Consider the following 57,671-nt stretch of genomic DNA (forward strand, 5'->3'; position numbering starts at 1 on the left):
GTGACTTAGGTGCCGTTTTCGTTTACATTCTTCACATGACCAATTGCGTACTCTGTAAAGATGACCTCAAGCCTGAAGAAGGCCAATTCATATGGCGCGGGGATGACTGTCGAGTCATCCTTGTGAACGATCCTGACCTGCCTGGATTCTGCCGGGTGATCTGGAATCGCCACGTGGCAGAGATGACTGATCTCACTCATGGTGAACGTGATCATCTAATGACTTTGGTATTTGCTGTAGAAGATGCCATCCACCATGTAATGCATCCTGACAAAGTCAACATTGCTGCCTTAGGTAATATGGTGCCCCACATTCATTGGCACGTGATCCCACGCTACAAGGACGATGCCTACTTTCCTGGTTCTGTGTGGTCCTCGAGAACTCAGGAGCCTTCTAAGACTGCATTAGAAGGCAGGAGGGCTCTGGCTGCAAAACTCCCTAATGCAATTCGCTCAGCAATCTCTCAAATGCATTAAATTAGTGGTAAATCAGCAAAAAGCTGAATAGCAGTACCCATAATAAAAAATAGACGGAGACTTGTAGTGATACAAAAAATGATTCCCAGCGTGGCTGATGCTGTGCGAGATATTGCCAGTGGTTCAACCATTTTGGTTTCGGGTTTTGGTGGTGCTGGCTCGCCGATGTACTTATTGGATGCACTGGCGGAGCAAGGCGCTAAGGATCTGACCATTATCAGCAACAATGCGGGTAACTCAGGCATAGGTATCTCAAAATTGATCGCCAGAGGACAAGTCAAGAAGATGGTCTGCTCCTTTCCACGTCAACCAGAATCTGGCGCATTTGATGACCTGTATCGCGCAGGAAAAATTGAATTAGAGCTAGTGCCGCAAGGAACACTTGCTGAGCGTATTCGGGCAGGTGGTGCCGGTATCGGTGGTTTTTATACCCCTACTGGATTTGGTACGGAGCTTGCCTTGGGAAAAGACACTCGAGTGATTGATGGCGTTAATCATATTTTTGAATTCGCTATCAAAGCTGACTACGCCCTCATTAAGGCAGATAAAGGCGATCGTTGGGGCAATCTGACTTATCACCGCACAGGTCGTAACTTTGGCCCTATTATGGCTACCGCTGCGCGTTGCACCATTGCACAAGTTAATCAAGTAGTTGAGTTGGGTGATTTGGATCCAGAGACCATTGTTACTCCGGGAATTTTTGTAAAACGGGTTGTACTTGCTGGAGAAAAATCATGATTGATCTTTCTAAGGTGCAAAAGCGATCTACAGCAGATATTGCTAAGCGCATTGTTCAAGATATTCCAGATGGTGCTCATGTGAATTTAGGGATTGGGCAGCCCATGACTATTTCTAACTATCTCCCATCGGATAAAGAAATTTTGCTGCATTCAGAAAACGGCCTTCTTGGAATGGGTCCTTTAGCTCAAGGTGATGAAATTGATGAGGAGCTGGTAAATGCAGGCAAGCAGCCTGTCACTATGCTCCCCGGGGCATCACTATGTCATCATGCCGACTCGTTTGTGATGATCCGAGGCGGACATATTGATATCTGCGTTTTAGGTGCTTTTCAGGTTTCTGTAAAAGGCGATATCGCCAATTGGCGCACTGGTGATCCCAAAGCGATTCCGGCTGTTGGTGGTGCAATGGATCTCGCCCTTGGCGCAAAAAAATTATTCGTGATGATGGAGCATTTAACAAAGTCAGGTGAATCTAAGTTGGTGCCTGAATGCAATTATCCATTAACAGCCTTAGCTGCGGTCGATTCTATCTATACAGATCTGGCAACAATTGAAGTTACTCCAGAAGGGTTGCTTGCTGTCGATTGGGTGAATGAATTAAGTTTTGAAGAGTTGCAAGAAATCAGCGGGGTCCCGCTGATTAATGGAAAGCAATGAGCAGAATTTTTGTTTCTCTGATTTTGCAGTCTCTACCATTGAGTAGTCTATTTATTCTCTAGGAAAGTCTATGTCATTTTCTAAAAATGCTTGTATCGCTGGAATCTATGAGCATCCCCTTCGGGTTGCTCCCAATCATACGGTTGCTCAATTGCATGCTGAAGTTGCGCATGGCGCGCTGCAAGATGCTGGTTTGACATTAAATGATGTCGATGGTTATTTTTGTGCGGGCGATGCCCCGGGAATGGGGCCTGTCTCAATGGCTGATTACTTAGGATTAAAGAACTTAAGTTACTTAGACTCAACCGATACTGGCGGATCGTCCTATTTAACCCATGTAAATCATGCGGCTCGAGCTATCAGTACTGGGCAATGTCGTGTAGCCTTAATTACTTTGGCCGGCCGCCCAAAGTCAGAGGGCTCTAGTGGCACCCAAGTGCGCAGTCAATATGCTAGCGCTCCAGATTTTGCTTTTGAAAAACCGTACTCCCCCGCACCATTAAATACGTATGCCATGTGTGCCATGCGCCATATGCATGAATTCGGAACTACTAGTGAGCAACTGGCCTGGATTAAAGTGGCTGCCTCGCATCATGCACAGCACAATCCTAATGCGTTATTAAAGGATGTTTTAACTGTCGAAGATGTTTTGAATTCTCCAATGATTGCAGATCCATTGCACCGTGCAGATTGTTGTGTGGTTACTGATAGTGGCGGTGCGCTGGTAGTGGTACATCCAGACATTGCCAAGACATTGAAGAGGCCTGTGATTACGATGATGGGTGCTGGCGAGACTACTAAAGGACAAATGGGCGGTAAGGTTGATTTAACCTATTCCGGTTTAGCCTGGGCTGCCCCACGAGCGTTTGAGGAGGCGAAGTTAACGCCTGAGCAGATTCGATATGCATCAATTTACGATAGCTTCACTATTACCGTTCTGATTCAACTTGAGGATCTGGGATTTTGTAAAAAAGGCGAGGGCGGTCGGTTTGTTGAGGATGGGCAGTTGATTTCCGGGAGGGGGAAGCTTGCCTTTAATACTGATGGCGGCGGCCTTTGCAATAACCACCCTGCAAATCGTGGCGGCATGACAAAAGTCATCGAGGCAGTGAGACAGCTCCGGGGTGAGGCGCATCCTGCAGTGCAGGTGCCCAATCTTGAGTTTGCTTTGGCGTCTGGTATTGGTGGCGCCCTAGGGACACGCCATGGTGCGGCAACTCTAATTATGGGGAGGTTGTAATGTCAGAAGTAAATTCAGCAGTACATCATTTGCCTAGCCCAATCATTAATCCAGAAAATCAGGCTTTTTGGCAAGCCGCCCAAAAGGGTAGACTAGTGTTAAAAGTATGCAACTCCTGCAAGGAAGTGCACTACTACCCCCGAACGATTTGCCCTCACTGTGGTGGTAATGACACTGCATGGGTTGATTCTGAGGGTGTTGGTGAAATCTATTCATACACAGTCATGAGGCGTGGAGTAGAGATTCCTTTTGCAATGGCCTATGTTCTTCTTAAAGAAGGCATCTCTTTGCTTACGCACTTATGTAATTGTGATTTTGATGCTATTCGAATTGGGCAAAAGGTGCGAGTGGTATTCCAAGAAACTCAGGACGGTCAGAAGACTCATCTATTTGAGCCTTTGGCCTAACTTAGTTAGCTGGGGGGAGTTGACTACATTCCTCAAAAAATAGAGGGACCTCTATGAGTCCCTCTATTGGTTTTTATCACCACTAAGAGCAGTTCAAATCTAAAAACAGCTCAAATTATTCAGCTTCAATTTTTGCCTGTTGAGCAACTAACTCCCACTTCTTCTTTTCTGCAGCGATAAAAATTTTGGTATTGGCTGGTGTATCACCCACAGCCCAGCCACCTAAATCTTTCCAACGCTGCTTGATTTCTGGAGTTTCTAGCGCTTTCTTAACAGCTAGGTAGAGCTTATCAATAATAGGTTTAGGAGTGCCGGCAGGTGCGAATAGGCCGAACCAGGCGGTCACCTCAAAGTTGGGATAGCCTGATTGAATCATTGTGGGTACGTCAGGCAACTCCGCAACACGATTTTTGCTGGTAACCGCTAAAGCGCGTAATTTTCCAGCTTTAATGTATTGCATGGAGCTGGGTAGATTGTCTACCATCATGCTGGTCTGGCCAGCAAGTAGATCTGCCAAGGCGGGGCCAGCTCCCTTATAGGGCACATGAATAATGTCAATGCCAGCCTGTGTTCTGAACAATTCTCCGGACATATGGATTGACTGACCGCGGCCTGATGATGCAAACGAATACTTGCCGGGATTGGCTTTAGCTAATGCCACAAGCTCGGCTACTGTTTTAGCGGGGACCTCTGGATTTACTACCAATACATTTGGATTGGCAATCACAATCGTTATTGGTTCCATGTCTTCCATTTTGTATGGAAGATTTTTATAGAGGCTGTAGTTGATCGCATTTGGGCCAATATTGCCCATCGCTATCGTATAACCATCCGCTGGCGCGGCAAGTAGTGCTTGAATGCCAATAATGCCTGCTCCACCCGCTTTATTTTCCACAATCACGGTCTGACCAAGCTCTTTACCTAGAATATCAGACAGCGCGCGCGAGGCAATATCGGTGGTTCCGCCTGGAGCCGCAGTCACAATAATTTTGATCGGCTTATTGGGAAAGGGTTGGGCGAAAGCTGATTGACTCGCCAATATGGTTGCTACGAATAGGGTAGCGCTAAATAAACAGGCACGTCTAACAAAATTAAATCTAAACATAAGTGTCTCCAACGCGGGTCGGTGTAATAGTAATAAGGAATTTTTAATGCCCGCTGGCTTGATATTAAACACATATTGCTATTCATTCAATCCCCCAATAATGTCTTTTCTAGGGCTGTCTCAGTCCTCACCGAAATACATCATTACCTAAAGATAGTTTTATTCGGTTGTTAGACTAGTTTTTTTAGGGCCTCTAGATATTTGTCTGGATTGAGTGGCTGACCTTCACGCTGCGCTTCCCATATTACTTGCCCTAGGCACTCCATCATGACGTGCTGTGCCTCATGCATAGAGCCAAGCTTTTGCGACAGTTTTTCTGCAATCTCTTTGATGCCAGGGGGCTGATTAATTGATACCTGCTCGCTAATGGACAGATGCATCGATAAGTGCAGGAAGGGATTAGTTTCACCGCGTTCAGGCGTGTAATCTTGTTCTAGGGCACCTTCAGGATCAGCAAGAAGGTCGTGATATTCAGGGTGCTCAACCATCCAATCGCTGGCAAGCGTCTCCATCGGATCAAGAATGTGGTTCTCGGTTTTCTTTTTCCAGGTGTCACAGAAAAAACGACGCACTTCTTCACGAGTTGGATTAAATATCGCCACGAACTTTTCCTTTGCCAGTTTTCTGCTTAAAGCCGCATAGTGGCTCTACTATGCATTGTGCGCAATCTGGGTTGCGTGCTTTACAAGTATATCGACCATGCAGAATGAGCCAATGGTGCGCATCTAATAAGTATTCTTTAGGTACGCGCTTGAGTAATTGTTCTTCTACTTTCACTACATCTTTGCCAGGTGCTAGACCTGTGCGATTCGATACTCTGAAGATGTGGGTATCAACGGCGATAGTTGGTTGCCCAAAGGCAGTATTGAGAATGACATTCGCAGTCTTTCTGCCGACGCCAGGCAGCGCCTCCAACTCTTCGCGAGTCTGAGGAACTTCGCCCCCATGTTTTTCTAAGAGTAGTCGGCAAGTTTCTTGGATATGTTTGCCTTTGGAATTAAACAAACCAATATGCTGAATATAAGGTCTGACACCTTCTTCACCGAGATCTAAAAGGGCTTGCGGGGTGTTGGCTACCTTGTAAAGCTTGCGCGTACCTTTGTTGACTGAGATATCGGTTGCTTGCGCTGATAGTAAGACCGCAATTAGCAATTCAAATGGAGAGCTATATTCCAGTTCAGTTTCTGGTTTGGGATTATTTGTCTTGAGCTGCTCAAAAAAAGCACGACGCTTTTCTAGATTCATCATTTCTTTTGCTGGGCTCGTGCAATTGCCGCTGCAATGATGGCACGTTTGCGCTCTTGCTCTTTGAGTTCATCCGCTGATGACGGACTTTCAGCATTAACTGCTGCTAATTTAGTTGCGGCCTTTTTCGCCAAACGATCATCATTATCTTTTTGTTCTCTATCCAGTCGATTCTCGCGATCGTGATAGCGCTTGCGGGAAACATCTGCCAACTCTTGGGACCAAGCATCCCAACCAGTTTGATTGTCCGTCACATCAATCATGCTGATGCAATCAACAGGACATGGTGGAATGCAGAGATCGCAACCAGTACACCACTCAGTCAGCACTACATGCATTTGCTTGGATGCGCCAACAATCGCATCAACAGGACACGCCTGAATACAGAGGGTACAGCCGATGCATTTCTGTGGATCGATGAACGCTACTGGACGGGGACGCTCTATGCCGCACTCTGGGTCAATAGTGGGGTGAAGATCAAACGCATCCTGCGGGTAGATGGGTATTAACACTTTGCTCAGGCGTTTGATGCCCTCTACGCCGCCGGGAGGGCAGCGATTCGGCAAGGCCTCACCAAAAGCCATCGCTTCTGCATATCCCCGGCAATCGGGGTAGCCGCATTTAGTGCATTGGGTTTGTGGAAGAATGTCTTCCAGTTGGTCAATGAGCTGTTTCGAGTGAATCATTAAAGTGCGAATCTTCTTAAAATTAAAGGCTCCGAAGAGCCCTTAATTTATGCTGACTTGGTAGTCCGAGTAGCTGTTTTCTTAGTATTCTGATGCTCACGAATGAACGCCTTAATCTTTGGATACACTTTCTCGCGCCAACGACGGCCAGCGAAAATTCCGTAGTGACCTGCACCCATCACTTCGTAGTGATCTTTATCTTGCTTTGGAATGCCCGCACATAAAGCATGTGCAGAGCGTGTTTGGCCGCTTCCAGAGATGTCGTCTAACTCGCCTTCAACGGTGAGGAGGGCAGTCTTTTTAATGTCTTGCGGTTTAACAAGTTCACCCGCGACTTTCCATGTACCATTTGGAAGTGAGTAGTCTTGGAAAACAGTCTTGATGGTGTCTAGATAGAACTTAGAGTCCAAATCCAATACCGCGTTGTATTCATCGTAGAAGCGAATGTGTGATTCAGCGTCCTGCTCATCGCCGCGCACTAAGTTTTGGAAGTAATCCCAATGAGACTGCAAATGGTTTTGCGGGTTCATGGCGATAAAGCCAGTGTGCTGCAAGAAGCCTGGGTAAACGCGACGACCGGCTCCTGGGTAGTTAGGCGGCACGTTGTAAATCACGTGACTTTCAAACCACTCGTAAGACTTCTGGTCTGCTAAGTTGTTTACTGCAGTTGGTGATTTGCGTGCATCAATAGGGCCGCCCATCATAATCATGGATGCTGGAGTTGCTTCGCCAGCAGAAGCCATCAATGAGATTGCGCCCAATGTGGGAACGGTAGGTTGGCAAACAGAAATCACATGCAAATCTTTTGCGCCAATAGTGCGGATAAATTCTTGAACGTAGTGTACGTAGTCATCAAGACCAAATTCACCATCCGCTACTGGTACTAAGCGAGCATCGATCCAATCGGTGATGTAAACCTTGTGATCTTGCAAGAGTGTGCGCACAGTGTCGCGCAACAATGTGGAGTGGTGTCCGGATAGTGGAGCAACAATTAATACAACTGGATCATCTTTGAGCTTCTTAATGACTTCGACATCATCAGAGAATCGCTTGAAACGAACCAAATTGCAAAAAGGTTTTGCAACAGCGGTTCTTTCATGAATAGCCACTTCTTTGCCATGCGCTATGACTGAACGAATACCAAATTCTGGCTTCTTATAGTTTTTACCTAATCTATAGAGGAGCTCATAGCTAGCAGCTAATCGATCCGATCCTGGTACTTTGGAGGCAGGATTAGAGGCATTAATAAATGCTTCAGAAGCTGCGCGTGCCCAGGAACTAACTGGTTGAAGTAGAGCTTTTTGAAATTCGTGTAACTGATATAGCATGGTACCTCCGGTAATTCAGTGTATCCGCCTATTACGCTTTATTAAGCCAATACGCGGGCGATTGCTTTAGCCACCTTATCAATATTTTTGGTATTGAGGGCTGCCACACAAATGCGTCCAGTAGAGAGAGCATAAATGCCATCTTCCTTCTGTAAGCGCTCAACTTGCTCGGCCGTTAAGCCTGAGTAAGAAAACATGCCACGCTGCTTCTCGATAAAAGCAAAATCTTGCTTTACACCAGCAGCAGCGAGTTTTTCAACGAGACCATGACGCATGGATTTAATGCGATCACGCATTTCAGCTAACTCATCCTCCCAGAGCTTACGCAATTCTGGGGAATTCAAAACAGCAGCAGCAATTGCAGCGCCGTGAGTTGGAGGGTTAGAGTAGTTAGTGCGAATCACGCGCTTCAATTGTGAAAGCACGCGAGTAGATTCATCTTTGCTTTGTGTCACGATAGACAGGGCGCCAACACGCTCACCATACAGTGAGAATGATTTGGAGAAAGAGCTTGAAACAAAGAAGGACATACCTGATTCGGCGAAGAGACGAACAGCAATGCCATCTTTCTCAATCCCATCAGCAAAGCCTTGGTAAGCCATATCCAAGAAAGGAATTAAACCTTTGTTCTTACAGATATCGATTACTTGATGCCATTGCGCTTCGGTAATATCTGCGCCGGTTGGGTTGTGGCAGCAAGCGTGCAACAACACGGTAGTGTTCTTTGGGAAAGACTCTAAAGACTTCACCATGCCATCAAAATCAACGCCACGGGTTTTGCCATCAAAGTAGGTGTACTCGATAACATCAAAGCCAGCGGATTCAAAAATGCCGCGATGGTTTTCCCAAGTAGGATTGCTAATTGCGCAAGGTGCATTTACGTTCAGACGCTTAATGAAGTCAGCGCCAACGCGCAATGCACCTGTTCCGCCAAGACATTCGGCAGTGACTACACGACCATCTTTAATAAGAGATGAATCAGCGCCAAACAATAAATTTTGCACTGCGCTGTTATATGGATTTGGACCTTCGATAGGGATATAGCTACGTGGAGAGTGCTTCGCAACAATTGCCTCTTCCGCTTTAATCACTGCCTTCAAAAGTGGCACCTTGCCTTCATCCGTGTAATACACGCCAACACCTAAATTCACTTTGTCAGCACGTTGGTCTGCAACGTAGGCTTCTGTGAGGCCAAAAATAGGATCTTTAGGGGCTAATTGAACTGAGGCAAACAGGGTCATTTGAGGTCGAAATTGGTGGTTAGAGGGTTTTTAGAGGTCGTTTTGTTCGTAATTGACGTTAAATTCAGCTTAATTGTCGGTTTTTGAGGCCAGAATCAACTATTTCCTAAGAAAAACGGCAAAATCATTGTTTGTACAAAATTCTCTGTGAAGAAATCTCACAGTTGAAATGATAGCCGAGATGCCCCCTAAGTTACCGAAAACTGGATCAAAAACTGAAGTAAAAGTGGTCGACAAAACCCCTGCGGCTGATCCTTTGGGTGAGGCTGGTCACGACCTTGATCCTGCCAAGTTTGTTACCTTCCCGGACTCCCCTTATCAGCTCTACCAGCCTTTTCCGCCAGCTGGGGACCAGCCCCAGGCTATTGACGCCTTGGTGGAGGGTATTGAGGACGGATTGACCTTCCAGACGCTTTTAGGGGTTACGGGCTCAGGCAAGACCTTCACCATGGCCAATGTCATTGCCAGAACGGGTCGTCCAGCCATCATTTTTGCCCCTAATAAGACTCTGGCTGCCCAACTTTATAGTGAATTTAGGGAGTTTTTCCCGAGAAACGCAGTTGAGTACTTTGTCAGCTACTACGACTATTACCAGCCAGAGGCTTATGTGCCGCAGCGAGATCTTTTTATTGAAAAGGACTCCTCGATTAATGAGCACATTGAGCAGATGCGCTTGTCTGCAACCAAAAGTCTTTTAGAAAGACGCGACGTCATCATCGTTGCAACTGTTTCAGCAATTTACGGCATTGGTAATCCAGGCGACTATCACAGCATGGTTATGACATTGCGTCCTGGCGACAAGATGAGTCAGCGCGATATTTTGATGCGCCTCATCGCCATGCAATACGACCGTAATGAAACGGATTTCAAGCGCGGCGTATTTAGGGTGCGCGGTGACACGATTGATATTTTCCCTGCTGAGCATAATGAGCTAGCAGTACGTGTGGAATTGTTTGATGACGTAGTTGAGAGTTTGCAATTCTTCGATCCGCTGACTGGAAAGATTCGGCAAAAGATTCCGCGCTTTACTGTGTATCCAAGTTCGCACTATGTCACGCCACGCGACACCGTATTGAAAGCGATTGAAACAATTAAGACAGAGCTGCGCACTCGCTTAGATGAGTTTGTAAAAGATGGCAAGTTAGTTGAAGCACAACGCCTTGAGCAACGTACTCGTTTTGATTTGGAGATGCTCAATGAATTGGGTTTCTGCAAGGGTATTGAGAACTACTCCCGCCACCTGTCTGGCGCAGCGCCGGGCGAGGCCCCGCCTACACTGGTGGACTATCTACCTAATGATGCTTTGATGTTCTTGGATGAAAGCCACGTTCTCATTGGGCAGCTCAATGCTATGTACAACGGAGATAAGTCTCGTAAACATACTTTGGTGGAGTTTGGTTTTAGATTACCGTCCGCAATGGATAACCGTCCATTGAAATTTACTGAGTTTGAAACCAAGATGCGTCAAACTGTTTTTGTTTCTGCGACACCGGCTGATTACGAGAAAACACATCAAGGTCAAGTTGTTGAACAAGTTGCTAGACCAACAGGCTTGGTTGATCCAGAAATTGAAGTCTTGCCAGCAAGTACACAGGTTGATGATTTATTGGATCAAATACATGCGCGCGTCAAAGTGCATGAGCGTGTATTGGTTACCGTACTGACGAAGCGTATGGCAGAGCAGTTAACGGACTATCTTTCTGATAACGGCGTGAAGGTGCGCTATGTGCACTCTGATATCGATACTGTTGAACGCGTAGAAATTTTGCGTGACTTGCGCTTAGGCGTCTTTGATGTCTTGGTCGGTATTAACTTATTGCGCGAAGGTTTGGATATCCCAGAGGTGTCATTGGTCGCCATTTTGGATGCCGATAAAGAAGGCTTCTTACGTTCTGAGCGCAGCTTGATTCAGACGATTGGTCGTGCTGCACGTAACGTTCGCGGTAAAGCTATCTTGTATGCCGATAAAGTTACTAACTCTATGCGCCTAGCCATGGGTGAGACAGAAAGACGTCGAACCAAGCAGATTGCCTTTAATAAGCTCCACGGAATCGAGCCAAAAGGGGTGCAAAAGCGTATCAAGGACATTATCGATGGTGTCTATGACGTCAAAGAGAAGCGTAATGAGATGCAGGTAGAGCAAGAGCGAGCTCGCTATGAGGATATGGGCGAGAAGGATCTGGCGAATGAAATCAAGCGCTTAGAGAAGCAAATGAATGCTGAAGCCAAGAATCTGGAGTTTGAAAAGGCTGCCAGCACCCGAGATAGACTCACTAAGGTCAAAGAAATGGCCTTTGGTGCTAGGTCTAGGGACTCAGTCTAAAGTCATCACCCTCTAATCCCTGGCTTCCTTTGAGGTTTTTTGGGATAATTCCCGAGCAGATTGCTAGGGAATATGGTAAAGTTGAGTGGAATGGTCGGGTATTACCCGCCCGACTGTTAGCTGTCCATAACAATCCATTACCAAGGTGACATATGAGACTTACAACCAAAGGTCGTTTTGCAGTAACCGCAATGATTGATTTAGCCCTGCGTGAAACGCATGGTCCCGTGACTTTGGCCGGAATTAGCCAAAGACAAAAGATTTCCCTTTCTTACCTCGAGCAATTGTTTGGCAAATTACGCCGCTTCAATATTGTGGAGAGTACTCGTGGTCCTGGCGGTGGTTACACGTTAGCCCGCCCATCATCTGAGGTCAGTGTTGCTGACATTATTGTTGCGGTTGATGAGCCTCTCGATGCAACCCAATGTGGCGGCAAAGGTAACTGCCATTCTGATGAAGAAAATCATGGTCGTTGTATGACACACGATCTGTGGAGCAATCTCAATTCCAAAATGGTTGAGTACCTCAGTTCAGTGAGTCTTAAAGATTTAGTTCAGCAACAAGAAGGGCGCGGCATTGTGATTCAAGATATGCGTCAGAAGAAAATTAAAGTTGAAAGTGCAAAAGCAGATAAGCCTGCTCAAGCACTTGCAGCGAAAAAAGAAGTTGCCCCTAAAGCGCCACTAGTGAATTCTGTATTCAACTTGGCGCGACAAAGTTAATAACCTAATACCTACCGATAGATAAACCATGAACGCCCCAAAAGATCTGCCACAGCAACCGGTTCCGATGTTTAGCCCTAAGCACTTCCCTGTGTATATGGACTACTCAGCTACAACGCCGATTGATCCACGTGTGGTCGACAAAATGTTGCCTTATTTGCGCGAGCAGTTTGGTAACGCTGCTTCACGTAGTCATGCTTATGGCTGGGCTGCAGAAGAAGCGGTAGAGTGGGCGCGTTCAGAGGTTGCTCAATTGGTGCACGCTGATCCAAGAGAAATTGTGTTTACCAGTGGCGCAACTGAAAGTATTAACTTAGCACTCAAGGGTGCCGCGCATTTTTACAAGGATCGCGGTAATCACATCATTACTGTAAAGACTGAGCACAAAGCCACTTTAGACACTTGTCGTGAATTAGAGCGCGAGGGTTACGAAGTAACTTACTTGGATGTGTTGCCAAATGGTTTGATTGACTTCGCACAACTTGAAGCTGCAATGAAGCCGGGTACCATTTTGGCTTCCGTCATGTATGTAAATAATGAAATTGGTGTTGTGCAAGACATTCCAGCGATCGGTGACTTATGTCGTTCACGTGGCGTCATATTCCATGTGGATGCAGCGCAAGCGACTGGCAAGGTTGAAATTGATCTCGAAAAGACTAAAGTCGATTTGATGAGCTTTTCTGCTCATAAGTCTTATGGGCCTAAAGGCATAGGCGCTTTGTTTGTACGTCGTAAACCGCGTATTCGCATTGAGGCGCAAATCCATGGCGGTGGTCATGAGCGCGGTATGCGTTCAGGCACCCTTGCAGTTCACCAGATCGTTGGTATGGGCGAGGCTTTCCGTATTGCCCGTGTTGAGATGGTTGAAGAAAATAAACGTATCCGTGCTTTACGTGATCGCTTGTTAAATGGCCTGAAAGATATTGAAGAAGTTTATGTCAATGGTGATATGGACAACCGTGTTCCCCATAACCTCAATATTAGCTTTAACTATGTTGAAGGTGAATCTATGTTGATGGCCTTGAAGGATTTAGCAATCTCTTCTGGTTCAGCATGTACTTCAGCATCTTTGGAGCCATCATATGTATTACGCGCCTTAGGTCGTAATGATGAATTGGCTCATAGCTCGATTCGCTTTACCTTGGGTCGCTTTACGACTGAAGAGGAAGTGGATTTCACAATTAAGTTGGTGAAAGAAAAGATTGCCAAGTTGCGTGAGTTATCACCACTGTGGGAAATGTACAAAGACGGAATCGATATCAGCACGATTCAATGGGCAGCACACTAAGAATATAAATACGAAGAAATTACAGAGGAAATACCATGGCATATAGCGACAAGGTCATTGACCACTACGAAAATCCCCGCAACGTTGGCTCATTCGAAAAGGGTGACGAGAGCGTAGGTACTGGCATGGTTGGTGCACCAGCCTGCGGCGACGTAATGAAGCTGCAAATTCGTGTTAACGATCAAGGTGTGATCGAAGACGCTAAGTTCAAGACTTATGGCTGCGGCTCTGCAATTGCCTCTTCTTCGTTGGTAACTGAGTGGGTTAAAGGCAAGACTCTAGATCAGGCCTTGGAGATTAAAAACTCTCTCATCGCTGAAGAGTTGGCTTTGCCACCAGTAAAAATTCACTGCTCCATCTTGGCTGAAGATGCCATCAAGGCAGCAGTAGCGGATTACAAAGAGAAACATCCGGCGAAATAAAGAGTAAAGAATAAGCAGGCATAACTATGGCAATTACCTTAACTGACAAAGCAGCTGCACACGTGAACCGCAATTTAGAAAAGCGCGGTAAGGGTTGCGGCTTGCGCTTAGGTGTTCGCACAACTGGTTGCTCTGGTTTGGCCTATCAACTCGAGTATGTAGATGAGCCAGCTGCTGAAGATCAGGTATTTGAGTCCAATGGTATTAAGGTGTTTGTAGATCCGAAGAGCCTGGCTTATTTGGATGGTACAGAGCTAGACTTTGTGCGTGAGGGTTTGAACGAGGGATTTAAGTTTCAAAATCCAAACGTAAAAGATGAGTGTGGTTGTGGCGAATCCTTCCGCGTCTGACGATTACTTCCACTTCTTTGGAATAAATCAGCAATTCAAAATCGATTTGCCTGCTCTCGATCAGGCATACCTAGCGATTCAGAAGGAAGTGCACCCTGATCGCCATGCTCGTGGCAGTGATGCAGAGCAACGCCTGGCGATGCAAATGGCAACCCTCGCCAATACTGCATTGCAAACTCTCAAGAACCCGATTCAGCGCGGCCTTTACATTTGCCAGCTTCATGGCGTGGATGCGAAATTAGAAACCAATACTGCAATGCCTGCCGCTTTTTTGATGAGGCAGATGGAGTGGCGTGAAAGTCTTGATGAGCAAGCGGAAGATTTGCCCGCTTTAGAGGCTTTGATGGCTGAGGTAGAAGAATCAAAGACAGATACCCTAGCTGAAATCGCCCAGGCTATTGATGGGGCTAAAAATTATCAGCGCGCAGCAGAATTGCTACGTGGTTTACTTTTCATTGATAAGTTTGCGGTTGAACTTGATGACACCATTGCGGCCTTAATCTAGTCTCAATCAAGCTAAACTCTATCTCCTATGGCCTTATTACAAATCTCTGAACCCGGTAAATCGCTAGCGCCCCATCAGCGCCGCATTGCCGTGGGCATTGATTTGGGAACTACGAATTCATTGGTAGCGATTGTGCGTGATGCCTTGCCTAAGGTCTTGCCAGATGCGCAGGGTAGAGAGCTACTTCCATCAGTCATCCGTTATCTGCCAAATGGCAGAACTCAAGCGGGCTTTGAGGCGCTTGAGAGCGTCGTAATTGATCCTAAGAACACGATTGTTTCCGTAAAGCGTTTCATGGGCCGTGGTTTGCTGGATGTGGAACATATTGAAAGTGCTCCCTATGACTTTGTTGATCAGCCAGGAATGCTTAAGCTGAGAACCGTTGCTGGCGATAAGAGTCCTATTGAAGTTTCCGCAGAAATTCTGGCGCGTTTGCGCCAACTGGCAGAAGATTCTGTCTCCGATGAAATCGTGGGAGCAGTAATTACTGTTCCCGCTTATTTTGATGATGCGCAACGTCAAGCCACAAAAGATGCTGCCAAGTTAGCAGGCATTGAAGTGCTGCGCTTACTGAATGAGCCTACAGCTGCCGCAATTGCTTATGGACTAGATAACGCCTCAGAAGGCGTCTATGCCGTCTATGACTTAGGTGGCGGAACATTTGATATCTCGATACTGCGTATGAGTCGCGGTGTCTTTGAAGTGCTTTCTACTGGTGGTGATTCTGCTTTAGGTGGTGATGACTTTGATCATCGTTTGTATTGTTGGGTAATTGAACAAGCCAAGCTTCCACCGCTATCGATTCATGATCATGCAACGCTCTTGCAAGCTTGTAAGCACGCTAAAGAACAGTTGAGTCACAACCCTCTGGCGCGCGTTCATGAGACCCTTGCTGATGGCACGGTAGTCAATGTTGGCGTAAGCCAGGCACAGTTCTTTGAGATTACTCAGAATTTAGTAACCAAGACTTTGATGGCTTGTAAAAAAGCTTTGCGCGATGCAGGCTTAAAAGCCGAGGATGTTAAAGGCGTAGTAATGGTCGGTGGTTCAACACGTATGCCGAATGTACAGCGCGCAGTTGGTGAACTCTTTGGCACACAGCCATTAAATAATTTAAATCCTGATCAGGTAGTCGCCTTAGGCGCTGCGATGCAAGCCGACCTGTTGGCCGGCAATCAAAGTAAAGATGATGAATGGTTGCTCTTGGACGTCATTCCGTTATCACTTGGTGTTGAAACCATGGGCGGCTTAGTAGAAAAAATCATTCCACGCAATACACCGATTCCAGTCGCTAGAGCGCAGGATTTCACGACCTTTAAAGATGGTCAGACTGCACTAGCAATTCAAGTTGTACAGGGTGAGCGTGAGTTGGCTCAAGACTGTCGGTCTTTAGGTAAGTTTGAGCTGCGCGGTATTCCGGCGATGGCCGCAGGTGCTGCGCGTATTCGAGTGACCTTCCAGGTGGATGCCGATGGATTGCTCTCAGTAAGCGCAACCGAGCAAGGCTCCGGCGTAAAAGCCTCGATTGATATCAAGCCTTCTTATGGTCTTACTGATGCTGAAATCACTCGCATGCTACAAGATGGTTTTGCCTCTGCCAAAGAGGATTTACTTTCTAGATCATTGCGTGAAGAGCAGGTTAATGCACAACGCCTTCTAGATGCGGTGCAGACCGCGCTTACTAGCGATCGTGCTTTATTGAGTGCAGATGAGCAGAAGGTCATTGATCAAGAGATGGCAACGCTTCAAAAGATCTTAAATGATGAAGTAGATAGTGCGGTGGTTCGTAAAGCAGTGGATCATGCAGCTAAAGCAACCGATGACTTTGCGCAAAAACGGATGAACGCTAGTATTCAGAAGGCTTTATCTGGCAAGAATGTTGCTGAGATTTAAAAATATATAACCCAAGAACGAATTCAAAAAATTCAAACTGAACCCAATAGAAAAGAATCATGACTCAAATCGTCGTACTACCGCATAGTGAGTATTGTCCTGAAGGCGCAGTGGTTGAGGTTGCTCCGGGCACGTCGATTTGTGAGGCTTTATTAGAGAATGACATTCCAATTGAACATGCTTGCGATATGGTGTGTGCTTGTACTACCTGCCACGTGATTGTGAAAGAGGGCTTTCAGAGTTTGAATCCTCCTGATGAGAATGAGGAAGATATGTTGGATCGTGCATGGGGGCTAAATCCTCAGTCTCGTTTGTCTTGCCAGGCTATTGTGGCAAAGCAGGATCTAGTGATTGAAATCCCCAAATACTCAATCAATCATGCCAAAGAGAACCATTAACGCACCAAAATGAAGCATTAATGCCTGCAATCATGCAAATGACACAAGGCAGAGGTTTCTAGAGGATTAATATGAATTCGTAGTTCATTCTTTAGGTAGTACCTCCAAAAAAATCTTTTTAGCCATCCTTCGGGGTGGCTTTTCTTTTTGGTAAATGAAAAGGCCCCGCATCGCGAGGCTCTTTGTTCCTTGATGTGGATTTAGCAATTACTGCGCTATGGCCTCACGAATCATTCCGGCTGCCACTGTGTGATTGGTAGCTTCATCGATCAAGATAAAGGCACCAGTACGCTGGGATTGATCAAACAAGTCTGCAACAATTGGCTTTTGTAGGATGAAATCAACACGGCCAATCTCATTGGTGGAAAGTGCATGCACATCACTAGCTTGAGACAAGGTTTGAACATCTAAAACTTGTTGAATGTTCTTCACTTTTGCACCAACGGTATTGGTGGTGTGTCGTAAAGCATATTTACGACTCAATGAGAGTGGTTCGCTATCTAACCAGCATAAATCAGCAGAAAGTTGCTTGCTCAATACTGGTGGATGACTATCTTCAGCGCTAATAAATAAAGAGCCGCGTGATACATCAATATCTTCAGATAATTGAATAGCTACCGCTTGACCCGTTTCAGCAGATTCCACCGCATTGTTTCCATTGGTTTGCTTGTCGCTTGAGCGATTGCCTAAATAAATCTCGGTAACAGTTGCCTCAGACCCGCTTGGCAGAACTTTAATCTTTTGACCCTTGCAGATGCTGCCAGACTCTATTTCACCGAGATAGCCACGGAAGTCATCGGAAGCACTGCCATCTTGACGTGCAACGTACTGCACTGGGAAGCGGAGCGCTAGCTTTTCGGATTCGGGGCTGGTATCTAAACTCTCAAGCCACTCTAAAAGAGTGGGGCCCTTGTACCAGGGTGTATTTTTGCTGGCAGTAACGACGTTGGCACCAAGTAATGCGGAGATTGGAATCAAGGTTGGCTTTGGTAACCCAATTTTTTGAGTTAGATCTTCAATGGCAATCTTGATGGTGTTAAAGACTTTCTCGTCAAACTCGTATAAGTCCATCTTATTAACAGCAAATACCACATGACGAAGACCTAATAAATGCACAATCGCCGCATGACGTTTAGTCTGTGCCAATAAAGTAGCTGGAGTGGTATTGAGATCAACGCGTGTTGCATCAACCAAAATGACTGCAACATCTGATTGAGATGCACCAGTTACTAAGTTGCGTGTGTATTGCTCGTGACCTGGAGCGTCAGCAACGATGAACTTACGCTTCGGTGTAGAGAAATAGCGATAGGCTACATCGATGGTGATACCTTGCTCACGTTCAGCTTCTAAGCCATCGGTGAGGAGTGCCAAATCAACGCCTGCATCAGATGAGGTGACACGTGCATGTTTCGTTTTGGAGAGTGACTCCAATTGGTCCACCAAAATGGATTTGGTGTCATAGAGTAAACGTCCAATTAAAGTGCTCTTGCCGTCATCTACGCTACCTGCAGTGATAAAGCGAACAACGTTTTGATTTTGATTGATAGTCATCAGAAGTAACCTTCTTTCTTGCGGCGCTCCATGGAGGCCTCATTGGTTTGATCGTCCATGCGAGTTGCGCCACGCTCAGTGATTTCAGTAATCGCGGTTTCGGCAATGATCTCTAAAGGAGTGGCTGCAGTACTCAATACAGGGCAGGTGCAGCTGATATCGCCTACGGTACGGAAGCGTACATTTAGGATTTCACTGATGTCACCAGCTGCTTTTGGCGTTACGTCAGTTACCGGAACTAATAAATTATTTTTCTTCACTACTTCACGCTGGTGTGTGTAGTAGATGCTTGGAAGTTCTAATTTCTCGCGAGAGATGTATTGCCAGATATCCAGTTCAGTCCAGTTCGAAATAGGAAACACGCGCATGTTCTCGCCTTTGGCGATACGGGCGTTATAGAGGTTCCAGAGCTCAGGGCGCTGAGCCTTAGGATCCCATTGACCGAATTCATCACGGAAGGAGAAGATGCGCTCTTTAGCGCGGGCTTTTTCTTCATCGCGACGTGCACCACCCATCAGAGCATCAAATTCATGTTCTGCGATGGCTTCTAAAAGGGTTACCGCTTGAGCAGCATTGCGTGAATCCGTTTCCTTGCGTAAACGCACAGTCCCCTTTTTAATAGAGTCTTCAACGTGACCCACAATCAACTTCACACCAGTTTTCTCTACAACAGCATCGCGATAGGCGATTACTTCTGGGTAGTTGTGGCCTGTATCAATATGCAAAATTGGGAAAGGCAATTTCACCGGGCGATCGCCAAATTGAAATGCCTTGCGCGCTAAATGGTACATCACAATGGAGTCTTTGCCGCCAGAAAACAGCATGGCCGGGTTAGAGCACTGGGCTACCACTTCACGAATGATGTAGATCGATTCGGCTTCAAGCCAATCTAAGTGATCATCAAGTAATTTTTGTTCTGACATTCTGTAAGTTATTTCTACTAAGTTTTGATATTGAATTCGAATTATTTATTTACGTGTAAGCCACATTCTTTGCTATCGCTTTGCAACCACCACCAGCGACCAGCGCGAATGTCCTCACCCTTCTTCACCTGACGGGTGCAGGGCTCACAGCCAATGCTGGGGTAGCCCTTAAGGTGCAGAGGATGAATAGGAACGTTTTCTTGTTTGATATAAGCCCAGATATCAGCTTCAGTCCAATCGAACAGGGGGTTGAATTTGGCGATACCTCTTGCATCATCCAACTCTTCTAAATTGAGTTCGGTACGTGTAGTAGATTGTTCTCGACGCTGGCCGGTGAGCCATGCATCCGCGCCAAGTAATGCGGCATTAAGCGGTTTAATCTTGCGCGCGCCACAACAAGCCTTCTTGGGCTCTTCACCATCGTAAAAACCATTCATGCCATATTGCTCAATAAAAGCTTGAACATCGCCTTCTTGAGGGTAGATCTTTTCAATCGAAACGCTATAGCGATCTTCAGTAGTCTTCACCATATCTACAGTCTCTTGGTGTAAGCGACCGGTAGCCAATGTAAATAACTTAATCTTGGCGCCAGCCTTAGCAATAGCATCGGTAATCACCATGTCTTCTGCAGCGAGGCTGGTTGCAAAGCGGACATCAGCAAAACGCCTGGAAATATTGGCTAAACGCTGCTTTAAAAGGGTAGACTTTTCGGCAAGCTCCGCAGGAGTAAGGGTGCTTAATGGAATGGACCAAAATTCTGGAGTAATCATGATGAAACTAACTTGATTCCAACCAAAAATAGGGTTACGGCAAGGGTATTTCTAGTTGTTCGCTCTGAAAGAGTGCTTGAGAGTCTTGCGCCCAGCCAGATGGCGGGAACGGATCCCAGCAAGAGGCCAAATAGCAAGTCAAAGTGAACATTACCAAGCCACCAATGCCCTATTCCAGCAAGAGCAGTAAGAGGAACGGCATAGGCAATATCGGTACCGGCCACTTCTGCAGGTTTTAGATGTGGATACAGAATCAATATCAAGGTTGCGCCAATTGCACCTGCACCGATTGAGGATACTGTTACTAGAACGCCAATTACAGCGCCTACAACAATGGTTGCTGCTTTTAAGTTTGAGCCGCTGGGTAAAAAATTTGGGTTTGCTTGAACCCATTTCAAGATCTTTGCTCTAAACAGTAACGAAACAGCAGTTAATAGAACGGAAACGCCAATGGAGATGCTAATAAAGTGATTAAAGTTTTTTGAAACGGGGCCAATGATCTTTAGCGCCAAGATAGAAATAATGGCAGTAGTAATACTGCCAATGCAAAGTAATTTGACGATATCCCAGCGTACGTTCCCATGTAGGCGGTGTGCTGCAGTACCAAAGCCTTTTGTAATAGCGGCAAATGCCAAATCAGTTCCGACCGCCGTTGTTGGAGCGACGCCAAAAATAATTGTTAACAAAGGAGTCATCAACGATCCTCCGCCAACACCTGTCATTCCAACCAGCAAACCCACTAAGGCGCCAGAAATAATAAATTGGGAGGAGTCTTGAAAAAATTGCAACATGATCTATATCCCTAATTAGGCGAATGACTGCTCAAACTCTTCGAGTTTGATGGCGTTCATGAGGAATAGAATTTGACGCTGAAAGCTTTTGCGTTCTGCGACTTTTTCGTGGGGGAGTCGGTCATGCTCACGCAATAATTGGGTGATTACAGGGTTGTAATGCTCTCGAACGGGGGACATCAAAATTCCTTGGTAAATATCTCGTTAAGGAGAATTTACCAAGCCGCCTATATATCCACAAGGAATATATAGCGATATCTAAATGACTTTTAGGTATATAGATCTAAACTGATTATTTTTCAACGAAAGCGCGTTCAAAGACGTAGTCACCCATTTGACCAAGGCTTGGTGAGACTTTGAAGCCTTTGGCATCAAGCATCTCAGAGGTTTCTTTGAGCATAGAAGGGCTACCGCAAATCATGGCGCGATCCACTGATGGATCAAGCGGTGGCAAGCCAATATCTTTAAAGAGTTGACCAGATTCAATCGCAGTAGTGAGGCGGCCGGTGTGCTTGAAAGCCTCACGTGTCACTGTTGGGTAATAGATGAGTTTTTCACGAATGAGCTCGCCCAAGAATTCATCTTGAGTGAGTTCATCACGAATGTAATCTGCATAAGCTAACTCGCTTACTAGACGCACTCCATGAATCAACACAACCTTCTCGAACTTTTCATAAGTCTCTGGATCACGAATGATGCTCATAAAGGGGGCTAGGCCAGTACCGGTACTAAACAAGTAAAGATGCTTACCTGGATTTAAGTCATCCAACACCAGGGTGCCAACAGACTTCTCGCTGACGAGAATCGGATCGCCAACCTGAATCTTCTGCAGGCGTGAAGTTAAAGGACCGTCTTGAACCTTGATGCTTAAAAACTCGAGATGCTCTTCATAGTTTGGGCTAGCAACGCTATAAGCACGAACCAATGGCTTGCCTTCAACTTCAAGACCAATCATCAAGAAGTGACCGCTACGAAAGCGTAAGCCTTTGTTGCGAGTAGTAGTAAAGCTAAATAGTGTGTCGTTCCAGTGGTGAACGGTGAGGACTGTTTCAGTGTTGTATGCGGCCATAAAAGCGTATTAATTAGGTGATAGCAAAAGGGTGATTATCCCATTCTTAGGGCGCTAAATTGAGGCTAATCCCTCAAAAAATAGGACTCTGTAGTGATATAGATCAGACTTTTAGTAATAAAGAAGCGACTTACTAGCTCAGTTATGCCTATTAGCTATCATCTAGATATGAAAAAAAGCCATTACTTACTTTTATCGCTTCTAAGCTTTGGCTTGGTGGCGTTTGCTGTTGTTCTACAGCAGGTAGGGTATCAGGGGGTCAGTTTTTTGCCATGCCCACTCTGTGTTTTGCAAAGAGTGGGTTATTTAGGTGTCGCTATTTCATGTCTTTTAGCTGCCGGCATTCCTCCGTTGAGAAAGTGGTTTCATGGTCTGGCAATATTGGCTGCTGGATATGGGGTGGCAGTAGCCGGGCATCATGTTTGGCTTTTATCTCATCCAAGTGGATCTTGTGGAATAGACCCTTTAGAAACCAGGATTAATCAGTTTCAATTTGTACAAAACCTACCTTGGTTATTTAAGGCAGATGGCTTATGTTCTGCAAAGCTCCCAGCTATTTTGGGTCTGCAAGTTCCGGAATGGTCCTTGTTATGGTTTGTAGCGCTCATACTAGTATTGTTGGTAACTTTAATTAGGAAGCCCTAATCCATAGAAGCTTAGATTGTTAGTAAATAACAATTACACCTTTTACAAGTCCCGCCTTAACCCATAAGATCTCTATCAAACCCATTTTTTGCACTAAGGAATATTGATGACTTACTTTGCTGATAACTCACTAACCATTGGTAAGACACCATTGGTGCGTCTTAACCGTGCAACCGACGGTGCAAAGGCGACCGTTCTGGCCAAGATTGAAGGCCGCAATCCTGCTTATTCGGTTAAGTGCCGTATTGGCGTTGCGATGATTAATGACGCTCAAGAAAAAGGGCTCTTAGGTCCTGGTAAAGAGCTTGTTGAGCCTACTAGTGGTAATACCGGTATTGCTTTGGCCTTCGTGGCGGCAGCTCGTGGTATCCCGCTGACGCTCACCATGCCGGAGACTATGAGTATGGAGCGTCGTAAGTTACTCACGGCTTTGGGCGCCAAGATTGTGTTGACCGAAGGTCCTAAGGGTATGAATGGCGCAGTTGCTAAAGCGAAAGAGATAGCTGAATCTGACTCTAAATATGTTTTGCTTCAGCAATTTAGTAATCCATCCAATCCGGCGATTCATGAGAAAACTACTGGTCCAGAAATTTGGGAAGACACCGATGGCAAGATTGATGTGTTTGTTGCCGGCGTAGGAACTGGTGGAACAATCTCTGGTGTTGCTCGTTACATTAAGAACGTTAAGAAAAAGAATATTGAAGTGGTTGCAGTTGAGCCAACTACTAGTCCTGTGATTACACAGAAGTTAAATGGCGAAGAAATTAAACCTGCCCCACATAAGATTCAAGGTATTGGCGCTGGGTTTATTCCAGATAACCTCGATTTATCGGTGGTGGATAAGGTGGAGCAAGTCAGTAACGAAGAAGCAATTGAGTTTGCCCGCCGTATTGCCAAGGAAGAGGGTATTTTGGTGGGCATTTCCTGTGGTGCAGCTGCTGCAGTAGCGGTACGTCTGGCTAAGAAGCCTGAGTACGCTGGAAAAACCATCGTGGTGGTTCTACCTGATACTGCTGAGCGTTACTTGAGCTCTGCCTTATTCGAGGGCGTGTTCGATGAAAAAGGTTTGCCAGCATAAGCGCCGTTATAAGCACAGCTGCTTTTAAATAGGTTGGCAATAAAAAAGGCACCCTAGGGTGCCTTTTATTATTTCGAGAATGCTTACTCTTCTTCGCGACGCAAATGCGGAAAGAGAATCACATCACGAATGTTGGGTGCATCAGTAAGTAGCATTACTAAGCGATCGATACCAATGCCGCAGCCGCCAGTTGGAGGCATGCCGTACTCGAGGGCGCGGATGAAGTCATGGTCAAAGTACATCGCTTCTTCGTCGCCTGCTTCTTTTTGCTCTACTTGCTTGCGGAAGCGATTTGCTTGATCTTCTGCATCGTTTAACTCTGAGAAACCATTAGCGATTTCGCGACCGGTGATAAAGAGCTCAAAACGCTCAGTAATGCCGGGGCGGGTATCGGACTCTCTAGCGAGTGGGCTGACTTCGATTGGGTAATCAATGATGTAAGTTGGCTCCCACAGATGTTCTTCAGCAACCAATTCAAATAGGGCGAGTTGGAGTGCGCCAATGCCCGCATTCTTCAAGGTTGGGGTATCTGGATTTTCGCCACCCTTTTTCAATTCAGTGCGAATGAAGTTGATGTCATCCAATTGAGCGGCTTCATAGCTCTTGCCTGACTGACCGCAGTACTTGAGGATTGCCTCTGTAATAGTCAAACGCTGGAATGGTTTGCTCAGATCGAGTTCGCGACCTTGATGTGTCAATACCGCAGTACCTTGGGCATCAATAGCTGCCGCACGAATCAAGCCTTCTGTGAAATCCATTAACCAACGGTAGTCGGTATATGCCGCATAGAACTCCATCATTGTGAATTCTGGATTATGACGTGGGCTTACACCTTCGTTGCGGAAGTTGCGATTGATTTCAAAGACACGCTCAAAACCGCCAACCACTAAACGTTTGAGATAGAGCTCAGGAGCAATACGCAGGAACATTTGCATGTCGAGTGCATTGTGATGGGTAATAAATGGCTTGGCTGCTGCGCCACCAGGAATCGGATGGAGCATCGGTGTTTCCACTTCCATGAAGTCGGCATCCAACATATGGCGACGTAAGGATGCGATTGCATTACTACGTGCCTTGAAGGTATTGCGACTTTCTGGATTAACAATGAGGTCCACATAGCGCTGACGATACTTAGTCTCTAAGTCTGATAGACCGTGGAACTTATCTGGCAATGGGCGCAATGACTTACTAAGGAGGCGCAAGTTGCTGCATTCAACAGACAGCTCGCCTTTATTGGTCTTGAACAGGTTACCTTCAGCAGAGATAAAGTCACCCATATCCCAATGCTTAAAGGCGCCATGCACATCAGCACCGCTAAGTTCGTCATTGATGTAGAACTGAATCTGGCCACTACGGTCTTGAATGGTTGCGAAGCTTGCTTTACCCATCACACGCTTAAGTACCATACGTCCAGCTACTTTGACGTGAACTTTCTTGGCGGCTAATTCTTCTTTAGTAAGACTGTCATAGTGAGCATGTAAATCTGCTGCCAAATGTGTTGGCACAAAATCATTTGGGAATGCGACTCCGCCAGCACGAAGCTTGGCAAGTTTTTCACGGCGCTCTGCAATGATGTGATTCTCATCAACTACTTCAGTAGCTGGGGCTGTGTCTAAATTGGTTTTATCGTTCATATCTATTGTGGTGCAGTAATGGGTGTGAGGTTATTACACGCCTTGTTTCAGGCTAGCTTCAATAAAGGCATCGAGATCGCCATCCAATACTTTTTGGGTATTCGAAATCTCAACGTTAGTGCGTAAATCTTTAATACGGCTTTGATCCAATACATAGGAGCGGATTTGATGACCCCAGCCCACATCAGTCTTGCTGGCTTCTAGTTTGTCCTGCTCAGCGCGACGCTTTTGCATCTCGTGTTCGTAGAGACGTGACTTAAGCATGCTCATCGCTTCAGCGCGGTTACGGTGTTGACTACGGTCATTCTGACACTGCACCACAATCCCAGTGGGGATGTGGGTTAAACGAACTGCAGAGTCGGTTTTGTTAATGTGCTGACCACCCGCACCAGAGGCGCGGTAGGTGTCAGTGCGGATATCAGCGGGATTAACGTCGATCTCAATTGAGTCATCAATCTCTGGGTAGACGTAGATAGAGGCAAATGAAGTATGGCGTCCATTTGAAGAGTCAAAAGGTGATTTACGTACTAAGCGGTGCACACCAGTTTCTGAGCGGAGGTGGCCGTAAGCATATTCACCATCCACTTTAATGGTTGCACTCTTAATGCCAGCAACGTCACCATCAGATTCTTCAAGAATTTCAGTTTTATAGCCTTTGCGTTCGCAATACTTGAGGTATTGACGATAGAGCATGCTGGCCCAGTCGCAGGCTTCAGTACCACCAGCGCCTGCTTGAATATCAATAAAGCAATTGCAAGAGTCCATCTCATTGTGGAACATGCGGCGGAACTCGAGGTCGCCAACAATCTTGCTGTAGTTCTCAACATCCTGCTCGATAGCAGCGATTGTTTCAAAATCGCTTTCTTCTTTAGCCATGTCAAACAGCTCAAGAGCGCTAGTAATGTTGGCATTGAGATCAGTAAGAGTGGCAACTACGCCATCGAGCAATTTCTTTTCTTTGCCGAGTGCTTGTGCTTTCTTTTGATCATCCCAAATCGTGGGATCTTCCAGAATTGAATTAACTTCAGTAAGGCGACGTGACTTTACTTCGAAGTCAAAGATACCCCCGAAGAGCTTGCTCACGAGTGAGCAGGTCGGACAAGGTATTTGAAATAGTGTTTAGTTGTTCAGCTTCCATCCCCTAATTATAAGGGGGTTATTGTCCCGAACCCTTGGGCGCTGCTCAGTTGCCAGGACCCTCATCATGGGCTTCAATCATTAGCTGCACGCGGGCTTGACCTTGGTAGCGGTCAGTCACAAGGCGGTAGGCCAGCCTGGCTTTGGCGGGCAGGCTTTGTGTGCGGTTAAACCAAACAGCGGTGATTGGTTTATTGCTTGTTTTGAGCTCAGAGTCGCCGATCGGGCGGACCATGAGACGCAAATGCTTTTCTTTCATGAGGCTTTGCTGGGCAATCTCAAATTCCCCATAGAAAACCGGCTGAGGGAAGCCTTGGCCCCAGATTTCTTCGGCTAGTAAGTCACCAATTTCAGGGGTAAATTCAGAAAGCTCCAATGCGCCGTCGTGAGCATGGCGACGTTCAAGTAATTCATTTGTGAGTAGACTGCTCGCTACTTCCTGAAAGCAGGCATCAAACTTTTCAAAGTCGCTCTTTCGAATTGTTAAACCCGCAGCCATTGCATGACCACCAAACTTCAAAATGAGTCCAGGCTCGCGCTTTGAAACAAGGTCTAATGCATCTCTTAAATGAAAGCCAGTAAGCGAACGACCAGAGCCTCGCAATTCTTCGCCCGTGCTGCCATCGGCAGGCGCAAACACAATTGCGGGGCGATTAAAACGTTCCTTTAAGCGTGAAGCAACAATACCGACGACTCCTTGATGCCACTCTGGATTCCATAAGCAAATACTGGTGCGCTCTGCCATAGTGCCCGCTAATTGATCTTCAGCAAGATGAGAGAGGGCGGTTTCTTGCATACCCGTTTCAATTACTCGACGCTCACGATTAATGCGATCGAGCTCATGCGCGAGATTGATCGCTTCATCAGTGTTATCGGTAAGGAGGAGGCGAATGCCTAAGGTCATATCCGCTAGACGCCCAGCAGCATTGAGTCTGGGGCCAATTGCAAAACCTAAGTCAAATGTATTGGCCTTGCGTGGATCTCGGGTTGCCGCCTGAAACAGCGCTTGAATGCCGGGCTGTGAGATACCTGCGCGAATGCGTTTTAAACCATTGGAAACTAATACGCGATTATTGCGATCGAGTTGAGCAACGTCCGCAACTGTTCCTAAAGCAACGAGGTCGAGAAGATTTTCTACCTTAGGCTGAGTCTCATTAGTGAACTTCCCACGCTTACGAAGTTCAGCACGCAATGCAACGAGCATATAAAACATCACACCAACGCCAGCAAGTGCTTTACTGGTAAAGCTGCAACCCGGTTGATTGGGGTTAACAATTGCTAAAGCCTTGGGTAAGTTATCTCCGGGCAGGTGATGGTCGGTCACAATGACTTCCATTCCTAACTCACGGGCGCGATCAACACCAGCTTCACTAGCAATGCCGTTATCTACGGTAATGAGGTATTTCGGCTTGGGGTTTTGTTGTGCAGCTAGCTCCACTACCTCTGGCGTCAGACCATAGCCCATCGTGAAGCGGTTTGGAACTAGAAACTGAATTGGGGTCTCAGGCCCGCCCAGCATGCGTAAGCCCCGTACGCCAACGGCGCAGGCAGTCGCACCATCGCAGTCGTAGTCCGCAACGATGAGCATCGGCTCTTTTTTCTCAAGGATGTCGGCAAGTAAAGAGGCAGTACTAATGCAATTCTTGAGCTCAACAGGTGAAAGTAGTTGCTTTAAATCAAGCGAGAGTTCTTCAGGAGATTGCAGGCCCCTTGCGGCATAGAGTCGAGCTAGCAATGGATGTAAACCACTCTGCGCTAGCCAGGTGGAAGTGCGTTCCGAAAAGGGGCGTTGAGAGAATAGACTCATAGGAAACTCATGCTTGAGTAATTGCTTTCCAAGTTAGCGGCTCTGCTTTTTTCCAGAAGGCCCAAGATTTCTTGGAAAGGTCTTTAGCGGTAAATATTCGCTCGCGCACTTTACCTTTTGGAAAATCGATGATGACTACTTCATCTAACTGTTTATCAAACAGGGCTGCGCTTAATTGTGGCCAAATATTTTGTGCTTGATCAAGCCAAGCAAAAGCGCCAGCTAGATCTTTCTCATCTAAGGCGGCTTGATGAGCAATTCCTAGTAGCCTTGCCAGCCCAGCAATTAAGGGGTTCTGACTAATTAAGCGCTGCGATTTCTTCAGTGCATCAGGAGCTTGAACATCATTGAGTTTGCCAATGCCGCTAATCCAGATCGAGTTAATGCTGGGCATTCCACGCTGCTCGCGTTCTTCATTGACGGGACCAATGTGCCAAAGCATTTGGATTTCATTTTGAAGTTTGCGCCATCGTTTGGCGATACCTTCTTCTTTAGAATCGCGTGGCATCCACCAGTCAATATTACGACCATGGGCTTGATCAACGCTGTAACTTTCTAAGCTCGCAAAAGGTCCTGCAGGAATAAACCAATAGTGTTGATTCTGAAATAAAACAACACTCTGAAAATCTTCTTCGATAAAAGGAAGGGCTGCGCTAAGAAGTTCGGATGACTCTTTTTCCGTCAGATCAATCTGACTTTGCCCCATCAAAATGAGGTGATCACGTGTGGCATGCAGATGAACTGGCTGTAGGCAGGCAATTATTTCATTTGGGTTGACTGCTAGATTGGATTGCCCCAGAAGTAAGACGGGGGCAAGCGGCGCCTTTTCTCCCAGCAGAAAACGTTCATGAGGAAGCCCTTGCTGAGGACTATCTCTGGTTTCAAGCTCATCTAAGGCATCTTCCCCAGATAGCATCAGGGTAAAGCGGCGCGGCAAAGCTCTAGAAGGGGTGGAATTGACAGTCATTCCCCTGATTTTAGGTGGCATTTGGGTATTCCGCCCGCATGCCTGTGCGATTCACTAAACTGTGAGTATGTTGAGACTTCCTATTGAGCTAGAAATTGGCCTGCGCTACACCCGATCTAAGCGTCGCAAGACGGTAGGTAAACGCGATGGCTTTCTTTCCTTCATTTCTGGTATTTCCACTGCGGGCATCGCTTTAGGCGTTGCCTCGCTAATTGTGGTGCTTTCTGTCATGAATGGCTTTCAGAAGGAGGTACGTGATCGCATGTTGTCCGTCCTTTCTCATGTGGAAATCATTTCTCCAGATGGGTTGGTAAATTGGGAGCCGCTGGCACTGAAAGTGGCGCAGCAACCACACGTCGTTGGTGTAGCACCAATGGTGAGTTCACAAGGTTTGTTAAGTCGCGACAACATGATGCGTGGCGTATCTATTCGGGGCATCTTGCCAAGTGAGGAAGGCAGGGTTTCCGATCTGCCTAAACAATTTGTTGCGGGAAGTATTGAGGACTTGAAGCCTGGAAGCTTTGGTGTTGCCCTAGGAGCACAACTTGCGGCGATTGTTGGCGCACACGTTGGCGATCGCATTAACTTGATTGTTCCTGAAAGTGACTTAACGCCAGCGGGTGCAATGCCGCGTATGCGTACGCTTCAGGTAGTGGGCATTGTCGATAGCGGTCATTATGAATACGACAGTTCTTTAGCCATCATGCATTGGAAAGATGCTGCAGCCTTACTACGTTTGCGTGACCCGTCTGGCCTACGTGTCAAGGTGGATGATATGCAGCGGGCCCCTGAGGTTGCTAATGAGTTAGCGGCAATTGTTCCTCAGGCACTTTGGGTGACTGATTGGTCAAGATCTAACCGCAATTGGTTTGCAGCTGTTCAGACCGAAAAGAAAATGATGTTCATCATTTTGACTTTGATTATTGCGGTGGCCGCTTTTAACTTGGTCTCTACCTTAGTGATGACAGTCAATGAGAAACAGGCTGACATAGCGATTCTGAGAACAATGGGTGCGAGCCCTGGACTCATTCAGAGAATATTTTTAATTCAGGGGCTGGCAATTGGTTTATTAGGTTCTTTAGCTGGAGTGCTGCTGGGTTTATTGATTGCACTCAACATTGATGTGATTGTTCCAGTGATTGAAGCGATCTTCCGTGTGCAGTTTTTGCCACGTGAGGTGTATTTCATTAGTGAGCTGCCATCCGACGTGAGGGCAAATGACGTGCTGACAGTAGGTTTAATGGCTTTTGGCCTCTCAGTATTAGCTACGCTGTATCCAAGTCGTCGTGCCGCTAAGGTGCAACCAGCGGAGGCCTTGCGCTATGAATAACTTAGATACGAATAATTTAGATAAGTTAGTGCTTAAGGCCAGAGGCCTTGCTAAGACTTATGGTCAAGGACCTACTGCGGTTGAGGTTCTGAAAGCGATTGATTTGGATGTAGCTCCCTCAGAAAAGGTGGCTATTGTTGGGTCATCTGGATCCGGCAAGAGCACCTTACTTCATTTATTAGGCGGCCTAGATAGTCCAAGCGCTGGTTCAGTCATTTTGGCTGGCTCTAATTTGAGTGACTTGCCAGTCAAAAAATTGGATCAATTACGCAACCATAGTCTTGGCTTTATTTATCAATTTCATCACCTCTTGGATGAATTTAGTGCCGCAGAAAATGTAGCATTGCCTTTACGTATCCGTGGCCTCAGTAATGATGAGTCTATGGACCGGGCTAGCAAGATGCTCAAAGCAGTTGGCCTAGCTGCACGCGAATTACATACGCCTGGCGAGCTCTCTGGCGGAGAGCGTCAGCGTGTTGCGGTAGCCCGCGCCTTAGTTGGTAATCCAGCTTGCGTTCTAGCGGATGAGCCAACAGGTAACCTCGATACTGAAACTGCTGATGGTGTATTTGATTTAATGCTTGATATCGCTCGTGATCAAGGTACCGCCTTTGTGATCGTGACGCATGATCCAATTCGCGCTAAACGTTGTGATCGTATTTTGCATTTAGAGCGTGGAGTATTAAAGATATTTTCAGCATGAGTGGACATCCCATGTGGATCGATACCCATTGCCATCTAGATGCTCCTGAGTTTGAAGGCTCGCTGGATGCAGTTATCCAAAGAGCTTCAGATAAGTACGTCAAGGCTATTCTGTTGCCGGCTGTAAAAGCGGCAGACTGCGCTTCCGTCAAAGCACTATCTCATCAATACAGTCAGCAAATTCCTGGCCTGGTCTACACCCTCGGAATACATCCGCTATATACCAATCAAGTACAAGAAGGTGACATCCAAATTCTGGAGAATCATATTATTGATTCACTTTCTGACTCTCGCTTTGTTGGTGTTGGTGAAATTGGTCTAGATTATTTTGTAGAAGACTTAGATCCCCAGCGGCAAGAATACTTTTTCAATGCGCAATTAGATTTGGCCCAGAAATACCAGCTACCCGTAATCTTGCATGTTCGTAGATCGCAAGATGCTATTCTGAAAGCGTTGCGTCGTCGTAATATCCCCAGTGGAATAGCGCATGCTTTTAATGGCAGCTTTCAGCAGGCAGAGCAATTTATCGAGCTTGGTTTTAAGTTAGGCTTTGGTGGTGCAGCGACTTATGAGCGTGCGCTGCAAATCCGTAGGCTACTTAAAGAGTTGCCGCTCGATAGCATCGTTACCGAAACAGATTCGCCGGATATCCCGCCAGCATGGCTCAGGGGAGAAGGCATCGCTTTTAATGAGCCTGCTTTTCTACCTCGGGTTGTCAAGGAGCTTGCCTTAGTGCGAGGCATTAGTGATGCTGAGTTTTCAGCTGCTGTATGGCGCAATGCCATGCAAGTATTGCCGCGTTGGTCTGCATTATGCGCAGACATTCCTAGCCACAACCTAGCCCCTTAATTCATTGCGCTTAGCTATTGCGGCGTTTATCGCCGGGGGATCGCTCCTTTTCTTTTTGCCGAAAGTTCCCAAATATTGGTTATATGTCTGCATAGCTACAGCTGTAGTGTGTTTATTCACAATTTGTTTTTCTCGTAACTATGGCATTGCTAAAAAACTGGCAATCATTGGCTTGCTGTTTACGATGGGCTTTGCATGGAATGCGCGCTATGCCGAAAATCGCTTGGAAAATATTCTTGCCGAAGATTTGGAGGGTAAAGAGGTAACGCTTGAGGGAAGGGTTGCTGCTTTACCCCAAAGCAATTCTTCTGGTGCCAAGTTTGCATTTGAGGTGGATCGTGCTAGCGCGGGTAGAGAAAATCTTGATCGCTTTCCAAAGCGTATTTACTTAAGTTGGCAGCCCGCCTGGAGAAATCCTCAAGACATTCCCGAAGTCATTCCTGGTCAGCGTTGGAGGTTTAAGGCAAAGCTCAAGCGACCCTATGGCTCTCTAAACCCTTATACGTTTGATTTTGAGCGCTGGTCTTTTCATCAAGACTTTGGCGCTAGTGGTTCAGTCCGATCGGGTGAGTTATTGGTCGATAGAGAGATTGCTTGGGATGAGTTTGAATTGCGTATGGAGCTTTCGCGCTGGCACTTACGTAAAAAGATACGGTCAATGTTGTCGGAGGATGCGAGATATGTAGGCGTATTGATTGCATTGGTGATGGGGGATCAAAATGCGATTAATCAAGATGACTGGCAAGTATTTAATGCAACAGGAATTGGACATCTCATTTCAATATCGGGACTACATGTAACCATGTTGGCAGGTATTGGTGCTTCATTAGCTGCTTTTATTTGGCGTAGGCGAACATGGCCCCTCATTGCGCCAGTGAGTAAGGTGGCGGCGGTATCGGGATTTGCGACAGCATTTATTTATGCGTGGTTAGCGGGTTTTCAGATTCCGGCACAAAGAACCATGTATATGGTTGGCGTGGTGGCATTTGCTTTGTGGACTGGCAGAAATCCAAGATCTTTTGATATTTGGTGGTGGGCCCTGGCTTTTGTATTGGTGATTGATCCAATGGCCCCTTATACGCCAGGCTTTTGGTTATCTTTTGGCGCAGTGGCTGCCATCCTTTATGCCATGGGCGACTCCTCTGGCTTATTAGGCATCCCCAATGGGAAAGAGCTGGAAGTGCATTGGATGCAGCGCATGTCCCATGCTTTGCGAGAGGCATGCCGTGTACAAACCGTTGTTACATTGGCATTATTACCGTTTACTTTATTTTGGTTTTATCAAGTCTCCATTGTTTCGCCATTGGCTAATGCATTTGCTATTCCGCTTGTGAGTTACATCGTGACGCCGCTCGCAATCGCTGGTGCCTTGCTCCCTGAATTTATTGGCCGTTGGTTGTTATTGCCAGCTCATGCATCCATGGAGTATCTGGCTGCCATCCTGGAGTGGATGGCGGGCTGGAGTTGGTCGGTAATTTGGTCAAGGCAACCAGCGTGGTGGATGCTAGTGATATCTGGATGTGGAATTGTTTATGCCATTCGTCCTGGTGATATTGCTGAAACATGGAAGTGGAGATTGCTTGCCATCACCTTATCAGCGCCTTTATTTGTTTTGCCAACTCAATTCAATTCACCTCTTAATCAAGGGGAATTTAGAGCGATTGTTTTGGATATTGGACAAGGTACTGCAGTACTTATTGAAACTGCCAATAGAAGATTGCTCTATGACACGGGGCCCATTCAAGGCAAGAAAGATGATGCAGGGCAACGAGTGATTCTTCCCTATTTGCGTGGACGAGGAATCGATCGAATTGATCGCATGGTGATTAGTCATAGTGACGGCGATCACATTGGCGGTGCTGCAAGCTTGCTAAAACAGATTCAGTTTGATTCCATGATGGGTTCATTACCCAGTGCCAATCCGCTGCTCCAGAATTTGCAAGCAAGGAAAATACCTGCTATCCCATGTCGTTTTGGCCAACGCTGGGAGTGGGATGGTGTGGAATTTGTAATTTGGCATCCCCATGAAGAAACTGTGTTTACCGATCAATACCCTGGCAAACCTAACGAGATGAGTTGCGTACTTGAGGTGCGCAATCAGCAAAGCTCTCTTTGGTTAACAGGCGATGTTGAGAGGCGGGGTGAAGCTGAAATTACTGAGCGCTTAGATGAAAAAATGTTGCAAGAAATTGGCGCCAGGGAGTTGATTTTTATGGCACCACATCATGGCAGCAAAACATCCTCTTCCTTAGCGCTTCTAAAGCAGCTGGAGCCCAATCAGGCATTTGCCCAAAATGGCTATCGTAATCGCTATGGCCATCCACATCCAGATGTGACGGCACGTTATCGAGGTCTTGGAATTCCGTTTTATCAAACTCCTCAAACAGGCGCACAGACCTGGCTATTTAAAAATAATGCAAAGTCTTCGACACAGTTTTTGAGGCATGATATAAAACGACTATGGCATCGTTTGATGTGAAATTGAAGAAAAGGATTCTGCAAATGAATAAGCTACTTACTCTATGTTCTCTAGTTGTTGCCATCACAGTTGGCTGCGCCGGTGCGAACGTGCGCCCCCTCGTGGATATGAAAGGTGTTAATGAGGCTGCATATGAAAAAGATTTAAGTGAGTGCCAGGCTTATGCCCAGCAACAATCGGGCATGGGTGAGACTGCTGCTAAGGGTGCTGGTGCTGGAGCAGTGGTGGGTGGCCTGTTGGGCCTTGTCACTGGCGGGAATAAAACGGGCATTGTGCAGGCCGCTGGTGCAGGTGCCGTGATTGGCGGTGCTGGTGGTGCTTTTACCGGTAATCAAGCACAAGAGGCTGTTGTAAAGAGGTGTTTGAGTGGTCGTGGATATAGGGTTTTGAACTAAACCCGCCCGGAAATAGCTAAAAAGCCCGAGAAATCGGGCTTTTTTAATGCCCAGAAAAGCAAAAAGCCCTTAAAGATTAAGGGCTTAGTACGTAATTCTTGGTTGCGGGGGCAGGATTTGAACCTACGACCTTCGGGTTATGAGCCCGACGAGCTGCCAGACTGCTCCACCCCGCGTCTGAAGCTTAAATTCTACCATTTTTTGGGGGTCTCTGTCGAGGTATTCGTGCAAATAACGCATAAATAAGGCGTTTTATTGAAGAAATTCTCGTTTTAATGAGTACCGGCAAGGAGTAACATATTGCCACGCAACATCACGTTAAGGCTTATTAATGTCAGTTAGCAATCCAGAATTTTCAGAGTCATCCTTACTAAGGCCCGTAGAGATTTCTCGAGAGGACCATCCGCATAAGAAGGGTGCCTCTATCTCCCTGATGTTTGCCGCTATCGGCGTAGTCTTTGGCGACATTGGTACCAGCCCTCTATATGCTTTAAAAGAATGTTTTAGCCCTGAGCATGGCATCCCCTTTTCTCCTGATGCAGTTTATGGCGTGATCTCAATGGTGTTTTGGGCTTTTGCGATTGTGGTGTCACTAAAGTATGTCTTGTTTGTGATGCGCGCAAACAATCATGGCGAGGGCGGTATTTTGGCTCTGATGGCGCTTGCATTAAGAACAGCGCCTGCAAATTCAAAGCGTTCCTTGTTGATCATCATGGCCGGCGTATTCGGCGCATGCATGTTCTACGGCGACGCGATCATCACCCCTGCGATTTCAGTTTTATCTGCGGTTGAGGGTCTTGAGGTGATATCAAGTGACTTAACGCGTTATGTCATACCAATTACGATTTTTATTTTAGTCATTCTCTTTTTTATTCAGAAGACAGGTACCGATCTAGTAGGAAAGCTCTTTGGCCCAATCATGATGGTCTGGTTTATTGCTATCGGGCTCATGGGCGTGCATCAAGTTATTCAGAACCCTGCTATTTTTGCAGCGATTAATCCACTATTTGCTATTCAATTCTTGATTGAACATTCCTTGCAGGGCTTTATTGTTTTGGGCGCAGTCTTCTTGGTGTTGACTGGTGCTGAAGCTCTGTATGCTGATATGGGTCACTTTGGACTTAAGCCAATACGTATGGGCTGGTTTTTTATTGTGATGCCTTGTTTGCTCTTGAACTATTTCGGTCAGGGTGCAATGTTCTTAAGCAACCCTGAAACCATCACCAATCCATTCTTCTTGATGGTGCCCGAATTCTTAGTATTCCCCTTGGTGATATTGGCTACAGCTGCAACGGTTATTGCCTCTCAAGCAGTGATCTCAGGTGCTTTTTCAATGACGAGCCAAGCAATTTTATTGGGCTTTGTACCGCGTATGAAGATTCGCCATACATCTGATAGAGAAATTGGCCAGATCTATATGCCGCTTGTGAATTGGGTGCTGTTGGTTCTCGTTATCGCCGTTGTTTTAGCATTTAAAAAGTCTGAAAACCTGGCGGCTGCCTATGGTATCGCGGTTACTACCACCATGATTGTGACTACATTCTTGGCGGCAATCGTCATGCGTGTGGTGTGGCGCTGGAATACTCTCTTTGTAACCTTGGTAATAAGCGCATTCTTGATTGTGGACTTGGCTTTCTTGACGGCTAATCTTTTAAAGATCATGGAAGGTGGATGGTTCCCATTACTTTTGGGTGCTGTTTGCTTCATGTTCTTAATGACTTGGTTCCAAGGCCGCAAGATACTGCGTCAAAATGCCATGAACAATGGTATTGAGCTAAAGAGTTTTATCGATTCATTGATGCTGCATCCTCCGCATCGCGTAGAGGGCACAGCCATATTCTTAACGGCACACGTAGATTATTTGCCGGTCTCATTCCTGCATAACCTAAAACATAACCATGTACTCCATGAGAGGGTATTTTTCTTAAAGGTCAGTATTTGGGACGTGCCTTACGTAAAAGATAGTGAGCGCATCACTTTGCGCGACCTAGGTAATGGTATTTATGTGGTTCGTGCTGTATATGGATTTAATGAAACCCCAGATATGGGACAGATTATTGAGTTGATTGAGAAGTCATCCGATCTAAAGTTTGATTTGATGAATACCTCCTTCTTCTTATCGCGTGACACGATTGTTTCTACCGAGATTCCGGGGATGGCCTTGTGGCGTGAAAAATTATTCTGCTGGATGTATCAAAATGCAGGACGTCAGTCGGACTTCTTCAAGATTCCTACAAATCGCTTGGTTGAATTGGGTGCAAAGGTCGAGATTTGAGAAATAGTCTCTCTCTTCGCTCAAAGATATTCATTTCAATATTTTTGTTTGTCACTTCCTTGAGTGGGATTGCGTTAGCTACCCCCGCGGAAGAGGCTGAGCTTGAGCAATTAGATAGGATTGAGCAAGAGTTAGAGCTTCAGCGCGAGTGGTCTAAGTATCGCTGGGGTAAGGCATCTTCTGAGTGCTACCAAAACTATTGGGTTAATAGTTGCATTAAGGATGCGCGAGCCCAATATCGAAAAGAAATTGATCCTATTCGCGAGCAAGAGGTGGCTTTGCATGAAGTGCAGCGAAAACTACGTGAAAGCCTCAAGAATCAAGAAGACATTAAGCGTGCTGCTGAGCGGGCGTCCCCAGAGAAGGCGGCTGAACGAGCCGCCAATCAAGCTGAGTATGAACAAAAGCAAAAAGATGCAGCAGCGAGAGCGGCTGACTTAGAACAGCGTCGTAAGGATGCTCCTAAGCGTGCACAAGAAAACAAAGCGGGCACACAGCTCGATTAATTTTTCTCCAATTTACTTTTATATTTAATTAGGCAATCCTTGGCTAAAGTCAAAACGGTTTATATCTGCCAGTCCTGTGGCGGCACTTCTGCTAAATGGCAGGGACAGTGCCCGTCTTGTCAGGCTTGGAATACCTTAGAAGAGGGTTTGCCTGAAACCACTTCCAATGCTCGTTTCCAGGGCTTGGCGCAATCCCTACCAAGACAAAAGTTATCTGCGATTACTGCAGAGGATTTACCTAGATTTAGTACGGGTGTTGAAGAGTTTGATCGGGTGCTCGGTGGGGGCTTGGTGCCGGGTGGTGTTGTGTTGCTCGGCGGCGATCCCGGTATTGGTAAATCCACATTGCTATTGCAGGCCTTGGCTGAGATGAGCGCTGCTGGCATGAACGTGCTCTATAGCAGCGGTGAAGAGTCTGCTGCGCAAATTGCATTACGTGCAAAACGGATTGCATTGGATGCCCCGCAACTTGAAGTGCTAGCAGAGATCCAATTAGAAAAGCTCATTTCTATTATGGATACCGTCAAGCCACAAGTATTGGTAGTGGATTCGATCCAGACTTTGTATTCAGAAGTATTGAGTTCCGCTCCGGGCTCAGTGGCTCAGGTGCGTGAATGCGCTGCGCAATTAACTAGGGCTGCAAAATCCAGCGGGATCTGTGTGCTGATGGTTGGTCACGTTACTAAAGATGGTCATCTAGCTGGTCCTCGAGTGCTTGAGCATATCGTCGATACCGTTTTGTATTTTGAAGGTGATACCCATTCTTCTTTCCGTCTAGTGCGCTCCATTAAGAATCGCTTTGGTGCAGTCAATGAGTTAGGTGTATTTGCGATGACCGAGAAAGGTCTTCGTGGCGTTACTAATCCTTCCGCAATATTCTTATCGCAGCATGAGCAAATGGTTCCAGGTGCTTGTGTACTGGTTACACAAGAAGGCAGCAGACCACTCTTAGTTGAAATCCAGGCGCTTGTCGATACAGCGCATGTTCCGAATCCTCGTCGCTTAGCAGTTGGTTTGGAGCAAGCGCGTCTAGCAATGCTCTTGGCTGTTTTGCACCGCCATGCTGGCGTCGCTTGTTTTGATCAAGATGTTTTCTTGAATGCCGTTGGTGGTGTCAAAATTTCTGAGCCTGCTGCTGACTTAGCTGTTTTGCTAGCCATACAGTCTTCAATTCGTAATCGTGCACTGCCAAAAGAATTAATTGTCTTTGGTGAGGTTGGTTTGGCTGGTGAAATTCGTCCTTGTCCGCGCGGTCAAGAGCGCTTGAAAGAGGCGGCTAAGTTGGGCTTTACTGTGGCAATCATTCCGAAGGCAAATATGCCCAAGACCAAGATTCCAGGGTTGAAAGTAATTCCGGTGGAACGTATCGATCAAGCCATTGCTGCTGCTGCAGAACTTAGTTAAGTTTTAACTTGCATAGCGCAAGTCTTCAGCTTGTATCAGTAAGACCTGCTCTTCGCCGGCAGAAACTTCCATCCAGATAGCCGGTATTTGCGGGAAGGCTTTCTTGAAGTTCTCATACTCATTGCCAATCTCAAGCAAGATAGCGCCACGCTCGGATAGGTAGTCTGGCGCTGAAGCAATGATGCGTCTAATGATATCCATGCCATCGTCACCACCAGCCAAGGCAAGCTCTGGCTCAGCATGATATTCCGCTGGTAATGCATTCATTGAAGTGGCATTTACATATGGTGGGTTGCAGATGATGAGATCAAAGAGGTTATCTTCATTAGGTTCTGGCAATGCATCCCAAAGATCGCCATTCAATAGCTCAACTTGAGAGTCCAGGCTATGACGATCTACGTTGCGTGCCGCTACGGACAGTGCGGGCATGCTGATATCGCAAGCGCTCACATGAATATCTGGACATGAAAGAGCTAGGAGAATAGCTAAGGAGCCGTTGCCGGTACAAAGATCCAGTGCTTTGCCATCAGCTGGTAGCCAAGGCTCTAGCGAGCCATCAACAATAAGCTCTGCAATCCAAGAGCGAGGAACAATGCTTTGCTCGCCGCAGAAAAAAGGCACGCCCATGAGCCAAGCTTCACCTAGGATGTATGCAAGTGGCTTGCGAGTAGAGATTCTAATATCTGCAACAACTCCCGCTTGTCGTTGGAGCTCTGCTGAAATAGTGTCATCTAAGTGATCAAGAGCTTCTGTAGGGCTGAGATCAAGTTGTTTGCTGACAAGCCACAAGGCTTCGCTTTGTGCATCAATTGCCCCATGACCGTAATGCAGATTAGCTGCGTCAAGCTTTTGTGCAATCTGATCGATGCACTGGTTAACTGTAATTTGTTGCTGAGGCTCAGGGTCCATGATGGAAGAGGTCTTTTGAGAAAAGGGCGGCACGCAATTAAGCGACTAGGCAACTAAGTGCTTAGGCAATTAACTGCTCGAGAGTCTTGCGATAGATATTTTTGAGTGGCACTACATCATTGACGATCACGCACTCATCGATTTTATGGCTAGTTGCATTAAGCGGCCCAAACTCCACAACTTCTTTGCAGATCTTGGCGATGAAGCGGCCATCACTCGTACCGCCGGTGGTGGAGAGTTCTGTATCAATCTTAGTTTCTGCTTTGATAGCTGTGCGGAGTGCACCCGCTAATGCGCCGTCGCCTGTAATGAATGGGCTACCACCCAATACCCAGTCAATCTCAAAGTCGAGGCCAGCATTTTTGAGGATTTCCTCAAGACGCTCGCGAAGCTGTTCTGGATTGCTCTCGGTAGAGAAGCGGAAGTTAAAGTCAATTGTCAATTCACCGGGGATGACGTTATTCGCGCCAGTACCAGCATGTACATTCGAAATCTGAAAGCTTGTAGGCTGGAAATATTCATTACCTTTATCCCACTCGGTTTCTACTAATGCAGAAATTGCTGGTGCAGAAAGATGAATTGGGTTCTTGCCTAGGTGAGGGTAGGCGATATGCGCCTGAATACCTTTTACCTTGAGCTTGCCAGACAGAGATCCACGACGACCGTTTTTAATCATGTCGCCTAGTTGATCGACTGAAGTTGGTTCGCCGATCACGCAGTAATCCAAGCGCTGACCTTGTTTTTGCAGGCGGTCGCACATGATCACTGTGCCATCATTAGCAGGACCTTCTTCATCACTGGTAATCAAGAATGCAATAGAGCCTTCGTGATCTGGGTGTGCGGTTACAAATTCTTCCGTCGCCACTACAAAGCCCGCGAGTGAGGTTTTCATATCCGCAGCGCCACGACCGTAGAGCATGCCATCACGAATGGTTGGTGTAAAAGGATTGTTTGTCCATTTCTCTAGTGGGCCTGTGGGCACCACATCGGTATGACCAGCAAATACTAAGACCTTGCCTTGATCGCCTGCTTTACCTTTTTTGATTGCCCACAAGTTGGTTACCTGAAAATTTTCAGGACCACTCACCACACTCTCCGTATGAAAGCCAATCGCTTGTAGGCGCTTAGCGATTAAATCTTGGCAGCCACCATCAGCCGGGGTTACGGAATGACAGGAGATGAGAGCTTCGGTGAGCTCAAGTGTGGCGCTCATGTATTTAACTTAGTCGCGAAGTAATTCGTTAATCGCTGTCTTAGCTCTAGTTTGGGCATCAACCTTCTTCACAATGATCGCTGCGTAGAGACTGTACTTGCCACAAGCAGAAGGGAGTGAGCCTGGAACAACAACTGATCCAGCTGGAACGCGACCATAGTGAACTTCACCAGTTTCGCGATCGTAAATCTTGGTGCTTTGGCCAATGTAGACGCCCATGGACAAAACAGCGTTTTCTTCGATAACGACACCTTCAACCACCTCAGAGCGGGCGCCGATGAAGCAGTTATCTTCAATAATGACCGGACCAGCTTGGATTGGCTCCAATACACCGCCAATGCCAACGCCGCCAGAAAGGTGAACGTTTTTGCCGATCTGAGCGCAAGAACCTACTGTTGCCCAGGTATCTACCATGGAGCCTTCGCCTACATATGCGCCAATATTGACGTATGAAGGCATTAAAACAGCGTTTTTGCCAATAAATGACCCACGGCGGGCTACGGCAGGGGGTACAACGCGGAATCCACCGGCAGCAAAGTCAGCTGCAGTGTAGTTTTCAAACTTGCTAGGAACCTTGTCGTAGAACTGGGTATAGCCCCCAGCGCTCATAGGTTTATTGTCTTCCAGGCGGAAAGAGAGCAAAACAGCCTTCTTAACCCATTGATTTACCTCCCACTTACCGACATCGCGGCGCTCAGCCACGCGAATCGTGCCGGCATTAAGGCCTTCTAAGACCGCATTCACGGCATTACGGACATCGCCAGGGGCGCTATCTGGAGACAGGTTTGCGCGGTTTTCCCAGGCTTGTTCAATGATGTTTTGTGGTGATTGGCTCATGCTTTTTAGTTAACTATCAGATTGTTAAGGGATTTTGTCCCTGAGGGTAGATTTATCATTATATAGATGGGGCAAAAACGCGTCTAAGGACCGTTAAGCTTGCTATCATCTTCCCACTTTAGCTTTAATTTTTACCCCTTTATTTGAACCTCTTTTTTCCCTGCAAAGTACGCCGTGCAACTGAAATCCATCAAACTTTCCGGCTTTAAGTCTTTCGTAGACCCAACCCATTTTGAAATGCCTGGCCAATTGATTGGCGTTGTGGGTCCTAACGGTTGCGGAAAGTCGAACATTATTGACGCCGTCCGCTGGGTTTTGGGCGAATCCCGTGCCAGCGAATTGCGTGGCGAATCTATGCAGGACGTTATTTTTAATGGCTCGGGTTTGCGTAAACCATCTGGCCGCGCCAGTGTTGAACTCATTTTTGATAACACTGAAGGACGTGCTCAAGGTCAGTGGAGTGCATTTACAGAATTGGGTATCAAACGCGTTCTCACTCGCGATGGAAATTCAAGCTACTACGTGAATAACCAAGTGGTTCGTCGTAAAGATATTCAAGATATTTTCTTGGGCACCGGTATGGGTCCAAGAGGTTACGCCATTATTGGTCAGGGCACGATCAACCGAATCTTGGAAGCAAAGCCAGAAGAGTTGCGTGTGTTCTTGGAAGAGGCTGCTGGTGTTTCTAAATATAAAGAGCGTCGCAAAGAAACTGCATCGCGCTTAGAAGATACTGTAGAAAATTTAACGCGTGTTGAAGACATCTTGCGTGAACTTGATCAACAGTTAACCCGCTTAGAAAAACAAGCGACTGTTGCTGAGCGGCACGCCGAGCTTTCTACGCAAATGAAATCACAACAACAACTGTTGTGGTTTGTACGTCAAACTGAGGCTGGTAAAGAGCAAGAGCGTCATGCCAATGGTATCCGTGATACACAAGTTAACTTAGAAGAGCAGACCGCTAAGCTACGTCACGCCGAGGCTGAGCTTGAAACCATGCGTACACAGCAGTACGCATTGCAGGATAAGGTTTCACAAGCGCAAGGTGACTTGTATCAAACCAACTCTGATGTGAGTCAGGTTGAGGCGCAGATTCATTATGTGCAAGAAGCGCGTCAACGTTTGCAACAGCAAACCCAAGACTTGCAAGCGCAATTACAACGTTGGACTGTGCAAGAAACGGATGCAGCGCAAGCGCAACGCACTACCGAGCATGAATTATCTTTGGCTGCAGAAAAAGAGCAAACCTTATTGGCTGACTTAAATGGCTTGCAAGAGCAAATGCCAAGCCGCGAAGAGACTTATCAAAATGCTTCACGTGATTTAAATAATGCGCGTGACTCTTTGGCGACAATTGAACAACGTCTCGCCAGTTTGGGTGAGCGTCTGCGTTCAATCTCAGCACAATCGGATGAATTAAAAGGGCGCGAGAATCGACTGACTATTGAGTTGGATGGTTTGCGTCGTCCTGATGCTGAAGCTTTGCAAATGGCGATTGATCGTCAGGCTATGGCTGCTCGTAAAGTTGAAGAAGCTAAGCAACGCGCAGGCGAGACTCAACAACGTGTGCCAGCGGCTGACGAAGCGCGCAATGCTGCCCAGCAAAAAATACAAGAAGCCAATCAGAATTTGGCACAGACCGAAGCCAAGCTCACTGCGTTGACTGCCCTGCAGGCCAGCGTTCAGGCGCAAGGCAAGATTGGTCCTTGGTTAGAGAGTAAGGGTCTTAAAGAGAGCAAACGCCTCTGGCAAGAGCTCAAAGTGGAGAGTGGCTGGGAAGCTGCTTTGGAATCTGTATTACGTGAGCGTTTAGCTGCTGTTACGGCAAAGAGCGTGCAAGAAACATTGGCTTTAGCTAATGATGCGCCTCCAAGTCGCTTAGCTATTTTGCTTACTGAAGAAATTACACCAGCACACACTTCTGCTCCGGCAGACTTCACGCCGTTACTAAGCCGTGTGCAAAGTGCTGGTGCGCCAAGACTTACTTCAGTATTACAAGAATGGTTAGACAATATTTACATTGCGAGCAGTCTTGAAGATGCTTTGCATCGACGTGAAAAATTACCGGCTGGTGGTGCATTTGTTACTCAACAAGGCCACTTGGTAAGTCGTGTTGGCGTACAGCTTTATGCTGCTGACTCTGAGCAAGCTGGTATGTTGGCCCGTGCTCAAGAGATGGAAAGTCTCGAGAAGCAATTGCGCGCTCAACAACTTATGCAAAGCGAACTCAAGGGTGAGTTGGACCAGTGCGCAGCGAATTACCAGGCAGCGCATCAAGCGGCTGAGCAGGCTCGTGAGAATGCTGAACATGCAGTGCAAGAGGCGCATGGTTTTGAAGTAGAACGAATGCAGTTGACTCAAGCTGAAGAGCAATACAGTCAGCGTGCAGCGCAGATTCAGGGTGAGTTAAGCGAGTTGCGTCAGCAGATGGAGCAAATGACCCAAACTCAAGAGCAATCGGCTGCAGAGTTAAATGAGTCTGAAGAGTCAAAACAAGGCTTGCAAGAAGCCTTGCAAGTAGCTCAAGAAAAATTAGAGCGATCTACTGAAGAGCGTGATCGTTTACGTGAATCACTCCGTGCGGCTGAGATGGCTGCACAAGAAGCAGCTTTTGCAACACGCTCCTTACAGCAGCGTATTGCTGATTTACAGCGTGATCAAAGTACTGCTCGCACTCAGATTATGGAGATTCAGGATAAACATGATTCCGCATCTCAAGAGTTGGAGACTCTGAGTGATGAAGAGGCGCAAGATAAATTACAGGGCTTATTGTTAGCTCGCAGTGCTCGCGAAGCTGCTTTAGCAAATGCGCGCACCGAGCAAGATGCTTTATTGCATCAATTGCGTGAAGCGGATGAGTTACGTATGCAGGTTGAGCGTAGTTTGCAGCCAATGCGTGACAAAGTAGTTGACTTGCAATTGCGTGAGCAAGCTGCGCGTTTGAACTTCGAGCAATTTGCCACATTGTTATCTGATGCAGAGGCTGATCTCACGGCACTCGAGGCAAACTTCAGCGCAGATCTAAAGGTTGGCGCATTGCAGAGCGAAGTTAATCGTTTGAGTGCTGAGATTGCATCCCTAGGTCCAGTCAATATGGCTGCGTTAGATGAGTTATCAAGTTCTCGTGAGCGTAAGCAGTTCTTGGATGCTCAATCAGCTGACCTGAACGAAGCGATGCAGACTTTGACAGATGCGATTGCCAAGATTGATGCGGAAACTCGCGATCTCTTGCAAGGTACTTTTGATCAGGTCAATACCCACTTTGGCAAACTCTTCCCAGAATTGTTCGGTGGTGGTCATGCTGAGTTAGTAATGACTGGCGAAGAGATTTTGGATTCTGGAGTGCAGGTAATGGCTCAGCCTCCTGGCAAGAAGAACAGCTCTATTTACCTCCTCTCTGGTGGTGAAAAGGCATTGACTGCAATTGCCTTGGTGTTCTCGCTCTTCCTCTTGAACCCAGCCCCATTCTGCTTGCTTGATGAGGTTGACGCTCCTTTGGACGATGCAAATACCTTGCGTTATGCAAATCTAGTTGCCAAAATGTCTGATAAGACACAGTTTTTGTTTATCTCACACAACAAGATCACCATGGAAATCGCCAATCAATTAATTGGTGTCACGATGCAAGAGCAGGGCGTTTCCCGCATTGTTGCGGTGGACATTTCTTCTGCTGTTTCAATGGTAGAGGCCGCCTAAATGTATGTAGAACAAATCATGACGATGTTGGGTTTGTCTGATTTGCAATTGGCATTGGCGGTTATTGGGCTGCTGATCTTGATATCGGTAGCTGTCATCAATATCAAATACTCGCGCGCACGTCGTAAAGCGAAAGAGCTGAGCGAATATTCTTTGGATGATCGTTTTGCACGTGAGCCTAGCTTTGGCCAGGGATTTGCTGATGGTGATGCCGGACGCGCTGAACCTAGTTTCGGTGAGGCGATCACAACAATCTCCGCCCCAGAAAAGTTTGCTATTGATCCTCGTATTGATTGCGTCATTACCCTACGCTTTGACGAGGCTATCAGTGGCGCAGAGATTCTGGAAGAAATTCATGCTTGGGCTGATCTAGAAGCTCAATCGACTGCGCGCTGGATGTGCGAAGGTTTGAATGCTGATATTGACGCAGCCGAAGACTGGGAAGAAATTAAGGCTGAAGGTTCTTATTCAGAATTACAACTCGCGATCCAGTTGGCAAGCCGTAAGGGCCCAATTGGCGTTTTAGAGTTATCTGATTTTTGCTCCCGCGCTCAGGCGCTTGCGGAGACCTTGGGCTCACAAATCGATATGCCTAGTGTGAGCACCATGCTCGATAGCGCTAAAGAATTAGATGTAATGGCAGCAGAGAGTGATATTCAATTGAGTATTAATGTACTTTTTGATGAGCCATGTCCTTGGGGTAACTTCGATGCGCTGATGCGTCAACGTGGTTTCAAGTTGGCTCGCAATGGCCGTCAATACGAATATCAAAGCAAGGGTCTGGTGCTGTTCAATAGCAGCGACTTGGATCCTAATAGGTCCGTTACTCAAGTCACTCTATTGCTAGAAGTTCCTTTGGTCCCGCAAGAAGAGCGTGCATTTGAAAGAATGCTGGCTGAGGGAGTTGAGATTGCGCAAGCAGCTCATGGTCGCTTGGTTGATGACAATGGCATTAATTTAAGTGAAGCTGCAGTCATCAGCATTCGTCAGCACCTCGATATTCTCTATGCCAATCTTGAGAAATCTGGTATTCCTGCCGGATCTTCTACAGCTAGCAGACTATTTAGCTAGGAAATCACTTTGTCGTCTACTGGTCCGATAAATTTAGCGGAGCGTTACGCATTCTTGCAGGCAGAGCTTGCTCGCTTAGAGCATGCTTATTACGTTCTTGATAATCCGCTGCTACCCGATATTGAATATGATCGCCTCTATCGAGAATTGCTCGATATTGAGGCTGCTCATCCCGAGTGGATCACTCCAGAATCTTTATCCCAACGCGTAGGTGGGACAGCGCTAAAAGAGTTTGATTCCGTTACCCATGCAGTGCCCATGCTCTCTTTAAATAATGCCTTTGAAGATGCTGAACTCATTGCTTTTGATCGTCGTTGCCGTGAAGCGCTCCATACAGATCATGTGACTTATGCTGGTGAGCTCAAGTTTGATGGCCTAGCAATCTCCCTTCGCTATGAAAATGGCTCACTAGTTACAGCAGCTACTCGTGGTGATGGCGCAAGTGGTGAAGATGTCACCGCCAATATCAAAACGATTCGCGCTATTCCGCTCAAGCTCACTGGAAAGAATATTCCTCAGGTCTTAGAAGTTCGTGGTGAAGTCTTTATGTACCTCAAAGACTTCGAGAAGATGAATCGACAGGCTGCAGAGCTGGGTGAAAAAGAATTCGCCAATCCCCGCAATGCTGCAGCTGGCAGTCTTCGTCAATTGGATTCGAAGATCACCGCAAAAAGACCACTGTCTTTCTTTGCTTATGGCTTGGGCGCCCTAGAGCCGCAGTCTTGGTTGCCAAAAACCCATGAAGAATTGCTCAACGCATATGCAGACTTAGGCTTGCCAGTTTGCTCTGAGCGTAAGGTTTTGCATTCGGTAGAAGAGATCTTGGCCTTCTATAACGAGATTGGCGCTAAGCGGGATTCACTGCCGTATGACATTGATGGCGTTGTTTATAAAGTGAACTCATTTGCTGAACAAGCTAAGTTGGGTTTTGTTTCAAGAGCACCTAGATTTGCTCTGGCACACAAGTATCCAGCACAGGAAGCGCTTACAACCGTATTAGGCATTGATGTGCAAGTAGGGCGCACAGGTGCGATTACACCAGTAGCGCGGCTAGCTCCGGTAGAGGTTGGTGGCGTCACAGTTACTAACGCTACTTTGCATAATGAAGATGAAGTTAAACGTAAAGACGTACGTATTGGTGATACCGTTTCAGTACGTAGAGCAGGTGATGTGATTCCAGAAGTAGTTTCAGTCATCAAGGATCGTCGCCCCGCTAATGCTCAAGAGTTTCAAATGCCAACCCGCTGCCCTGTATGCGATTCACATATCGAGCGCTTGGCAGATGAAGCAGTGGCACGTTGTAGCGGAGGACTTTTCTGCGGCGCACAGCGTAAGCAGGCATTAATTCATTTTGCTCATAGAAGGGCACTCGATATTGAAGGTCTAGGCGAGAAAATTGTGGATCAACTCGTAGATCGCAACCTCGTTAGAACCCCTGCAGACCTCTATCGTCTGGGATTTACGGCTCTCGCAAACTTAGAGCGCATGGGTGAGAAGTCTGCTGATAATCTTATCCAGGCGATTAATCAATCCAGAAACACCACCTTAGCGAGATTTATCTTTGCCTTAGGTGTTCGCCACGTGGGTGAGACTACCGCCAAGGATTTGGCTAATCATTACCAATCGATGCATGCTCTTATGGATGCAAATCTCGAAGATCTTCTTGCGGTAAAAGATGTAGGCCCTGTTGTTGCGGACTCTATCACTAGCTTTATGCAAGAAGCCCATAACCGCGAAGTGATCGAGCAACTCTTGGCTTCTGGAATGCGGCTCGCCGTAGAAGAAAAAGTCATTAGTGCTGCCGTTGCAGGTAAAACTTTTGTTCTGACGGGTACATTCCCGACGATGACAAGAGATGAGGCAAAAGATCTCTTAGAAAAAGCGGGAGCTAAAGTAGCGGGATCGGTTTCTAAGAAAACCGACTATGTTGTTGCTGGTACCGATGCTGGCAGCAAGCTCACGAAAGCTGAAGAGTTAGGTGTACCGGTTATAGATGAGGCTTCAATGCTGGAGTTGTTGAAGTAAAAATTCTCTATCTACCTCTTATGAAAAAACGTTTACTTACATTGATCTGTGCGATTGCTCTTGGAGCGTCCTTGATATCCTGCGGTGGAGGTGGTGGTAACGGGAGTAGTGGCTCAAATCCTCAGGCCCTTACACCCTGGAACGGTTTATATGATGGACTAAACACCATATACCTTCCTTATGCTGACGGCCAAATTACTACCGCAGCAGTTCCAACCATATATGCCAAGATAGGCGATCATCCAAGTGCTGTGGCTTTTGGGATGGATACTGGATCAACTGGTACTGTTGTATCTCCAGAGTATTTCACTCGGGGCACGGGGGATACTCTTCAAGGTCTTGGTAGCGTTACATACAGCAGCAGCGGCATTGTCTGGAGCGGTGAAGTCTGGCGCACCAAGGTTTCCTTGATGTCTAGCTCGACCGAGGTTGTTGCCGAATCTTCGGTTGACGTCCTTATAGTTTCTGAGCAGACCTGCCTTGACCATGCAAGAGATTGCACACCAAAGCATTCTCCAACAGGGATTCATTTTATGGGCATTGGATTTAATTCTGGAACTGGATTTACTTGGCCTGCAAGCGTTGTGTCTGCGGCTGCCAACAACCCTTTTACTAACTTAACTTACGCAAAAAATGTTCCTTTAAGCACCGTTAGAAAGGGATGGCTACTAACCAATCAGGGTGTTTATCTGGGGATGTCTAGTGAGTTAACTAAAAATTTTGCATTTGTTAAGTTAGAGCAAAATCCAGCTACTGCAGGCTCTTTAATTCCACTGTGGCAAAGTGCGCCTGCGGCTGTTGGGGTTAATGGGGTCGTCAAGCAAGGTATTTCATTAGTAGATACTGGTGTTGGGGAGATGTTGATATCACCAGTTGCTGCCAACGGTTATCCATCTGGGAATATGCCGCTAGGCGTCTTAGTGGAAGTTTTATTTCCAATTCAATCGCAACCGCAGCCTGCCTATTACAAATTTGTAGTTACCAGCCCATCAAATCCTGGATTAAATCCAATGACGCCTGGAACAGTCATAATTTCTGAAGATACTTCTGGCATTGTATTTGTTAATACCGGAAGAAATTTCTTGCAAGGGTTTAATTATTTATATGATGGCGTCTCCGGTTATGTGGGTTATGGAGATAACGCGAACGACGCTGCTAATCTTTATAGAGCAATTGTCCCAACACAATAGATGTCAATGTCTCTAGGTATTTTCGATTCTATTGCTATTGAGGCGCTTAATACTAAGCATCAATGGCAATGCAACCAAATACTGGAATCTTCAGATCCATTTTCTCGTAGAACAAGTCAGGGTCACATTACCGCAAGCGGTTTGGTGATTAAGGAGGACCAAGTCCTGCTGATTTTTCATCCGTATATCAAGCGTTGGTTTCAACCGGGTGGACATATTGAAGAAGGCGATTCTCCAATTGACGCTGCAATTAGGGAGGTTTACGAAGAAACCGGTTATGTCTGTGAGCTGGACACTGACAATCAAGACCCAATTGATATTGATATTCACGAGATCCCTGAAAACCCCAAAAAGGGTGAGTGCGCTCATTTGCATATTGATCTACTTTATCGATTACGAGTGTTGCGACAAGAGCAATCTATGGAAGACATTGAATGCAAGTGGGTTACTTTTAGCGATATTGAAAGCATCCGCATTCAACGCGTTTTAGCTAAGTTAGTTTAAGCCCCCAAAGCCTCAAGTAATTCCGTCTCAAGCTGTATTTGTAACTTTGGATTCTTACCCAAGTTAGCAGCATCAAGAAGTAGTACGTCTTCCACTCGCTCACCAAGAGTATTGATGCGTGCTGTATGAATCGATACCTGATGTTTCGCTAATACTCTGGAGATCGTATAGAGAAGGCCGGTACGGTCACTTGCAGAGAGTGCCAGTGTGTAATAGCGGCCACGATCATCTGGAACCATGTGCACTCGTGGCTGAATTGGGAATGTACGGGATTGTCTTGAGAGGCGACCCATACTTGGGTTGGGCAGCGGCTCACTATTGGTTAGTGCAGCTGTGAGTTCAAACTCCACCAATTGAATGATGTCGCGATAGCTACCACCTTCGTCTACCAAGTTACTGCCAGAAATCTGGAAGGTATCTAGAGCATAGCCATGACGGGTCGTATGAATGCGTGCATCCCAAATCGAGAAGCCATGTCTTTCAAAGTAGGCACAGATTCTGGCAAACAGATCTTCTTGGTCTTTTACATAGACAGCTACTTGAAGGCCTTCGCCAATCGGAGAGAGTCTTGCTCTCACAATCGGTTGCTCACTATTGACCTTGTTATATAGGTGACGTGTGAGCCAGGCAATGTCGGAAGAGTCTTGTCTTAAGAAGAAAGCAACATCCAATTGTTTCCATAAGTCTTCGTAAGCATCATCATGAATGCCGTAAAGGCGCAATTTAGCTCTAGACTCTTCTTGATGCTGCGCCAACTCCGAAGAGGCATCTGGTTTTGCGCCACCCAATACTCTCAGTGTTGCGCGATACAAATCTTCTAAGAGTTTGCCTTTCCAGGCATTCCAAACTTTAGGGCTGGTGCCGCGCACATCAGCCACAGTCAGTAAATAAAGCGCAGTGAGGTGACGTTCGTCACCTACTTTTTTTGCAAATGCTCTCACTACATCTGGGTCTGTGATGTCTTGTTTCTGGGCTGTTTGGCTCATATTCAGATGTTCAGCTACCAGCCATACTAATAACTCGGTATCTTTCTTGTCCAGTCCATGTTCTTTAGCAAACTTACGCATGTCTGCTCTGCCCAGTTGTGAATGATCACCGCCACGTCCTTTGGCAATGTCATGGAAGAGCGCCGCAATAACGAGTAACCAAGGTTTCTCGAAGTGGGCAATGAGGCTGCTGCAGAAAGGAAACTCATGTGTATGTTCAACCACCATGAAGCGACGCACATTCCGCAACACCATCAAGATGTGTTGATCAACGGTATAGACATGAAATAAGTCATGCTGCATCTGTCCCACGATTCTTCTAAAGGCGGGCAGATAGCGACCAAGTACGCTGCTGCGATTCATGAGATGAAACGCACGACTTACGCCCTCAGGTTGCTTCAATATCTCAATAAAGAGCGCTCTATTAACCGGGTCAGAACGCCACTTACCATCCATCTTAGTTCTGGCGTTATAGAGTGCCCTGAAGATTGTTGCCGATAGACTTTTGACATTCGATGTTTGAGCAAATACTAAGAAGGTTCTCAGAATCTGTTCCGGATGTTTCTGAAAGAGCTGGGGGTCGGTAATGTCCAATACACCTTGGCGCTCAATGAAATGCTCATTGCCTTCACCAGGAATGGCAAGGATAGTTTTGGACTCTTGCGGAAAGAGGAGGGCCTCAATGTTTTGCAAGAGAACGTCATTCAACTGTGTAACCGCTTTAGCTGCCCAATAGTAGCGACGCATGATTGCTTCGCTGGCTTGACGTGAGGATTCTTCTGTAATGCCCATAGACGCTGCCAATGCCGCTTGCAAGTCAAAGGCCAGAACATCTTGCCTGCGCCCTGCCAGCAAATGTAAGTTGGTACGTAGAGTTTCCAGAAAACGCTGATTACGGTTTAGCTCAGTGAGCTCCCGTTGAGTGATAAGCCCGGCTTCATTGAGGTCCTTGAAGGTATTGCCCAGCAAAGCGGCTTTACTCACCCAAGAAATCACCTGTAAATCACGTAAACCGCCAGGGCTCTCTTTGCAATTAGGCTCCAAAGAATAGGGAGTATTCTGGTATTTGTAGTGACGCTGAATCTGCTCGGCTTGTTTTGCTTGGAAGAAGGCTTTTGGATCCATCGCCGCCTCAAAAGCTTTAGCAAAGTCTTTGAATAATGCCTTCTTGCCACAAATTAATCGCGCTTCTAAGAGCGAGGTGCGTACGGTAATGTCTTGTTCAGATTCGGAGATGCACTCAGCCACAGTTCTGACTGCAGAGCCAATTTCTAATCCAGTATCCCAGCAGCTTGCAACAAATTGCTCAACTTGTTTTGATAAGGCCCTGGCTTTTTCTTCCTCTGCTGGCAGCAGAATCAGAATATCAATATCGGAGTAGGGAAATAAAGCGCCTCTACCAAAACCACCGACCGCTACTAAGGTAGCTTCGTTAGTTAGGCCACAACTATTCCATAGGTGATCGAGGAGCTGGTCGCTTAGTTTGGAAAGTTGCTTAGTTAACTTACCAACTGCTTGTGTATTGCGAAACTCAGCGTAAGCCACCTCGCGGGCAGCACGTAGGCTAGCTGTATCAATAATTTTGCTGGCTGCCTGCGTATTGCTCATGGATTTAAGCGCTTGCTACTGAAGGTCTAAATGAAAGGCCCTTAACGCAATCTGGAGGAGGATTACTTCCCTCTGACCAAGTCAGCACTTCAACACCAGTTTTCGTAACTAAAAGGGTGTGTTCCCACTGGGCTGAGAGGCTGCGATCCTTTGTCTTCACAGTCCATTGATCAGGCATAGTGCGAATATCGCGCTTGCCAGCATTAATCATCGGCTCAATTGTGAACGTCATACCAGCTTCTAGTTTTTCACCAGTACCAGGTTTTCCATAGTGAAGAATTTGTGGATCTTGGTGAAACACTTTGCCAATGCCATGTCCGCAATATTCGCGTACAACTGAGTAACCTGCTTTTTCAGCATGCGTCTGAATCACGTGACCAATGTCACCTAATGATGCGCCTGGTTTAACTTGAGCAATACCAAGCCACATGCATTCAAAAGTAATTTGTGTGAGACGTTTTGCCATGACGGAAACTTCACCCACCATAAACATGCGACTGGTGTCGCCGTAGTAACCATCGGGAGTGATGACAGTAATGTCCAGATTGACAACATCACCCGTCTTGAGAACTTTTTCGCCAGGAATGCCGTGACAAATCACATCATTCACTGAGGTGCAAATTGATGCTGGAAAAGGAGGGTAGCCAGGAGGTTGATAGTTCAACGGCGCAGGAATGGTCTTTTGGACATCGCGCATATATTCATAGCAAATCCGATCCAGTTCACCCGTAGTGACTCCGGCTTTAACGTGGGGAGCCACATGATCTATCACTTCGCTGGCTAAGCGGCCGGCCTCGCGCATCCCAAGGATGTCTTTTTCTGCGTTAAATACACTATTCATGCCTTGATTATCAACGACTTGGGCAGTTTTAGTTTGCTTGAATTGCCTAAAATTTAGGCAAATATCCCATTTTTGGGGCTTCTGGAGGGTATTTTGAGGGTAGGCCTCCCTTCTTGCCTGGGGGTAAAGGTGGCTAGAGCATTGATATTTAAGCTATAATTTTGGTCTCAGGTCTATTTTGGACTTGAAATCGCGAGTTGAGCCTTCCAGGGTGGCGTTTTTTAGCGCAGCTAGGACTCAACTTTAGAAACAACCCTTAGGAGAAGTTATGTCAGTAACTATGCGTCAAATGCTGGAAGCCGGTTGCCATTTTGGTCACCAAACCCGTTTCTGGTCCCCAAGAATGGCCCCTTACATTTTCGGCCATCGCAACAAAATCCACATCATCAACTTAGAAAAAACATTGCCAATGTTTCAGGACGCCCTGAAATTTGCAAAACAAGTTGCTGCTAATCGTGGCACGATTTTATTTGTTGGTACTAAGCGTCAATCACGCGAGATCATTGCTGAAGAAGCTGCTCGTGCTGGTATGCCTTACATCGACAGCCGTTGGTTGGGCGGTACGCTCACCAACTTCAAAACTGTTAAAGGTTCCCTCAAGCGTTTGAAAGACATGGCAGTTGCTAAAGAAGCTGGTGACTGGGAAAAGCTTTCTAAGAAAGAAGCTTTGACTAATGACCGTGATCTCGACAAGTTGCAAAAAGCACTTGGCGGTATTCAAGATTTGAACGGTGTTCCTGATGCGATTTTCGTAGTGGACGTTGGCTATCACAAGATTGCTATTACAGAAGCTAACAAGCTTGGTATTCCAGTCATTGCTGTTGTTGATACCAACCACTCACCAGAAGGTGTTGATTACATCATCCCTGGTAACGATGACTCCAGCAAAGCAGTTCTTCTCTACGCTCGCGGTATTGCTGATGCAATCCTCGAAGGTAAAGCTAACTCTGTTCAAGAAATCTTGACAGCAGTTAAAGAAGGCGAAGAAGAGTTCGTTGAAGAAGGGAAAGCTGAATAATGGCCGCTATTACCGCTGCAATGGTTGGCGAGTTACGCGCCAAAACTGATGCTCCGATGATGGAGTGTAAAAAGGCTTTGACTGAGGCTGATGGTGATATGGCTCGCGCAGAAGAAATTCTGCGCGTTAAGCTTGGTAGCAAAGCTGGTAAAGCGGCTTCACGTGTAACGGCTGAAGGTATTGTTGCAGCTTCTATCAATGGCGCTACTGGTGCATTGTTGGAAGTGAACTGCGAAACCGATTTCGTTTCTAAGAACGATGACTTCTTGGCATTTACAGATGCGTGCGTTAAGTTGGTTGCTGAAAAGAACCCGGCTGACGTTGCTGCATTGTTGGCCTTGCCAATGAATGGCCAAACTGTTGATGAAGTTCGTAGCGCATTGATCGGTAAGATCGGCGAGAACATCATGCCACGTCGCTTCAAGCGTTTCGCTGGTAGCAACAAGTTGGTTTCTTACCTCCATGGCACTCGTATTGGTGTAGTGGTTGAGTTCGAAGGCGATGACACTGCTGCTAAAGACGTTGCAATGCACATTGCTGCGATGAAGCCAGTGGCTTTGTCCATGGCTGATGTTCCTGCTGAAGCAATTGCTATTGAGCGTAGCGTTGCTGTTCAAAAAGCTGCTGAATCTGGCAAACCACCAGAAATCGTTGAAAAGATGGTTGAAGGTTCTATTCAGAAGTACCTCAAAGAGGTTTCTTTGTTGAACCAGACATTCGTTAAGAACGACAAGCAAACTGTTGAGCAAATGCTCAAGGCTGCAAATACAACAATCAAGGGTTTCACCATGTTTGTTGTAGGCGAGGGCATTGAGAAGCGTCAAGACGACTTTGCGGCTGAAGTGGCTGCACAGGTAGCTGCCGCCTCTAAAGCAACTGCTTAATTAGCCAGTTTGGGGCTTGCCCCAGAGCTTAGTTATACCCAAAAGGGCATAGAAACCTTAGTTTCTGTGCCCTTTTCTTTGATCCCTCCCAAGCCCTTTATAATTTGGCTGAGATATTAAAAAGTGCTTAAAGATCAATAAGCTAAGTAAGTAAATTACTTGGCAAATTACGGAAAATAAAAAAGATGCCAGCCTACAAACGAGTCCTCCTAAAACTATCTGGTGAAGCCCTTATGGGTGATGATGCTTTTGGCATTAATCCAATAACCATTGATTCCATGGTGAAAGAGATAGCTGATGTAGTAAACAGTGGCGTGCAGTTAGCTATTGTTATCGGCGGCGGAAATATTTTCCGCGGCGTTGCAGGAGGTGCTGCTGGCATGGATCGTGCAACAGCCGATTACATGGGTATGTTGGCAACTATGATGAATTCTCTGGCATTGCAAGATGCACTCCGCCAAAAAGGCGTTGAAGCGCGTGTGCAATCCGCTCTTCGTATGGATCAAGTGGTTGAGCCTTACATTCGTCCACGCGCTATTCGTGCGATGGGTGAGGGCAAAGTAGTCATCTTTGCTGCTGGAACTGGAAATCCATTCTTTACCACCGACACCGCAGCCGCATTGCGTGGGGCGGAGATGGGTGTTGAGATTATGCTCAAAGCAACTAAGGTGGATGGTATCTACAGCGCGGATCCGGTAAAAGATCCAAGCGCAACTTTATATAAAACGATTACGTTTGACGAAGCATTAATCAAGAATCTACAGGTCATGGATGCAACTGCTTTTGCATTGTGTCGTGATCGCAAATTACCAATCAAAGTATTTTCAATTCTCAAGCCAGGCGCATTAATGCGTGTAGTGCAAGGTGAACCTGAAGGTACTTTGGTTCACGTTTAAGGTACATGTTTAATAGGGGGCCTGATGTCTGCAGCAGAAATTAAAACCAATACCAATCAAAAGATGGAAAAGTCTCTTGAGGCTTTGAAGACCAATTTAGCCAAGATTCGTTCTGGCCGTGCTAACCCGGGAATTTTGGAGCACATTCATGTGGATTACTACGGTAACCCAACACCATTAAGTCAGGTTGCTAGCTTAGGTTTAGCAGATGCACGCACCATTAATGTTCAGCCATTTGAAAAGACCATGGTTGCGGCGATTGAGAAAGCAATTCGCGATTCCGACTTGGGTTTAAACCCAGCATCCCAAGGCACGGTAATCCGCGTGCCAATGCCTGCATTGACTGAAGAGCGCCGCCGTGATCTCACTAAGGTTGTGAAGAATGAGGGTGAAGAAACCAAGATTGCTGTTCGTAATTTGCGCCGTGATGCGAATGAACATTTAAAGCGCCTTACTAAGGATAAAGAAATTTCCGAGGATGAAGAGCGTCGTGCTACTGATGAAATTCAGAAGATGACCGATAAAGCGGTGATCGATGTCGATAAGATCGTTTCTGAAAAAGAAAAAGAGATCATGACGGTTTAACCCCGTCCTGACTTTAGTTTTTCATGACTCAACACGCCAGTTCAACCCTAGCTATTCCAGAGGTCAGCGC

The 57,671-nt window shown here is 46.5% G+C and carries 54 protein-coding genes and 1 tRNA gene (1 of these 55 only partly in view); 33 read left to right on the forward strand and 22 right to left on the reverse strand.

Features of this window, described 5'->3' with window-relative positions; translation table 11 throughout:
• The first annotated feature begins 35 nt into the window (after window positions 1-35).
• The 5 genes from ICN18_RS05075 (at window position 36) to ICN18_RS05095 (ending at window position 3,520) form a co-directional block, all read left to right on the forward strand.
• Window positions 36-476, forward strand: a complete 441-nt coding sequence (locus ICN18_RS05075; RefSeq protein ID WP_216189365.1) for an HIT family protein — start codon at window positions 36-38, stop codon at window positions 474-476.
• A 66-nt stretch (window positions 477-542) separates the two neighbouring features.
• Window positions 543-1,214, forward strand: coding sequence for a 3-oxoacid CoA-transferase subunit A (locus tag ICN18_RS05080; protein WP_216189366.1), 672 nt, complete (start codon window positions 543-545; stop codon window positions 1,212-1,214).
• Entirely contained in the window at window positions 1,211-1,873 is a 663-nt protein-coding gene (locus ICN18_RS05085; protein ID WP_216189367.1) for a 3-oxoacid CoA-transferase subunit B, read from the forward strand. Before ICN18_RS05080 ends, ICN18_RS05085 begins: the two co-directional genes overlap by 4 nt.
• A gap of 70 nt (window positions 1,874-1,943) precedes the next feature.
• A complete protein-coding gene (locus tag ICN18_RS05090; RefSeq protein ID WP_216189368.1) occupies window positions 1,944-3,113 on the forward strand; it encodes a thiolase family protein in 1,170 nt (389 codons plus the stop codon).
• On the forward strand, window positions 3,113-3,520 hold the full coding sequence (locus tag ICN18_RS05095) for a Zn-ribbon domain-containing OB-fold protein (protein ID WP_216189369.1): 408 nt from the start codon (window positions 3,113-3,115) through the stop codon (window positions 3,518-3,520). Before ICN18_RS05090 ends, ICN18_RS05095 begins: the two co-directional genes overlap by 1 nt.
• A 115-nt stretch (window positions 3,521-3,635) precedes the next feature.
• Here ICN18_RS05095 and ICN18_RS05100 read toward each other — a convergent pair whose 3' ends face one another.
• From ICN18_RS05100 to ICN18_RS05125, 6 genes are all read right to left on the reverse strand, one after another.
• A complete protein-coding gene (locus ICN18_RS05100) occupies window positions 3,636-4,625 on the reverse strand; it encodes a Bug family tripartite tricarboxylate transporter substrate binding protein (RefSeq protein WP_216189370.1) in 990 nt (329 codons plus the stop codon).
• Between the two features lie 170 nt (window positions 4,626-4,795).
• Window positions 4,796-5,221 carry a DUF1841 family protein gene (locus tag ICN18_RS05105; protein WP_216189482.1) on the reverse strand — a complete coding sequence of 142 codons (426 nt, stop codon included), beginning with the start codon at window positions 5,219-5,221 and terminating at the stop codon, window positions 4,796-4,798.
• Window positions 5,214-5,870: an endonuclease III gene (gene nth, locus ICN18_RS05110; RefSeq protein ID WP_216189481.1), complete on the reverse strand. Its 657-nt coding sequence runs from the start codon at window positions 5,868-5,870 to the stop codon at window positions 5,214-5,216. Before nth ends, ICN18_RS05105 begins: the two co-directional genes overlap by 8 nt.
• Complete coding sequence (gene rsxB, locus ICN18_RS05115) at window positions 5,870-6,556, reverse strand: electron transport complex subunit RsxB (protein WP_216189371.1); 687 nt, start codon at window positions 6,554-6,556, stop codon at window positions 5,870-5,872. The genes nth and rsxB overlap by 1 nt, the downstream gene beginning before the upstream one ends.
• A gap of 47 nt (window positions 6,557-6,603) precedes the next feature.
• The gene (locus tag ICN18_RS05120; protein ID WP_216189372.1) at window positions 6,604-7,884 is read right to left on the reverse strand and encodes a polyhydroxyalkanoate depolymerase; all 1,281 of its coding nucleotides are present in this window, start codon (window positions 7,882-7,884) and stop codon (window positions 6,604-6,606) included.
• A gap of 41 nt (window positions 7,885-7,925) precedes the next feature.
• A complete protein-coding gene (locus ICN18_RS05125; protein ID WP_216189373.1) occupies window positions 7,926-9,125 on the reverse strand; it encodes an amino acid aminotransferase in 1,200 nt (399 codons plus the stop codon).
• 169 nt (window positions 9,126-9,294) lie between these two features.
• Here ICN18_RS05125 and uvrB point away from each other — a divergent pair, with 169 nt between their 5' ends.
• From uvrB to fdx, 8 genes are all read left to right on the forward strand, one after another.
• The gene (uvrB, locus tag ICN18_RS05130) at window positions 9,295-11,448 is read left to right on the forward strand and encodes an excinuclease ABC subunit UvrB (RefSeq protein ID WP_255532071.1); all 2,154 of its coding nucleotides are present in this window, start codon (window positions 9,295-9,297) and stop codon (window positions 11,446-11,448) included.
• A 152-nt stretch (window positions 11,449-11,600) separates the two neighbouring features.
• Window positions 11,601-12,170, forward strand: a complete 570-nt coding sequence (locus tag ICN18_RS05135; protein ID WP_216189374.1) for a Fe-S cluster assembly transcription factor — start codon at window positions 11,601-11,603, stop codon at window positions 12,168-12,170.
• A 28-nt stretch (window positions 12,171-12,198) separates the two neighbouring features.
• A complete protein-coding gene (locus tag ICN18_RS05140) occupies window positions 12,199-13,458 on the forward strand; it encodes an IscS subfamily cysteine desulfurase (protein ID WP_439650805.1) in 1,260 nt (419 codons plus the stop codon).
• A 35-nt stretch (window positions 13,459-13,493) separates the two neighbouring features.
• On the forward strand, window positions 13,494-13,880 hold the full coding sequence (gene iscU, locus ICN18_RS05145) for a Fe-S cluster assembly scaffold IscU (RefSeq protein WP_071464795.1): 387 nt from the start codon (window positions 13,494-13,496) through the stop codon (window positions 13,878-13,880).
• Between the two features lie 26 nt (window positions 13,881-13,906).
• The gene (iscA, locus tag ICN18_RS05150; RefSeq protein ID WP_012357505.1) at window positions 13,907-14,230 is read left to right on the forward strand and encodes an iron-sulfur cluster assembly protein IscA; all 324 of its coding nucleotides are present in this window, start codon (window positions 13,907-13,909) and stop codon (window positions 14,228-14,230) included.
• Window positions 14,208-14,735: a Fe-S protein assembly co-chaperone HscB gene (gene hscB, locus ICN18_RS05155; protein ID WP_369411863.1), complete on the forward strand. Its 528-nt coding sequence runs from the start codon at window positions 14,208-14,210 to the stop codon at window positions 14,733-14,735. Before iscA ends, hscB begins: the two co-directional genes overlap by 23 nt.
• Window positions 14,736-14,762: 27 nt before the next feature.
• Entirely contained in the window at window positions 14,763-16,628 is a 1,866-nt protein-coding gene (gene hscA, locus ICN18_RS05160; protein ID WP_216189376.1) for a Fe-S protein assembly chaperone HscA, read from the forward strand.
• Between the two features lie 59 nt (window positions 16,629-16,687).
• A complete protein-coding gene (gene fdx / locus ICN18_RS05165; protein ID WP_215348652.1) occupies window positions 16,688-17,026 on the forward strand; it encodes an ISC system 2Fe-2S type ferredoxin in 339 nt (112 codons plus the stop codon).
• Between the two features lie 207 nt (window positions 17,027-17,233).
• Here the strand turns inward: fdx and ICN18_RS05170 are convergent, their stop codons facing one another.
• The 6 genes from ICN18_RS05170 to ICN18_RS05195 all read right to left on the reverse strand — a co-directional run bounded on the left by ICN18_RS05170 (window position 17,234) and on the right by ICN18_RS05195 (window position 22,130).
• Entirely contained in the window at window positions 17,234-18,577 is a 1,344-nt protein-coding gene (locus ICN18_RS05170; protein WP_439650806.1) for a sulfate adenylyltransferase subunit 1, read from the reverse strand.
• Complete coding sequence (gene cysD, locus ICN18_RS05175) at window positions 18,577-19,500, reverse strand: sulfate adenylyltransferase subunit CysD (RefSeq protein WP_216189377.1); 924 nt, start codon at window positions 19,498-19,500, stop codon at window positions 18,577-18,579. Before cysD ends, ICN18_RS05170 begins: the two co-directional genes overlap by 1 nt.
• A 41-nt stretch (window positions 19,501-19,541) precedes the next feature.
• A complete protein-coding gene (locus ICN18_RS05180; RefSeq protein WP_216189378.1) occupies window positions 19,542-20,270 on the reverse strand; it encodes a phosphoadenylyl-sulfate reductase in 729 nt (242 codons plus the stop codon).
• On the reverse strand, window positions 20,267-21,061 hold the full coding sequence (locus ICN18_RS05185) for a sulfite exporter TauE/SafE family protein (RefSeq protein ID WP_216189379.1): 795 nt from the start codon (window positions 21,059-21,061) through the stop codon (window positions 20,267-20,269). The genes ICN18_RS05180 and ICN18_RS05185 overlap by 4 nt, the downstream gene beginning before the upstream one ends.
• A gap of 15 nt (window positions 21,062-21,076) precedes the next feature.
• Entirely contained in the window at window positions 21,077-21,241 is a 165-nt protein-coding gene (locus ICN18_RS05190; protein WP_215360502.1) for a hypothetical protein, read from the reverse strand.
• A gap of 112 nt (window positions 21,242-21,353) precedes the next feature.
• Window positions 21,354-22,130 (reverse strand): ferredoxin--NADP reductase, encoded by a 777-nt coding sequence (locus ICN18_RS05195; RefSeq protein WP_216189380.1) that lies wholly within the window; start codon window positions 22,128-22,130, stop codon window positions 21,354-21,356.
• Window positions 22,131-22,298: 168 nt separating this feature from the next.
• Between ICN18_RS05195 and ICN18_RS05200 the strand changes: the two genes are divergently transcribed.
• Together ICN18_RS05200 and cysK are read left to right on the forward strand one after the other, a co-directional pair.
• Window positions 22,299-22,775 carry a disulfide bond formation protein B gene (locus ICN18_RS05200; protein ID WP_216189381.1) on the forward strand — a complete coding sequence of 159 codons (477 nt, stop codon included), beginning with the start codon at window positions 22,299-22,301 and terminating at the stop codon, window positions 22,773-22,775.
• 106 nt (window positions 22,776-22,881) lie between these two features.
• Window positions 22,882-23,853, forward strand: a complete 972-nt coding sequence (gene cysK / locus ICN18_RS05205; protein WP_216189382.1) for a cysteine synthase A — start codon at window positions 22,882-22,884, stop codon at window positions 23,851-23,853.
• Between the two features lie 83 nt (window positions 23,854-23,936).
• On the opposite strand, the gene lysS is transcribed toward cysK, so the two are convergent.
• The 4 genes from lysS to ICN18_RS05225 form a co-directional block, all read right to left on the reverse strand.
• The gene (gene lysS, locus ICN18_RS05210) at window positions 23,937-25,487 is read right to left on the reverse strand and encodes a lysine--tRNA ligase (protein ID WP_216189383.1); all 1,551 of its coding nucleotides are present in this window, start codon (window positions 25,485-25,487) and stop codon (window positions 23,937-23,939) included.
• 33 nt (window positions 25,488-25,520) lie between these two features.
• Window positions 25,521-26,625 (reverse strand): peptide chain release factor 2 gene (prfB, locus tag ICN18_RS05215; RefSeq protein ID WP_216189384.1). Its coding sequence is split into 2 segments (ribosomal slippage): window positions 25,521-26,552 and window positions 26,554-26,625, totalling 1,104 coding nucleotides; the frame shifts between segments, so codons are not numbered across the junction.
• A 45-nt stretch (window positions 26,626-26,670) separates the two neighbouring features.
• On the reverse strand, window positions 26,671-28,431 hold the full coding sequence (recJ, locus tag ICN18_RS05220) for a single-stranded-DNA-specific exonuclease RecJ (RefSeq protein ID WP_216189385.1): 1,761 nt from the start codon (window positions 28,429-28,431) through the stop codon (window positions 26,671-26,673).
• 7 nt (window positions 28,432-28,438) lie between these two features.
• Complete coding sequence (locus tag ICN18_RS05225) at window positions 28,439-29,398, reverse strand: hypothetical protein (RefSeq protein ID WP_255532072.1); 960 nt, start codon at window positions 29,396-29,398, stop codon at window positions 28,439-28,441.
• Between the two features lie 67 nt (window positions 29,399-29,465).
• Between ICN18_RS05225 and ICN18_RS05230 the strand changes: the two genes are divergently transcribed.
• The 5 genes from ICN18_RS05230 (at window position 29,466) to ICN18_RS05250 (ending at window position 35,153) form a co-directional block, all read left to right on the forward strand.
• Window positions 29,466-30,728, forward strand: a complete 1,263-nt coding sequence (locus ICN18_RS05230) for a lipoprotein-releasing ABC transporter permease subunit (RefSeq protein WP_215359503.1) — start codon at window positions 29,466-29,468, stop codon at window positions 30,726-30,728.
• Window positions 30,721-31,431: an ABC transporter ATP-binding protein gene (locus tag ICN18_RS05235; RefSeq protein WP_216189387.1), complete on the forward strand. Its 711-nt coding sequence runs from the start codon at window positions 30,721-30,723 to the stop codon at window positions 31,429-31,431. Before ICN18_RS05230 ends, ICN18_RS05235 begins: the two co-directional genes overlap by 8 nt.
• A gap of 11 nt (window positions 31,432-31,442) precedes the next feature.
• The gene (locus ICN18_RS05240) at window positions 31,443-32,279 is read left to right on the forward strand and encodes a TatD family hydrolase (RefSeq protein WP_216189486.1); all 837 of its coding nucleotides are present in this window, start codon (window positions 31,443-31,445) and stop codon (window positions 32,277-32,279) included.
• 106 nt (window positions 32,280-32,385) lie between these two features.
• A complete protein-coding gene (locus ICN18_RS05245) occupies window positions 32,386-34,758 on the forward strand; it encodes a DNA internalization-related competence protein ComEC/Rec2 (RefSeq protein ID WP_439650807.1) in 2,373 nt (790 codons plus the stop codon).
• Window positions 34,759-34,781: 23 nt separating this feature from the next.
• Window positions 34,782-35,153, forward strand: a complete 372-nt coding sequence (locus tag ICN18_RS05250; protein ID WP_216189389.1) for a glycine zipper family protein — start codon at window positions 34,782-34,784, stop codon at window positions 35,151-35,153.
• Window positions 35,154-35,252: 99 nt separating this feature from the next.
• Here the strand turns inward: ICN18_RS05250 and ICN18_RS05255 are convergent.
• Window positions 35,253-35,329: transfer RNA gene (locus ICN18_RS05255), tRNA-Met, on the reverse strand.
• 257 nt (window positions 35,330-35,586) lie between these two features.
• On the opposite strand from ICN18_RS05255, the gene ICN18_RS05260 reads away from it, so the two are divergent.
• Genes ICN18_RS05260 through radA form a run of 3 tightly spaced genes read left to right on the forward strand, consistent with a single transcriptional unit; the run spans window position 35,587 to window position 39,338 of the window.
• Window positions 35,587-37,428 carry a potassium transporter Kup gene (locus ICN18_RS05260; protein ID WP_439650816.1) on the forward strand — a complete coding sequence of 614 codons (1,842 nt, stop codon included), beginning with the start codon at window positions 35,587-35,589 and terminating at the stop codon, window positions 37,426-37,428.
• Between the two features lie 44 nt (window positions 37,429-37,472).
• Complete coding sequence (locus tag ICN18_RS05265; RefSeq protein ID WP_255532073.1) at window positions 37,473-37,934, forward strand: hypothetical protein; 462 nt, start codon at window positions 37,473-37,475, stop codon at window positions 37,932-37,934.
• A 39-nt stretch (window positions 37,935-37,973) separates the two neighbouring features.
• Window positions 37,974-39,338: a DNA repair protein RadA gene (radA, locus tag ICN18_RS05270; protein ID WP_068322465.1), complete on the forward strand. Its 1,365-nt coding sequence runs from the start codon at window positions 37,974-37,976 to the stop codon at window positions 39,336-39,338.
• Between the two features lie 3 nt (window positions 39,339-39,341).
• On the opposite strand, the gene prmB is transcribed toward radA, so the two are convergent.
• The 3 genes from prmB to dapD all read right to left on the reverse strand — a co-directional run bounded on the left by prmB (window position 39,342) and on the right by dapD (window position 42,297).
• Window positions 39,342-40,247: a 50S ribosomal protein L3 N(5)-glutamine methyltransferase gene (gene prmB, locus ICN18_RS05275; RefSeq protein WP_216189487.1), complete on the reverse strand. Its 906-nt coding sequence runs from the start codon at window positions 40,245-40,247 to the stop codon at window positions 39,342-39,344.
• 61 nt (window positions 40,248-40,308) lie between these two features.
• A complete protein-coding gene (dapE, locus tag ICN18_RS05280) occupies window positions 40,309-41,460 on the reverse strand; it encodes a succinyl-diaminopimelate desuccinylase (RefSeq protein ID WP_216189392.1) in 1,152 nt (383 codons plus the stop codon).
• 9 nt (window positions 41,461-41,469) lie between these two features.
• The gene (gene dapD / locus ICN18_RS05285) at window positions 41,470-42,297 is read right to left on the reverse strand and encodes a 2,3,4,5-tetrahydropyridine-2,6-dicarboxylate N-succinyltransferase (RefSeq protein WP_216189393.1); all 828 of its coding nucleotides are present in this window, start codon (window positions 42,295-42,297) and stop codon (window positions 41,470-41,472) included.
• 174 nt (window positions 42,298-42,471) lie between these two features.
• Between dapD and smc the strand changes: the two genes are divergently transcribed.
• From smc to ICN18_RS05310, 5 genes are read left to right on the forward strand one after another with little or no spacing between them, the layout of a single operon-like run.
• The gene (gene smc / locus ICN18_RS05290) at window positions 42,472-45,993 is read left to right on the forward strand and encodes a chromosome segregation protein SMC (protein ID WP_216189394.1); all 3,522 of its coding nucleotides are present in this window, start codon (window positions 42,472-42,474) and stop codon (window positions 45,991-45,993) included.
• Window positions 45,994-47,064 carry a cell division protein ZipA C-terminal FtsZ-binding domain-containing protein gene (locus ICN18_RS05295; RefSeq protein WP_255532074.1) on the forward strand — a complete coding sequence of 357 codons (1,071 nt, stop codon included), beginning with the start codon at window positions 45,994-45,996 and terminating at the stop codon, window positions 47,062-47,064.
• 9 nt (window positions 47,065-47,073) lie between these two features.
• Window positions 47,074-49,089 (forward strand): NAD-dependent DNA ligase LigA, encoded by a 2,016-nt coding sequence (gene ligA / locus ICN18_RS05300; RefSeq protein WP_216189395.1) that lies wholly within the window; start codon window positions 47,074-47,076, stop codon window positions 49,087-49,089.
• 20 nt (window positions 49,090-49,109) lie between these two features.
• A complete protein-coding gene (locus ICN18_RS05305) occupies window positions 49,110-50,279 on the forward strand; it encodes a hypothetical protein (protein WP_216189396.1) in 1,170 nt (389 codons plus the stop codon).
• The gene (locus ICN18_RS05310) at window positions 50,280-50,783 is read left to right on the forward strand and encodes an NUDIX hydrolase (RefSeq protein ID WP_255532075.1); all 504 of its coding nucleotides are present in this window, start codon (window positions 50,280-50,282) and stop codon (window positions 50,781-50,783) included.
• On the opposite strand, the gene ICN18_RS05315 is transcribed toward ICN18_RS05310, so the two are convergent.
• Window positions 50,780-53,377 carry a [protein-PII] uridylyltransferase gene (locus ICN18_RS05315; protein ID WP_216189397.1) on the reverse strand — a complete coding sequence of 866 codons (2,598 nt, stop codon included), beginning with the start codon at window positions 53,375-53,377 and terminating at the stop codon, window positions 50,780-50,782. The genes ICN18_RS05310 and ICN18_RS05315 overlap by 4 nt on opposite strands.
• A 4-nt stretch (window positions 53,378-53,381) precedes the next feature.
• Complete coding sequence (map, locus tag ICN18_RS05320; protein WP_216189490.1) at window positions 53,382-54,281, reverse strand: type I methionyl aminopeptidase; 900 nt, start codon at window positions 54,279-54,281, stop codon at window positions 53,382-53,384.
• Between the two features lie 205 nt (window positions 54,282-54,486).
• On the opposite strand from map, the gene rpsB reads away from it, so the two are divergent.
• From rpsB to uppS, 5 genes are all read left to right on the forward strand, one after another.
• Entirely contained in the window at window positions 54,487-55,236 is a 750-nt protein-coding gene (gene rpsB, locus ICN18_RS05325) for a 30S ribosomal protein S2 (RefSeq protein WP_216189398.1), read from the forward strand.
• Window positions 55,236-56,120 (forward strand): translation elongation factor Ts, encoded by an 885-nt coding sequence (gene tsf, locus ICN18_RS05330; RefSeq protein WP_216189399.1) that lies wholly within the window; start codon window positions 55,236-55,238, stop codon window positions 56,118-56,120. The genes rpsB and tsf overlap by 1 nt, the downstream gene beginning before the upstream one ends.
• Before the next feature lie 185 nt (window positions 56,121-56,305).
• On the forward strand, window positions 56,306-57,016 hold the full coding sequence (gene pyrH, locus ICN18_RS05335; RefSeq protein ID WP_216189400.1) for a UMP kinase: 711 nt from the start codon (window positions 56,306-56,308) through the stop codon (window positions 57,014-57,016).
• Between the two features lie 24 nt (window positions 57,017-57,040).
• A complete protein-coding gene (gene frr, locus ICN18_RS05340) occupies window positions 57,041-57,601 on the forward strand; it encodes a ribosome recycling factor (protein WP_216189401.1) in 561 nt (186 codons plus the stop codon).
• Between the two features lie 23 nt (window positions 57,602-57,624).
• Window positions 57,625-57,671 carry the beginning of an undecaprenyl pyrophosphate synthase gene (gene uppS / locus ICN18_RS05345; protein ID WP_216189402.1) on the forward strand. It continues 727 nt past the right edge of the window, so only the first 47 of its 774 coding nucleotides appear in the window; its start codon is at window positions 57,625-57,627; the stop codon falls past the right edge of the window.

The organism is Polynucleobacter parvulilacunae (assembly GCF_018881715.1).
In the GTDB taxonomy this organism is placed as follows: Bacteria; Pseudomonadota; Gammaproteobacteria; order Burkholderiales; family Burkholderiaceae; genus Polynucleobacter; species Polynucleobacter parvulilacunae.

Bases quoted from the DNA above. Each gene is read 5' to 3' on its own strand.
- ICN18_RS05075 (WP_216189365.1), top strand. From the start codon at position 36: ATGACCAATTGCGTACTCTGTAAAGATGACCTCAAGCCTGAAGAAGGC.
- ICN18_RS05085 (WP_216189367.1), top strand. From the start codon at position 1,211: ATGATTGATCTTTCTAAGGTGCAAAAGCGATCTACAGCAGATATTGCT.
- ICN18_RS05090 (WP_216189368.1), top strand. From the start codon at position 1,944: ATGTCATTTTCTAAAAATGCTTGTATCGCTGGAATCTATGAGCATCCC.
- ICN18_RS05095 (WP_216189369.1), top strand. From the start codon at position 3,113: ATGTCAGAAGTAAATTCAGCAGTACATCATTTGCCTAGCCCAATCATT.
- ICN18_RS05100 (WP_216189370.1), bottom strand. From the start codon at position 4,625: ATGTTTAGATTTAATTTTGTTAGACGTGCCTGTTTATTTAGCGCTACC.
- nth (WP_216189481.1), bottom strand. From the start codon at position 5,870: ATGAATCTAGAAAAGCGTCGTGCTTTTTTTGAGCAGCTCAAGACAAAT.
- rsxB (WP_216189371.1), bottom strand. From the start codon at position 6,556: ATGATTCACTCGAAACAGCTCATTGACCAACTGGAAGACATTCTTCCA.
- ICN18_RS05120 (WP_216189372.1), bottom strand. From the start codon at position 7,884: ATGCTATATCAGTTACACGAATTTCAAAAAGCTCTACTTCAACCAGTT.
- ICN18_RS05125 (WP_216189373.1), bottom strand. From the start codon at position 9,125: ATGACCCTGTTTGCCTCAGTTCAATTAGCCCCTAAAGATCCTATTTTT.
- uvrB (WP_255532071.1), top strand. From the start codon at position 9,295: ATGATAGCCGAGATGCCCCCTAAGTTACCGAAAACTGGATCAAAAACT.
- ICN18_RS05135 (WP_216189374.1), top strand. From the start codon at position 11,601: ATGAGACTTACAACCAAAGGTCGTTTTGCAGTAACCGCAATGATTGAT.
- ICN18_RS05140 (WP_439650805.1), top strand. From the start codon at position 12,199: ATGAACGCCCCAAAAGATCTGCCACAGCAACCGGTTCCGATGTTTAGC.
- iscU (WP_071464795.1), top strand. From the start codon at position 13,494: ATGGCATATAGCGACAAGGTCATTGACCACTACGAAAATCCCCGCAAC.
- iscA (WP_012357505.1), top strand. From the start codon at position 13,907: ATGGCAATTACCTTAACTGACAAAGCAGCTGCACACGTGAACCGCAAT.
- hscA (WP_216189376.1), top strand. From the start codon at position 14,763: ATGGCCTTATTACAAATCTCTGAACCCGGTAAATCGCTAGCGCCCCAT.
- fdx (WP_215348652.1), top strand. From the start codon at position 16,688: ATGACTCAAATCGTCGTACTACCGCATAGTGAGTATTGTCCTGAAGGC.
- ICN18_RS05170 (WP_439650806.1), bottom strand. From the start codon at position 18,577: ATGACTATCAATCAAAATCAAAACGTTGTTCGCTTTATCACTGCAGGT.
- cysD (WP_216189377.1), bottom strand. From the start codon at position 19,500: ATGTCAGAACAAAAATTACTTGATGATCACTTAGATTGGCTTGAAGCC.
- ICN18_RS05180 (WP_216189378.1), bottom strand. From the start codon at position 20,270: ATGATTACTCCAGAATTTTGGTCCATTCCATTAAGCACCCTTACTCCT.
- ICN18_RS05185 (WP_216189379.1), bottom strand. From the start codon at position 21,061: ATGTTGCAATTTTTTCAAGACTCCTCCCAATTTATTATTTCTGGCGCC.
- ICN18_RS05190 (WP_215360502.1), bottom strand. From the start codon at position 21,241: ATGTCCCCCGTTCGAGAGCATTACAACCCTGTAATCACCCAATTATTG.
- ICN18_RS05195 (WP_216189380.1), bottom strand. From the start codon at position 22,130: ATGGCCGCATACAACACTGAAACAGTCCTCACCGTTCACCACTGGAAC.
- ICN18_RS05200 (WP_216189381.1), top strand. From the start codon at position 22,299: ATGAAAAAAAGCCATTACTTACTTTTATCGCTTCTAAGCTTTGGCTTG.
- cysK (WP_216189382.1), top strand. From the start codon at position 22,882: ATGACTTACTTTGCTGATAACTCACTAACCATTGGTAAGACACCATTG.
- lysS (WP_216189383.1), bottom strand. From the start codon at position 25,487: ATGAACGATAAAACCAATTTAGACACAGCCCCAGCTACTGAAGTAGTT.
- recJ (WP_216189385.1), bottom strand. From the start codon at position 28,431: ATGAGTCTATTCTCTCAACGCCCCTTTTCGGAACGCACTTCCACCTGG.
- ICN18_RS05225 (WP_255532072.1), bottom strand. From the start codon at position 29,398: ATGACTGTCAATTCCACCCCTTCTAGAGCTTTGCCGCGCCGCTTTACC.
- ICN18_RS05230 (WP_215359503.1), top strand. From the start codon at position 29,466: ATGTTGAGACTTCCTATTGAGCTAGAAATTGGCCTGCGCTACACCCGA.
- ICN18_RS05235 (WP_216189387.1), top strand. From the start codon at position 30,721: ATGAATAACTTAGATACGAATAATTTAGATAAGTTAGTGCTTAAGGCC.
- ICN18_RS05240 (WP_216189486.1), top strand. From the start codon at position 31,443: ATGTGGATCGATACCCATTGCCATCTAGATGCTCCTGAGTTTGAAGGC.
- ICN18_RS05250 (WP_216189389.1), top strand. From the start codon at position 34,782: ATGAATAAGCTACTTACTCTATGTTCTCTAGTTGTTGCCATCACAGTT.
- ICN18_RS05260 (WP_439650816.1), top strand. From the start codon at position 35,587: ATGTTTGCCGCTATCGGCGTAGTCTTTGGCGACATTGGTACCAGCCCT.
- prmB (WP_216189487.1), bottom strand. From the start codon at position 40,247: ATGGACCCTGAGCCTCAGCAACAAATTACAGTTAACCAGTGCATCGAT.
- dapE (WP_216189392.1), bottom strand. From the start codon at position 41,460: ATGAGCGCCACACTTGAGCTCACCGAAGCTCTCATCTCCTGTCATTCC.
- dapD (WP_216189393.1), bottom strand. From the start codon at position 42,297: ATGAGCCAATCACCACAAAACATCATTGAACAAGCCTGGGAAAACCGC.
- ICN18_RS05295 (WP_255532074.1), top strand. From the start codon at position 45,994: ATGTATGTAGAACAAATCATGACGATGTTGGGTTTGTCTGATTTGCAA.
- ICN18_RS05305 (WP_216189396.1), top strand. From the start codon at position 49,110: ATGAAAAAACGTTTACTTACATTGATCTGTGCGATTGCTCTTGGAGCG.
- ICN18_RS05310 (WP_255532075.1), top strand. From the start codon at position 50,280: ATGTCAATGTCTCTAGGTATTTTCGATTCTATTGCTATTGAGGCGCTT.
- ICN18_RS05315 (WP_216189397.1), bottom strand. From the start codon at position 53,377: ATGAGCAATACGCAGGCAGCCAGCAAAATTATTGATACAGCTAGCCTA.
- rpsB (WP_216189398.1), top strand. From the start codon at position 54,487: ATGTCAGTAACTATGCGTCAAATGCTGGAAGCCGGTTGCCATTTTGGT.
- tsf (WP_216189399.1), top strand. From the start codon at position 55,236: ATGGCCGCTATTACCGCTGCAATGGTTGGCGAGTTACGCGCCAAAACT.
- pyrH (WP_216189400.1), top strand. From the start codon at position 56,306: ATGCCAGCCTACAAACGAGTCCTCCTAAAACTATCTGGTGAAGCCCTT.
- frr (WP_216189401.1), top strand. From the start codon at position 57,041: ATGTCTGCAGCAGAAATTAAAACCAATACCAATCAAAAGATGGAAAAG.